This is a genomic window from Pleomorphochaeta sp., assembly GCF_050031695.1.
In the GTDB taxonomy this organism is placed as follows: domain Bacteria; phylum Spirochaetota; class Spirochaetia; order Sphaerochaetales; family Sphaerochaetaceae; genus Pleomorphochaeta.
The window spans coordinates 1-57,671 of record NZ_JBNAIC010000042.1 but is presented as its reverse complement, the minus strand read 5'-3'; the positions used below and the strand labels follow the sequence as shown (position 1 = coordinate 57,671).

Annotated in this window: 52 protein-coding genes, 2 tRNA genes and 1 pseudogene; 13 read left to right on the top strand and 42 right to left on the bottom strand. The window is 26.4% G+C overall.

Annotated elements, in window-relative coordinates; translation table 11 throughout:
- Positions 1 to 82 precede the first annotated feature (82 nt).
- Together ACPKM0_RS07795 and ACPKM0_RS07790 are read left to right on the top strand one after the other, a co-directional pair.
- A tRNA-Thr gene (locus tag ACPKM0_RS07795) sits at positions 83 to 156 on the top strand.
- 21 nt (positions 157 to 177) lie between these two features.
- A tRNA-Thr gene (locus ACPKM0_RS07790) sits at positions 178 to 251 on the top strand.
- A 216-nt stretch (positions 252 to 467) separates the two neighbouring features.
- On the opposite strand, the gene aroH is transcribed toward ACPKM0_RS07790, so the two are convergent.
- Genes aroH through ACPKM0_RS07775 form a run of 3 tightly spaced genes read right to left on the bottom strand, consistent with a single transcriptional unit; the run spans position 468 to position 1,807 of the window.
- Entirely contained in the window at positions 468 to 833 is a 366-nt protein-coding gene (aroH, locus tag ACPKM0_RS07785; protein ID WP_472474886.1) for a chorismate mutase, read from the bottom strand.
- Positions 834 to 844: 11 nt separating this feature from the next.
- Entirely contained in the window at positions 845 to 1,183 is a 339-nt protein-coding gene (locus ACPKM0_RS07780; protein WP_472474885.1) for a hypothetical protein, read from the bottom strand.
- Complete coding sequence (locus ACPKM0_RS07775; protein WP_472474883.1) at positions 1,184 to 1,807, bottom strand: thiamine diphosphokinase; 624 nt, start codon at positions 1,805 to 1,807, stop codon at positions 1,184 to 1,186.
- A gap of 299 nt (positions 1,808 to 2,106) precedes the next feature.
- Between ACPKM0_RS07775 and ACPKM0_RS07770 the strand changes: the two genes are divergently transcribed.
- Entirely contained in the window at positions 2,107 to 3,420 is a 1,314-nt protein-coding gene (locus ACPKM0_RS07770) for a DUF1015 domain-containing protein (protein ID WP_472474881.1), read from the top strand.
- A 59-nt stretch (positions 3,421 to 3,479) separates the two neighbouring features.
- Here the strand turns inward: ACPKM0_RS07770 and ACPKM0_RS07765 are convergent, their stop codons facing one another.
- On the bottom strand, positions 3,480 to 4,058 hold the full coding sequence (locus ACPKM0_RS07765; protein WP_472474879.1) for an L-threonylcarbamoyladenylate synthase: 579 nt from the start codon (positions 4,056 to 4,058) through the stop codon (positions 3,480 to 3,482).
- Between the two features lie 5 nt (positions 4,059 to 4,063).
- Entirely contained in the window at positions 4,064 to 4,504 is a 441-nt protein-coding gene (locus tag ACPKM0_RS07760) for an FtsB family cell division protein (protein WP_472474877.1), read from the bottom strand.
- Between the two features lie 80 nt (positions 4,505 to 4,584).
- Here ACPKM0_RS07760 and ACPKM0_RS07755 point away from each other — a divergent pair, with 80 nt between their 5' ends.
- Positions 4,585 to 6,324, top strand: coding sequence for a hypothetical protein (locus tag ACPKM0_RS07755; protein ID WP_472474875.1), 1,740 nt, complete (start codon positions 4,585 to 4,587; stop codon positions 6,322 to 6,324).
- A gap of 137 nt (positions 6,325 to 6,461) precedes the next feature.
- Here the strand turns inward: ACPKM0_RS07755 and ACPKM0_RS07750 are convergent.
- The 15 genes and pseudogenes from ACPKM0_RS07750 to rsxC all read right to left on the bottom strand — a co-directional run.
- A pseudogene (locus tag ACPKM0_RS07750) lies at positions 6,462 to 7,370 on the bottom strand (ribonuclease Z); the annotation flags it as partial.
- A 41-nt stretch (positions 7,371 to 7,411) separates the two neighbouring features.
- Positions 7,412 to 8,572 (bottom strand): ABC transporter permease, encoded by a 1,161-nt coding sequence (locus ACPKM0_RS07745; protein WP_472474873.1) that lies wholly within the window; start codon positions 8,570 to 8,572, stop codon positions 7,412 to 7,414.
- Positions 8,565 to 9,257 (bottom strand): ABC transporter ATP-binding protein, encoded by a 693-nt coding sequence (locus ACPKM0_RS07740; protein ID WP_472474871.1) that lies wholly within the window; start codon positions 9,255 to 9,257, stop codon positions 8,565 to 8,567. Before ACPKM0_RS07740 ends, ACPKM0_RS07745 begins: the two co-directional genes overlap by 8 nt.
- Positions 9,250 to 10,410, bottom strand: a complete 1,161-nt coding sequence (locus ACPKM0_RS07735; RefSeq protein WP_472474869.1) for an ABC transporter permease — start codon at positions 10,408 to 10,410, stop codon at positions 9,250 to 9,252. The genes ACPKM0_RS07740 and ACPKM0_RS07735 overlap by 8 nt, the downstream gene beginning before the upstream one ends.
- Positions 10,400 to 11,419 (bottom strand): hypothetical protein, encoded by a 1,020-nt coding sequence (locus tag ACPKM0_RS07730; RefSeq protein ID WP_472474867.1) that lies wholly within the window; start codon positions 11,417 to 11,419, stop codon positions 10,400 to 10,402. Before ACPKM0_RS07730 ends, ACPKM0_RS07735 begins: the two co-directional genes overlap by 11 nt.
- Before the next feature lie 8 nt (positions 11,420 to 11,427).
- Positions 11,428 to 12,300, bottom strand: coding sequence for a signal recognition particle-docking protein FtsY (gene ftsY / locus ACPKM0_RS07725; protein ID WP_472474865.1), 873 nt, complete (start codon positions 12,298 to 12,300; stop codon positions 11,428 to 11,430).
- A 20-nt stretch (positions 12,301 to 12,320) separates the two neighbouring features.
- Positions 12,321 to 13,742 carry a hypothetical protein gene (locus tag ACPKM0_RS07720; RefSeq protein WP_472474863.1) on the bottom strand — a complete coding sequence of 474 codons (1,422 nt, stop codon included), beginning with the start codon at positions 13,740 to 13,742 and terminating at the stop codon, positions 12,321 to 12,323.
- 3 nt (positions 13,743 to 13,745) lie between these two features.
- Positions 13,746 to 14,856, bottom strand: a protein-coding gene (gene prfB, locus ACPKM0_RS07715) for a peptide chain release factor 2 (protein ID WP_472474861.1) whose coding sequence is annotated in 2 segments (ribosomal slippage) — positions 13,746 to 14,786 and positions 14,788 to 14,856 — 1,110 coding nt in all. Because the reading frame shifts where the segments join, the coding sequence is not laid out codon by codon here.
- Positions 14,857 to 14,871: 15 nt separating this feature from the next.
- Positions 14,872 to 16,719, bottom strand: a complete 1,848-nt coding sequence (locus ACPKM0_RS07710; protein WP_472474859.1) for an alpha-amylase/4-alpha-glucanotransferase domain-containing protein — start codon at positions 16,717 to 16,719, stop codon at positions 14,872 to 14,874.
- A gap of 17 nt (positions 16,720 to 16,736) precedes the next feature.
- The gene (locus ACPKM0_RS07705) at positions 16,737 to 17,534 is read right to left on the bottom strand and encodes an RnfABCDGE type electron transport complex subunit B (RefSeq protein WP_472474857.1); all 798 of its coding nucleotides are present in this window, start codon (positions 17,532 to 17,534) and stop codon (positions 16,737 to 16,739) included.
- A gap of 11 nt (positions 17,535 to 17,545) precedes the next feature.
- Positions 17,546 to 18,139: an electron transport complex subunit RsxA gene (rsxA, locus tag ACPKM0_RS07700; protein ID WP_472474855.1), complete on the bottom strand. Its 594-nt coding sequence runs from the start codon at positions 18,137 to 18,139 to the stop codon at positions 17,546 to 17,548.
- Positions 18,136 to 18,780 (bottom strand): electron transport complex subunit RsxE, encoded by a 645-nt coding sequence (gene rsxE, locus ACPKM0_RS07695; protein WP_472474853.1) that lies wholly within the window; start codon positions 18,778 to 18,780, stop codon positions 18,136 to 18,138. The genes rsxA and rsxE overlap by 4 nt, the downstream gene beginning before the upstream one ends.
- The gene (locus ACPKM0_RS07690) at positions 18,780 to 19,328 is read right to left on the bottom strand and encodes an FMN-binding protein (RefSeq protein ID WP_472474851.1); all 549 of its coding nucleotides are present in this window, start codon (positions 19,326 to 19,328) and stop codon (positions 18,780 to 18,782) included. The genes rsxE and ACPKM0_RS07690 overlap by 1 nt, the downstream gene beginning before the upstream one ends.
- A complete protein-coding gene (locus ACPKM0_RS07685; RefSeq protein WP_472474849.1) occupies positions 19,328 to 20,413 on the bottom strand; it encodes an RnfABCDGE type electron transport complex subunit D in 1,086 nt (361 codons plus the stop codon). Before ACPKM0_RS07685 ends, ACPKM0_RS07690 begins: the two co-directional genes overlap by 1 nt.
- On the bottom strand, positions 20,410 to 21,726 hold the full coding sequence (gene rsxC, locus ACPKM0_RS07680) for an electron transport complex subunit RsxC (RefSeq protein WP_472474847.1): 1,317 nt from the start codon (positions 21,724 to 21,726) through the stop codon (positions 20,410 to 20,412). The genes ACPKM0_RS07685 and rsxC overlap by 4 nt, the downstream gene beginning before the upstream one ends.
- Positions 21,727 to 22,059: 333 nt before the next feature.
- Between rsxC and ACPKM0_RS07675 the strand changes: the two genes are divergently transcribed.
- Complete coding sequence (locus ACPKM0_RS07675) at positions 22,060 to 22,920, top strand: hypothetical protein (RefSeq protein ID WP_472474845.1); 861 nt, start codon at positions 22,060 to 22,062, stop codon at positions 22,918 to 22,920.
- On the opposite strand, the gene ACPKM0_RS07670 is transcribed toward ACPKM0_RS07675, so the two are convergent.
- The gene (locus ACPKM0_RS07670; RefSeq protein ID WP_472474843.1) at positions 22,917 to 24,107 is read right to left on the bottom strand and encodes a Gabija anti-defense Gad2 family protein; all 1,191 of its coding nucleotides are present in this window, start codon (positions 24,105 to 24,107) and stop codon (positions 22,917 to 22,919) included. The genes ACPKM0_RS07675 and ACPKM0_RS07670 overlap by 4 nt on opposite strands.
- A 232-nt stretch (positions 24,108 to 24,339) precedes the next feature.
- Here ACPKM0_RS07670 and hisS point away from each other — a divergent pair, with 232 nt between their 5' ends.
- Entirely contained in the window at positions 24,340 to 25,662 is a 1,323-nt protein-coding gene (gene hisS, locus ACPKM0_RS07665) for a histidine--tRNA ligase (protein WP_472474841.1), read from the top strand.
- Positions 25,662 to 28,172, top strand: coding sequence for a helicase-related protein (locus ACPKM0_RS07660; RefSeq protein ID WP_472474839.1), 2,511 nt, complete (start codon positions 25,662 to 25,664; stop codon positions 28,170 to 28,172). Before hisS ends, ACPKM0_RS07660 begins: the two co-directional genes overlap by 1 nt.
- A gap of 60 nt (positions 28,173 to 28,232) precedes the next feature.
- On the opposite strand, the gene ACPKM0_RS07655 is transcribed toward ACPKM0_RS07660, so the two are convergent.
- The 8 genes from ACPKM0_RS07655 to ACPKM0_RS07620 all read right to left on the bottom strand — a co-directional run bounded on the left by ACPKM0_RS07655 (position 28,233) and on the right by ACPKM0_RS07620 (position 37,388).
- Positions 28,233 to 29,567 carry a glycosyltransferase gene (locus ACPKM0_RS07655; RefSeq protein ID WP_472474837.1) on the bottom strand — a complete coding sequence of 445 codons (1,335 nt, stop codon included), beginning with the start codon at positions 29,565 to 29,567 and terminating at the stop codon, positions 28,233 to 28,235.
- A 15-nt stretch (positions 29,568 to 29,582) separates the two neighbouring features.
- On the bottom strand, positions 29,583 to 31,271 hold the full coding sequence (locus ACPKM0_RS07650) for a sugar phosphorylase (protein ID WP_472474835.1): 1,689 nt from the start codon (positions 31,269 to 31,271) through the stop codon (positions 29,583 to 29,585).
- A 3-nt stretch (positions 31,272 to 31,274) separates the two neighbouring features.
- Positions 31,275 to 32,243, bottom strand: a complete 969-nt coding sequence (locus ACPKM0_RS07645; protein ID WP_472474834.1) for a carbohydrate ABC transporter permease — start codon at positions 32,241 to 32,243, stop codon at positions 31,275 to 31,277.
- The gene (locus ACPKM0_RS07640; RefSeq protein ID WP_472474833.1) at positions 32,237 to 33,112 is read right to left on the bottom strand and encodes a carbohydrate ABC transporter permease; all 876 of its coding nucleotides are present in this window, start codon (positions 33,110 to 33,112) and stop codon (positions 32,237 to 32,239) included. Before ACPKM0_RS07640 ends, ACPKM0_RS07645 begins: the two co-directional genes overlap by 7 nt.
- A 73-nt stretch (positions 33,113 to 33,185) precedes the next feature.
- Entirely contained in the window at positions 33,186 to 34,562 is a 1,377-nt protein-coding gene (locus ACPKM0_RS07635; RefSeq protein WP_472474832.1) for an ABC transporter substrate-binding protein, read from the bottom strand.
- Between the two features lie 90 nt (positions 34,563 to 34,652).
- Positions 34,653 to 35,648: a LacI family DNA-binding transcriptional regulator gene (locus tag ACPKM0_RS07630; protein WP_472474830.1), complete on the bottom strand. Its 996-nt coding sequence runs from the start codon at positions 35,646 to 35,648 to the stop codon at positions 34,653 to 34,655.
- A gap of 206 nt (positions 35,649 to 35,854) precedes the next feature.
- Positions 35,855 to 36,319 (bottom strand): low molecular weight protein-tyrosine-phosphatase, encoded by a 465-nt coding sequence (locus ACPKM0_RS07625; RefSeq protein ID WP_472474829.1) that lies wholly within the window; start codon positions 36,317 to 36,319, stop codon positions 35,855 to 35,857.
- On the bottom strand, positions 36,312 to 37,388 hold the full coding sequence (locus ACPKM0_RS07620; RefSeq protein WP_472474827.1) for a 3-dehydroquinate synthase: 1,077 nt from the start codon (positions 37,386 to 37,388) through the stop codon (positions 36,312 to 36,314). The genes ACPKM0_RS07625 and ACPKM0_RS07620 overlap by 8 nt, the downstream gene beginning before the upstream one ends.
- Before the next feature lie 95 nt (positions 37,389 to 37,483).
- On the opposite strand from ACPKM0_RS07620, the gene ACPKM0_RS07615 reads away from it, so the two are divergent.
- Both ACPKM0_RS07615 and thiI read left to right on the top strand, forming a co-directional pair.
- A complete protein-coding gene (locus ACPKM0_RS07615; protein ID WP_472474825.1) occupies positions 37,484 to 38,605 on the top strand; it encodes a cysteine desulfurase family protein in 1,122 nt (373 codons plus the stop codon).
- Between the two features lie 6 nt (positions 38,606 to 38,611).
- Positions 38,612 to 39,802, top strand: coding sequence for a tRNA uracil 4-sulfurtransferase ThiI (gene thiI / locus ACPKM0_RS07610; RefSeq protein ID WP_472474824.1), 1,191 nt, complete (start codon positions 38,612 to 38,614; stop codon positions 39,800 to 39,802).
- Here the strand turns inward: thiI and ACPKM0_RS07605 are convergent.
- The gene (locus tag ACPKM0_RS07605) at positions 39,799 to 42,333 is read right to left on the bottom strand and encodes a hypothetical protein (RefSeq protein ID WP_472474822.1); all 2,535 of its coding nucleotides are present in this window, start codon (positions 42,331 to 42,333) and stop codon (positions 39,799 to 39,801) included. The genes thiI and ACPKM0_RS07605 overlap by 4 nt on opposite strands.
- Positions 42,334 to 42,480: 147 nt before the next feature.
- Here ACPKM0_RS07605 and ACPKM0_RS07600 point away from each other — a divergent pair, with 147 nt between their 5' ends.
- Positions 42,481 to 45,399: an acyl-CoA dehydratase activase gene (locus ACPKM0_RS07600; protein WP_472474820.1), complete on the top strand. Its 2,919-nt coding sequence runs from the start codon at positions 42,481 to 42,483 to the stop codon at positions 45,397 to 45,399.
- On the top strand, positions 45,392 to 46,663 hold the full coding sequence (locus tag ACPKM0_RS07595; protein ID WP_472474818.1) for a 2-hydroxyglutaryl-CoA dehydratase: 1,272 nt from the start codon (positions 45,392 to 45,394) through the stop codon (positions 46,661 to 46,663). Before ACPKM0_RS07600 ends, ACPKM0_RS07595 begins: the two co-directional genes overlap by 8 nt.
- Here the strand turns inward: ACPKM0_RS07595 and ACPKM0_RS07590 are convergent.
- The 8 genes from ACPKM0_RS07590 to ACPKM0_RS07555 form a co-directional block, all read right to left on the bottom strand.
- The gene (locus ACPKM0_RS07590; RefSeq protein ID WP_472474816.1) at positions 46,660 to 47,211 is read right to left on the bottom strand and encodes a chromate transporter; all 552 of its coding nucleotides are present in this window, start codon (positions 47,209 to 47,211) and stop codon (positions 46,660 to 46,662) included. The two genes, ACPKM0_RS07595 and ACPKM0_RS07590, sit on opposite strands and share 4 nt — an antisense overlap.
- Entirely contained in the window at positions 47,201 to 47,764 is a 564-nt protein-coding gene (locus ACPKM0_RS07585) for a chromate transporter (RefSeq protein WP_472474814.1), read from the bottom strand. The genes ACPKM0_RS07590 and ACPKM0_RS07585 overlap by 11 nt, the downstream gene beginning before the upstream one ends.
- Position 47,765: 1 nt before the next feature.
- Positions 47,766 to 48,212 carry a ribonuclease HI gene (gene rnhA / locus ACPKM0_RS07580; protein ID WP_472474812.1) on the bottom strand — a complete coding sequence of 149 codons (447 nt, stop codon included), beginning with the start codon at positions 48,210 to 48,212 and terminating at the stop codon, positions 47,766 to 47,768.
- On the bottom strand, positions 48,212 to 48,490 hold the full coding sequence (locus tag ACPKM0_RS07575) for a peptidylprolyl isomerase (protein ID WP_472474811.1): 279 nt from the start codon (positions 48,488 to 48,490) through the stop codon (positions 48,212 to 48,214). The genes rnhA and ACPKM0_RS07575 overlap by 1 nt, the downstream gene beginning before the upstream one ends.
- 80 nt (positions 48,491 to 48,570) lie before the next feature.
- Positions 48,571 to 49,503 (bottom strand): ABC transporter permease, encoded by a 933-nt coding sequence (locus ACPKM0_RS07570; protein WP_472474809.1) that lies wholly within the window; start codon positions 49,501 to 49,503, stop codon positions 48,571 to 48,573.
- Between the two features lies 1 nt (position 49,504).
- Entirely contained in the window at positions 49,505 to 50,632 is a 1,128-nt protein-coding gene (locus ACPKM0_RS07565) for an ABC transporter permease (RefSeq protein WP_472474808.1), read from the bottom strand.
- A 3-nt stretch (positions 50,633 to 50,635) separates the two neighbouring features.
- Complete coding sequence (locus ACPKM0_RS07560; RefSeq protein WP_472474806.1) at positions 50,636 to 52,153, bottom strand: ABC transporter ATP-binding protein; 1,518 nt, start codon at positions 52,151 to 52,153, stop codon at positions 50,636 to 50,638.
- 91 nt (positions 52,154 to 52,244) lie between these two features.
- Entirely contained in the window at positions 52,245 to 53,330 is a 1,086-nt protein-coding gene (locus ACPKM0_RS07555) for a BMP family lipoprotein (RefSeq protein ID WP_472474804.1), read from the bottom strand.
- A 352-nt stretch (positions 53,331 to 53,682) separates the two neighbouring features.
- Here ACPKM0_RS07555 and ACPKM0_RS07550 point away from each other — a divergent pair, with 352 nt between their 5' ends.
- Together ACPKM0_RS07550 and ACPKM0_RS07545 are read left to right on the top strand one after the other, a co-directional pair.
- Entirely contained in the window at positions 53,683 to 54,354 is a 672-nt protein-coding gene (locus tag ACPKM0_RS07550) for a lysophospholipid acyltransferase family protein (RefSeq protein WP_472474802.1), read from the top strand.
- A gap of 3 nt (positions 54,355 to 54,357) precedes the next feature.
- A complete protein-coding gene (locus tag ACPKM0_RS07545) occupies positions 54,358 to 55,119 on the top strand; it encodes a hypothetical protein (protein WP_472474801.1) in 762 nt (253 codons plus the stop codon).
- Between the two features lie 58 nt (positions 55,120 to 55,177).
- On the opposite strand, the gene ACPKM0_RS07540 is transcribed toward ACPKM0_RS07545, so the two are convergent.
- The 4 genes from ACPKM0_RS07540 to ACPKM0_RS07525 all read right to left on the bottom strand — a co-directional run bounded on the left by ACPKM0_RS07540 (position 55,178) and on the right by ACPKM0_RS07525 (position 57,399).
- Entirely contained in the window at positions 55,178 to 55,750 is a 573-nt protein-coding gene (locus tag ACPKM0_RS07540) for a hypothetical protein (protein ID WP_472474799.1), read from the bottom strand.
- 1 nt (position 55,751) lies between these two features.
- Complete coding sequence (locus tag ACPKM0_RS07535; RefSeq protein ID WP_472474798.1) at positions 55,752 to 56,528, bottom strand: hypothetical protein; 777 nt, start codon at positions 56,526 to 56,528, stop codon at positions 55,752 to 55,754.
- 6 nt (positions 56,529 to 56,534) lie between these two features.
- Positions 56,535 to 56,744: a zinc ribbon domain-containing protein gene (locus ACPKM0_RS07530; RefSeq protein ID WP_472474797.1), complete on the bottom strand. Its 210-nt coding sequence runs from the start codon at positions 56,742 to 56,744 to the stop codon at positions 56,535 to 56,537.
- A 109-nt stretch (positions 56,745 to 56,853) separates the two neighbouring features.
- On the bottom strand, positions 56,854 to 57,399 hold the full coding sequence (locus ACPKM0_RS07525; RefSeq protein WP_472474796.1) for a glutathione peroxidase: 546 nt from the start codon (positions 57,397 to 57,399) through the stop codon (positions 56,854 to 56,856).
- Positions 57,400 to 57,671: the final 272 nt, after the last annotated feature.

The following is a 57,671-nucleotide window of genomic DNA, read 5'->3' as shown; positions in this document are numbered from 1 at the left end:
TTAAAAAAAAATAAGAAAAATATATTATTTTTCTATTTTCTATTGACAGCAATGCTCATCTTTTGTATAGTCCCAATTGTTCGCCACCTTAGCTCAGCTGGCCAGAGCACGTGATTTGTAATCTCGGGGTCGTCAGTTCGAATCTGACAGGTGGCTAAACATTAAAAATATATTCTTGCCACCTTAGCTCAGCTGGCCAGAGCACGTGATTTGTAATCTCGGGGTCGTCAGTTCGAATCTGACAGGTGGCTTATTTATTTTAAAAAAGCAGTGCATTACTTATGCACTGTTTTTTTTAGGTTCATGAGATTTTTTAGTGAGACTATTAGCAATCTATTAATAAAGGAAATAATAAACGCCCTTCTTAAAAATATAAAAGAAGATAAAAAAAATGGCTAACATAATATCGAGTTAGCCAAAATCAAAATTGTTGCATATGTATTATTTAGTAATCTTATTTAATTTGATTATTTAACTGCGTATTCTTTTCTTAAACAAGCAGAACGATGTAAATATACGTGATTTACAGTACTTTTATCTTTATAGCATAAAATCATAATTCTTATAACTTTTCCCATCATACCCTCAATTTCAGCTTCTTGAGAGCAAAATAAAGGGACATTGCTTGCGTATTTTGATTTTCTTAATGCTGCAGCTGGATTTCTACTTTTTAAATCAGACGTTATTGTAAAATTAATATTTATTAATTCATCTTCAGTTAAATTATTTAATTCTAGTATTTTTTCATATAACTCTTTTACTGCTAAATCAATATTATCAATTGAATCTTTTTCTACTGTTGTAGCACCTCTTATTGCACAAATATTTTGCATTTTTAAACCTCTTAAATAAATAATGATTCCCCAGCTATGTTATTTACTACTGAATAAATGATATCTAGTACTAAAATTATTAAAATTCTTAAAAAACTTAATATAAAAATTCTAGTTGGGAATATTTTATCTCTAAAATATATAGCTAAAGAATAAACTAATGTCCATATCCCAAAGACTAAAGAAAATAATAAAAATGTAGATAAAACTCTAGAAACAAATATTAAATATTCACTATTTACATCATAAAATAAACTTAAAAAATAATAGATAAAAATTCCAAAGCTTAGCCAAATCATATACCAATATAATCTATTCCCTACTTCTAATACTCTTCTTGATTCTAGCATTTAATCCTCTTCCCTAGGTCTTAAAAATGAAACAAAGACCTTTCCACTTTTACACTTTACACTTAATGTTCCATCATTTGCATTGTTTGATAGTGAAAAATGATTTGAAGTTACCATGAAGTTATTTAATGGCCATTTTAGGTTTTTTGCAGTAATGATTGATTTAGAATCTATTATTGCATTAAAAATGCTAACGGTTTCACCTACACTTGTTGAAAAAGTTTTTTCATCTTTAACTAAATATAAAGCATCTTTTCTTGTTAACCAACAAATAGGAGGTCCATAATTTTTAAAAATACCCCAAATACCTAATAGATGATCCATTCTACCTTCCCCACCACCTAATAGTATATATTCATCACATCCTTGATCTTTTGCATATGCAATAGCTAATTCTGTATCTGAAAAATCTTTATCTTTATCATATCTTTGATATTTTATATTGTCTAATAGTTCAAAATTTTTTAATGAATCAAAGTCACCAATAGCTATATCACAATCTAACCCTAAAATTTCAACGATCTCTAAACCACCATCTGCTGCAATAATTAAATCAGAATCATCAACAAAATTACTTGGGAGAGATAATGGAGCATTTCCATTTGTTACTATTATTGCTCTCATATTATTTTCCTTTTTTATTTATCCTAACATTTATACTTTACTAGATTTTATTTTATTTATAAACAATAAATGATAATAAATTAGTAATTTAGTAAATCTTCATTACATTTTATACCTTTATAACAAATTTATATATTTTGTAGTTTATTTATAAAGAATTTAAATATTAATTAATTTTCTTGTAATATTTTAAGTTAAAGTAAAATAAATCTTATTTAATTTTAAAATAATAGTTGTCAAACTGTTTTAAGTAATGTACTATAAAATCATAAAAAAATAAAGAAAGAGAGGGTAATTATATGTCGTCAGCTAAAAGTCGATTAAGCAATTTAGCGCTCAATCCAGCAGATATTATGATTCCAAAAAAAGGAATAGATTTAGAAAAATGGGCTGTTGTTGCATGTGATCAATATACTTCAGATAGAGCATATTGGAAACGTGTAGAAGAGAAAGTAGAAGATAGTCCTAGTACTTTAAATTTAATTTTTCCTGAAGTTTATTTAGAAGATGGAAATGAAGAAGATGTAATTGAAAATATTAATGACACTATGAAAAATTATGTTAATGATGGTATTTTTGAAACATACAAGGAATGTTTTTTCTTAGTAAAAAGAAGCGTTAATAATACTCACAGATGGGGATTGGTGGGTTCTTTAGATTTAGAAAAATATGATTTTAGTGTTGATTCTACTTCTTTAATTAGAGCAACTGAAGGTACAATTTTATCTAGAATACCACCTAGAAAAAAAATCAGAAAAAATGCACCTCTAGAACTTCCACATATTATGGTATTAATTAATGATGAAAAAAAATCTTTAATTGAACCTTTTACTGCAGATTTATCAAAACTAACTAAAGTTTATGATACTCCATTGATGGAAAACGGAGGACAATTAGAAGGTTATTTAATTAATGATGATTATGCTTTTAACCAAATGGCTGATGCATTAGAAGGATTATATAATTCTTTAGATAAATCAAATCCTTTATTATTTGCAATGGGTGATGGAAATCATTCTTTAGCTACAGCAAAAAGTTGTTGGGAAGATATTAAAAAAGATTTGACAGAAGAAGAAAAATTAACTCATCCATCTCGTTTTGCACTTGTAGAAATTGAAAATATTCATGATGAAGGACTCGAATTTGAACCTATTCATAGAGTTTTATTTGATATTTCAAAAAATAAGTTTGATGACTTATTAAGTGCTCATTGTAGTAGTTTTGAAGTAACTAGTTGTAATGATAGAGAATCATTGCAAAAATTAATTGAAGAAGTTGACGGTCAAACTTTCGGTTTAGCTAGTAAAAAAGATGGTCTATTATTGTATAAAATTAATACACCTGACGGAGCAATTGCTGCAGGGACAATTCAATTAATATTAGATGAAATTATAGAAAATAATATTTGTACATTAGATTATATACATGGTTTTAATGATACTATTGACTTAGGTAACAAAGATAATAATTTAGCTCTATTAATGCCAGATGTATCAAAGCATACATTCTTTGAAGCAATTATAAAAGACAAAGCTTTACCAAGAAAAACATTCTCAATGGGCGAAGCTCATGAAAAAAGATATTATATGGAAGCTAGAGCTTTAAATAATTAATTAAAATAATAAAAGGAAACATTAATCAAACTTTGATTGAGTTTCCTTTTTTTTGTTATTTAATTTAATAAACCTTCTGGTAAATCATATATTCCTTGTCTTAATAATTTATAAGGTTTTTGAGTAACATCTATTAATGTTGAAGGAATTGCCCCTTGCATTTCACTATCAACTACAAAAGCTGCAACTCTATCTTTATAATTTAAGATAATATCTACAATATTAGTTAAAGAACTATAACCACTTTCATTTATGCTTGTTGAATAAATTGGGGATCCTAGTTTTTCTAATATTGATTGTAAAAAAGGATCTGAAGGTACTCTAATTGCTAAAGTTCCGCCTTCTTTTTTGTTTAAAACAACAGTTAATGCACAAGGCCATAGTTCAATTATCTCTTCTGGTATATAACATAATTCTTTAGCTTGCTCTAATGTTGCTAATACCAAAAAAGGTTTTGTTTCACGTCTTTTTTTTATTGAACGTAAAGTCTCTTCAGCATCACCCATTTTAGCACATAAACCATATATAGTATCACATGGTAATACGAGAACTTTATTTTCATTTAATAGTTCAATAGTCCTATTAAACGTATTTTCTTGTTCTATATATAATACTTCAGAATATTCTTCATTATTCATTTTCTTTATCTCCGTTTTTTTGATATTAATAAATAACAAACAGTTATTGCAATACCAATTAGTATTGAAAATATAAAAAATTGATAGTTTTTCCATCCAGTAAATACACTTTTATTTAAATTAATATTAGATTTAATTTCATATTCTTTATTATTTACTAAATTTGTATTATCAGTTTCGTTAACTATATATACTTCATCACCAGAATTTACATATCCTAATTCATATGCTAAATCTAAAACTTGTCCTTGTTCTTCTAAATTTTCAATTTCTTTTTCTAATTCATTAATTTCTTGTTCTAATTGTAAATTTATTCTTTTTTCTTCAAGATTATTGCTTTTAAGATGTTGATATTGTATAATTCCTATGTCAGAAGCTACAAAAATTAAAGTTATATATGTTAGTAGTGTACTTATTATAAATATTTTAATTAATTTTATTGTCACAGTGCACCCCATCCTATATAATGTTAAATATAATAGTATTTGCTAAGACTATTATTGTAAAGTGTCCTATGGAGGAAATTATGGCAAAACAAAATGGATATGCTAGAAATATATTTTTCTCAATAATTATATCGTTATTAGTTCTAATATCTTTAGGCTTCCTCTCAATTAAATATTTAGTTCCAATATATGATTTGCAAACTCAAGATATTTATAAATTTTTAATTTATCTATTACCAATATTAATTGGTTTAGTATTGATTGAAATAGGATCTATTATTTCTTCAAGAAATGATGAAAAACTTGAAGATAGTGAAGATTTGTTACCTCGAAACAGTTATGATAATCCTTTATTTACAACTATTAATGATGACCCAAATGAAAAAGTTGATATGAATCATTTTAATCCTATTGCAAAAACTCAAGTTGAAATGGTGCAAAGAGAATATACAATAGAGGATTTCTTAGATAAAGAGGTTGCTAAGCGTATCTCTAGATATAATACTAAACAAATTTTAAATATATTTGATGAGTTTGAAGAACCAAAAAAAACAGTTATACCTTCCCCATTTAATGCAGATATAACAAAAGAAATTTCTAAACTTAGTAACGAAGAAATTATAAAAGCCTATAAGTGGATTGAAAATGGTGCAATAGATATAAAAGATATTGGTATTAAGTTAGATAATCTAAATGAAGATACAATAAGTAAGATACAGACTTTATCTCAAAGAGAAGCAGATAAAATTTTTGATATTTTAGAAAATAATAAAAAGTATTTTAATTTTGAGAATATAAGTGATGAAAATTTATGTGCTTTATCTAGATTAAATAATGAACAAATTAATAATGCTCTTAATTGGATTGCTTCAGGTTCTCCAACTGCAGCAGATCCAAATGCTGTTTATTTTGATAATTTAGATTCAGAAACTATTGAAAGGGTTAAAGATTATAATTCTCTTCAAGTCAATGTTGGACTAAATTATGTTGATGATGGTGCTCCAGATATTATTACTTCTGATTATATAAAATTTGATAATTTAAATAATACAACTATTGAAAGAGTAAAAAATTCAAGTGATTTATTAATTAATAGAGGATTAGATATTTTAGAAAATGAATTTGTAAATAACTTAGATTTACAAACTGTTGATAGATTAAATTCATATAATAATACTCAAGTTAATCTAGGTTTAGATTATATAGATAGTGGAGAAAAAGAGATTCATGAAGACTTACCATTTGGTCATGAAATTAACCATGCAATTAGAAGTTTAACTTTAGAAGAAGCTACAAGGGCTATTAATTTTATTAACAATCCTGATGATTTTATTCCAAATGTAGAACAAATCGAAGATTTACCATTTGGTCATGAAATTAATCATGCTATTAGAAGTTTAACTTTAGAAGAAGCTACAAGGGCTATTAACTACATAAATGAACCTATAGATATTGAAAATAATTTAGGTGATTTATCAAATAATTTGGAAGATTTTTTAAATTCAGAACTTAAAGATAATGAAGAATATAATTTTGATATCAGTTTAGTAATTTTTGATAAAGAGAATGAAATAACAGATGAAAATAAAAATATGTTACTTAGTTATTTACCAGCTTATACCTATATTTATGATACAATAGATAATAGAAAAGCTATAATTTTCCCTTATGAAAATAAAGATAGTGCAAAATTACATATCCAAACTATTTTAGATAATCATGCTAATTTATTAGAAAATAAAGATATTGTTAATGGATATTCCTCAAAAGATGGAAGAAAAATTGATGCTAAAACATTGATAGATGAAGCTAATGCTTAATTAATTTCATATTTTTATAAAAAAACTCGAGATTTATATCTCGAGATTTTTTTATGTTAATAATCTAATTTTATTCGATTTCGATTTATATTAGTTATTTTTTCTATTGAAATTTCTATTTCACCAGCATCATTAGGGATTGAAAAAATCATCCTATCTTTTGTTAATATTGTATTTTCAAAAATTTCTCGAGCTTGATATTTTAGTGCTTTTAATTCAAAGTCATTGTATCGTGGACTATAATGGATTAATGCAAGCATTCTAGCATTGGCGTCTTTAGCAATCTGTGCTGCTTGATTAACACACATATGTTTTTTATCTTTTGCTATATCTTCCATGCCTGCTTCAAACATGCCTTCACAAATTAATAAATCTACATTTGAAATTTTATTAGAAATATTTTTCAGATAAAGCGTGTCAGTAATATATGAAAATGATCTCCCTTTTCTACTTTTTCCCATAACCATTTTAGAGGTAATTAATTGGCCATTATTGTTTTTAATAGACTCACCTCGTTGTAATCTACCAAAATCAGGACCGGGTTTAATATTATATTCCATTGCTTTTTGTGGGAAAAATTCACCAGGTCTGTCTTTTTCTCTTAAAATATATCCATAACAAGGTTTTGTATGATTGAGTTTTATAGCTTCAATGCTATACTCATCATTATCAATAATTACACCTTCAGTAACTTCTTTAAAAATAATTTCATAATTTATATACATATCTAAAATTTTTCTAGAGGAATCAATATATTCTTTTAATTTTTTTGGACCATAAATATATAATGGTTCTTCTCTATCAACTTGAGAAGATAACATTAAAATACCAGGTAACCCAGTTACATGATCTGCATGCATATGAGATATAAATATTTTATTAATTTTCTTCCATTTTAGATTTAACATCTTTAAAGATACTTGAGTACCTTCACCACAATCAAAAAGGAATAACTCACCTTTTCTTCTTATCATAGCACTAGTTAAAAATCTACCTGGTAAAGGCATCATACCACTAGTACCTAAAACAAACACTTCAAAATCCATAAGCACATTATAAGAAAATAACTTATAGATAGCAACCTAGTTTATTCATGATTTAATAGATCTAGAATTTCAATTTTACGTATTCTAATTAAACTTAGATAAACACTTAACATTGAAATTATTATTAGAGAAATAGAAATTATAATTATATCGTTAATAGGAATAATAATATCAAAATCTAGTAGATACCATTTTAATGCTGGTATTTCACTTAAAGGTAAATTTCCTATTAAGGATAAAAAAGTTTTACTTAATATTATACCAAGAAGAACACCAATAAATGTAGAAAAAACAGTAAAAGTTTCAATTGCAAAAAAATAGTTGAATCTAATATCTTTATCTCTTAATCCTAATAATTTATTAATTGCAATGGTATTGTGATCTTTTGTGATTAAATCAGATGATACTGATGAAATAAAATAACCTGTTAATAGTGCTATTACAACTAATACAATTAATAAACTTTGTGTACTCACTAATAAATTATTATAAACTGAAGGCTGAAGTTCATACCAGCCTCTAGCTATATAATTATTTATCCTAAGATCAATTAATGCATCATCTAAATCTACTTTATCATTTAAAATTATTTCTCTATTTACACTTATATCACCATCAAACAATTTTATTAAATCATCTAAGTTGAAATAACATAGACTTTGATCGATTTCTTTATAACCAGAGTTATAAATACCTTCAATAAATACCAATTTAGGTCTAATTTTTTCTTCATTTTTTGCAAATATTATTGCAGCTTTATCACCTATTTTTAAATCTAATGAAGTTGCTAATTCATTTGATATAATTATTGAAAGTAAATTAGTATCATTTTCAATTTTTTCTAGATTTAATGCATTTAATCTTAAATCATTAAAGTATGATTTTTCTACACCTTTTACACTAATTAAGGAAGTACCTTCTTTGCCATATATTAAGGCACTGTTAAAAGATACTAAATCAGAGGAATATATAAAATCAAATTCATCCTCTAATTTATTAGTTGTATATACTTCAATATCACCATTAACTAAAAGTGAAAATTTATTCGATATACCAATAGACATCGAATTAATAAAAATTGTAGATATTATTAATAAAGAAACTATTAAAATAATTAAAACTCCAGATCTAATTAATTTATTCTTAGATTTTTGAGAAAATAATATTTTATTTATAAGTAATTTATTTATATCTTTATTCACTTAATTCCTCATTTATTCTTCCATGTGTTAATTTTACTACTCTATCACATCTAGATGCAAAAGATAAATTGTGGGTAACTAATATTAAAGTTACACTTTCTTTATCTACTAAATTTAATAATAAATCTTCAACATACTGAGCATTTTCTTCATCTAATGATCCTGTTGGTTCATCAGCAAAAATTACCTTTGGATTAATGCTTAAAGCTCTAGCTAAGGCAATTCTTTGTTTTTCCCCACCTGATAATTGTGAAGGCTTATGATTTATTCTATTTGTTAGCCCTATTTCATCTAATAAATATATAGCTCTATCTTTTGCTCTTCTTTTACTAACATTGTTAATTAACAGAGGCATCATTATATTTTCTAAAGCACTAAAATCTTCAAGAAGCAAACTATTTTGAAAAATAAAGCCCATTTCTTTATTTCGGATCTTACATAATTCTTTATCGTTTAGTTTAATTAAATTTTTATTGTTAAATAAAACTTGACCACTACTTGGTTTTAATAACGAAGCAGCTATTTGTAACAAAGTGCTTTTTCCACAACCACTTTTTCCAATTATTGAAATAGATTTACCTTGTTCAACTTCCAAATTTAACTCAGAAATAATGGAGAGATTCTCTTCTTCATTTGGCTGTGGATATGATTTATAAATATCTTTAAGTTCTATAATGTTATTCATTCAATAAAATCTCCATACTATCATTAACTAATATCTTTTTAATTGCAAATTTTGTCATTAAATAAGTCAAAAGGATTAAAGGTATAGCAATAAAAAGACAATTTATTACAGAAAAACTTAAATCAACATTTACACTTAAAATTGGGATACTATAATTTGTAATTTCATTAAAATAATACATAATAGTATTTGAATAATTTAATAAAATAAATGAAATAATAGTTCCTAATATGATTCCTAGAACACTTATTATTAAAGAAGAAATAATAAATACTTTTTGAGTTTGTTTTTTGGTTAACCCTAAAGCTCTTAACATTGCAATCTCCCCTATTTTAGTTTTAAGGAGGTTTAATGTACTATTATATAATTGAATTAAAATAATTAAACTCATAATAGATAATGTTAAATACATTAGATATTGTTCAAGTTTCATAGCAGCATATAAACTTTCATTTTGATCTATCCAAGTATTTACAATTGCTTTTTCATCAACTATTTCATTTATAGTTTCTAAATTACCAAAAATTCCAATTTGATCTTCTGCATAAGGAGCATATTGTTTTAATATTTCATAATCCATAATTGCATAATAATTATTGAAATCTTTCATCGGAGTAAAATATACTGCTGAAATTTCATCTTCTTTTTGATATGGGACAACTGTTACAACTTTTCCTTTCTTTAAAATTGTTAAATCAATAGGTTTTAAATAAGAAAAGTTAGTATTTTGTATTGTAGAATAGCTTAAAATAATACCACCTGAATCAAAGTCACCCTTAATCAAGGAATATGATAAATTATTAAAATCTTCTTCTTTAAAAGCTCTTATAGTACCAATAAACTGAGAATTATCACTGTTTCTTATAATTGTTGGAACTTCTATAAATTTAAATGCAAAATTAATATCATTACTAGAATTTAAATCATTTAATAATTCATCTACATCAGTATTTTCTTCTAGCTCTAAAATTGCATCAAATGATTGATATTCTTTTATTAAAGAAAACTTTTTATCTTGAAGCCCTATCATAAAAGCTAATATTACATTAAGAGCTAGTGTTGAAAATAAGAGGCCTAATGCAATTCTTATTGAAGTCAATCTATGACGATTCTTTTTTGAAAAAGTATATCGCTTTGCAATATTAAAAATCATCACTTACCTCTCTATATTGAATATCTATTATTTTATCATTTTCTAAAGTAATAGTACAATATAGTTTAGAATTTTCATATATATTCTCTATTTTTAAATTGCCTTGATAAGAATAGTCACTAACTAATACATTGTTTTCATAATTCTCAACTTTTTGTATATTACTATTTTTATAGGTTGTTATAGTCTTATTAATACTTGATATTTTATTTGAATATTTATTATAAACATTTTCAATAATAATTTCTTGAATTAATATGTAATTATCATCATATTCAAATTCACTTACATTAATTAATTGATCATTAATATAGGATTCTATTTTTGTTAATATTCCAGATTTATAATATTCCTTTATTGTATGATTTGTATCTGATTTAATTAGTATAGTTTCATCATCATTTTTATTTTCAATCTCTATATTATTAATTAATTCGTCATTTTCATATTCTATTGAATTTATTACACCATTAATAATGCTTGATTCTTGATAATTTTTATTATTGTTAGTGACTGTAATATTTAGATTATCTTTAGCAAAAGTAAAAAAATTAGTTTCTACATCATTGTTAAAAATTTTTATTATTGCTGCTAATTTATTATTGGAATCGTATAAATATTTATAGATTATAGTATTTAAATTTTTATCTTTTTCAACTTTTGAAATTAATAAATTATCTTTATAATTATATAAAACAGAAAAATTATTATTTTCTTCACTAACTATTAAATTATTAGAATAAGTTTGAATAGAAAAAAAAATATCTCTTTTTTTAGTAATTGTTTTAACAGAATCTATTTCTTCTATTATTGTTGTATCAATTAATTCATTGCCATGAAAAAGTTTTTGAGTAATTATATTATTTGAGGCCTCTTCAGTTAAATAATATTCACTTTTATTAGTATATTCACCCAACTTTTGTCCAATAAGATTGGAATTAAAAGTATCAGCAAATAAACTAAATAGTATTAATGAATATAGACCAACTAAAAAGGCTTTTTTTTTCATGTTATGTTTTAATTTAACCCAATTAAAGAATTTAAAAATTCTTCTTCATCAAATGGCTTGATATCATTATATGATTCACCAACTCCTACATAGGCAACTGGTAAATTTAATTTTTCTCCAATTTGTACTAAAGTACCACCTTTAGCTGCACTATCATATTTAGATAAAATAATTGCATCTAAATTAACAGCATCATCAAATAATTTTGCTTGAGAGAACCCATTTTGACCTGTGGTACTATCAATTACTAATATTTTCTTATAATGAGCTTCATCAATCCCTTTAGTTTTAATAATTTTATCGATTTTTTTAAGTTCTCTTAATAAATTATCTTTATTATGCATTCTACCAGCTGTATCAGCTAAAATTAAATGATCTCCTTTAGATTGAGCACTTGTTATTGCATCAAATATTACAGCACCTGGATCACTGCCATTGTTTTGCTTAACTATTCTAACACCAAGTCTATTTGCATGTAATTCTAATTGATCGATTGCTGCTGCTCTAAATGTATCCGCTGCAGCAAGAACAACATTATATTTATCATTGTTATACTTATTAGCTATTTTTGCAATTGATGTTGTTTTACCAACTCCGTTAACTCCTAAAACTAAAACAACAGTTAATTGTTCTTTATCAACTGGAAAAGTATAAGGTTTTACTTTACCTTTTAATAAATCTTTCAATATTAATTGAAGACCTTCTTGTGAATCACATTTTTCTTCTTTTGCTCTAGCACGTAATTTATCCGAAAGATCCATTGCCATGGATGCTCCTAAATCACCTTCAACTAATAAATCTTCTAAATCTTCGAAAAAACTTTCATCTAGTTTTTTAGTATTTAATAAGGCTTTTAATTTTGCCCCGAATTTTTCAAACATGTTATCTCCATATTATTTTCTTAATTAGTAGCTATTTTTATATAAGAAATCAACTTATTAAAAATATTGATAGTACTTAGAATCTTTATTGAAGAAGAGAATACATCAATAGTAGATTCTATTTCATTGTTATCTATAGCATTATTTATATTATTTATAGATAAAGTTGTAAAGCTTATTATTACATATGATAGTAAAGAAGAATAAAAATTCTTTTGAGCTTTATCAATTACTTCATTCTTTGATTGCCAAATAGGAGTTAGATTAAATTTAATACTATCTACACTATCTTCAATTTGATACAATAATGGTTCAAATCCATCTTTTTTAGCTTCTAGATAAAAAGGTAGCTCTACATCATCTAAAATGACTGAGTTAGCACTATCAATATATGATCCATTTATATAATAGTCTAAAATTCCATTTTGTGATATCAAATTTAAAGAATCTATATCTTCGATTTCACCTATATAATCTATAGTAAAAATATCACTATCAATATCGATTTTAATTATTTGAGAAATATAATTATTGTTAACCTGAAGGAAATGGATTTCTTTCTCTAATAATATATATGAATTATTAATATTTATTTGAGAAAGATCTTTATTTCTTAATTTTATATTATCAAATTCATTTTCTTCACTCTTTTCTAATCTTTCTTTTGAAATATCTTTTATATCGTAAATGGAGGTTACATTTTTTATATTATTTAAATTACAAAGACTATACTTATCATTAAAATAATTAACAAAACTACTTAAGATTTTAGCTTCAATTTTAGTTATTTGATTGTTAATTATAATTTCATTAAAAATAATATCTCTTTTTTCTTTATCAACATATTCAATTTTTAATTGTTTATAACTGCTGATATCTTCAAATGAAATTAATAAAAAAGCATCACTATTATAATAATTTAATAAAGAACTTATAATTTTATCATTATTAGATGATGATAATAAATTAAATGGATAAGAATTGTCAATTTTGGTGAATTTAGGTTTTATAGATTCTATTGTAGATTCTATAATTTTAGTATTTATTAAATCATCTATATTTTCAATTTCCTCAACATCTAAATCAGTTGAATAAGAATTATACTTTTTTTCTATATCTTTATTTAATTCAATTTGCTGTTCGTTATTAAGATTATTTTCTTTTATTTGTATAAAATTTTCATTTAAAGCTAACGAAGATATATAGGTTTCACACAATGAATATATATAATCCATATTATTTGATTCATAATTAGAAAATTTAATTTCATTTGAATTATTTAAGATATCATTTACTTTACCACTGTTTAATATTTCAGATATTTCATCTGAACCCATTATTAATGCACAAGATATATCAAAAGTTGTTTCATTTGATTTAGTTGCTGAAAATAATAATTGGGTTGAAAAAAATAATAAACAAATGATAAAGTATTTTTTCATTATTTATTCCTCATGTAGCCATTGTAAATAAGCTTCAATGAATAAATCTATTTCTCCATCCATTACTGCATTTGTATTAGTATTTTGAGCATTTGTTCTATGGTCTTTTACCATTGTATATGGTTGAAATACATAACTTCGGATTTGAGAACCCCATGTAATTTCTTTTTTCTTTATAGCATTTTCTTCATGCTCTTTTTTTCTTTTTTCTTCATAATATGCATATAGTTTAGATTTAAGCATTTTAAAAGCCAATTCTTTATTCATTAGCTGTGAGCGTTCATTTTGACATTGAACTACTATCCCAGATTCAAAATGAGTAATTCTTACTGCACTATCTGTTTTATTAACATGTTGACCACCAGCTCCACCTGCTCGATATGTGTCTAAGCGATAATCATCAGGCTTTATAGATATCTCTATATCATCATCAATTACAGGGGTTGCATATACTGAAGAAAAAGAAGTGTGTCTTCTTTTTTGAGAATCGAATGGAGAAATTCTAACTAGTCGATGAACTCCAACTTCCCCTTTTAAATAACCAAAAGAATATTCACCCTTAACTTCAACTGTAGCACTTTTAATTCCACCTTGATCTTCTTGGATATCAATTATTTTAGTCTTATATCCTTTTTTCTCACACCAACGTAAATATAATCTCAACATTATATTTGCCCAATCACTTGCATCTTTTCCACCAGAACCCGAGTGGATTGTTAAATAGCAGTCATTTTTGTCATATTTTTCGTCTAATAATGTTTTTATTCGTAAAGGATTGTATGTATTTTCTATATCAGAGATTTGAGTATTAATTTCATTAATTATTCCATCAATATCATCAGGATTATCTTCAACTTCATATAATTCAATTAAATCTTTTAAATCATTGATTGAAGTTAATAATTCTTTCCAAGGAATATAGCTTTCTTTTAATTCTGTTAGTTCTGAAAATATTATTTCAGGATTAGGATTCTTTGTCCAAAAATCTTGGCTTGCTGTTTCATTCTCTAATTTTTTAATTTTTTCTAAAATATTAGAGTTTTCAAAGACGCCCCCATATTTTTTGTGCGTCATTTTCTATATCTAATAAGATTGATTTTTTTTCTATAAACATTTTTTGCTCCAAAGTCTAATTATTTCTAGCTATTCTAAATATTATATTTATTTCTTTTTCTTCTTTACTATTTAATGATATATCCCAGCAAGGTAAAAATAAAGTAAATTGATATAATTTTTCATCACCTAGAACAGTTAAAGTGTTTAGATAAGAATTTTTATAAAAGAGTTCACTTGTTTTATCAAAACTAATACTTATGTTAGTTTTATTCTTTTTATCTTTTATTTTTATACTATTAACATCTTTATAAACATTGTTTAATTCATCAGCATTTATTTCATTATTAAATAATATATTTATATCATCATAAGGGAAAAAACTTAATGGCATTTCTAAACCTATTTTAAAGATTTTTCTATGTGAAGAATTATTTTTTATTCTATATAATAAAGATATTTCATTAGAACTAAATTTATAATCTTTTTTGAAGTTAATTCCTAATGAATATTTTTCTTGAGATGTTAATGAAAAATTTGTAAATTTATTATCATTTATTTTTATATTATATTTTAATTCATTGAGTTTATTACTTTTCATTGAATAAGAAGTTAAATCAAAATCTTTATCTAAAAGTACATCAGAAAATAACTTTTGTTTTTTTCCTGAAATAGCTAAATTATCATTTTTATTACTAATATTGTATGGTAATAAAGAATTTATATAATTGTATTTAGCTGGAAAATATTTTAATTCTAATAAACTTCCACCCTTAGAATCAATTAATGCATTAAAGTTTTTACCACCAGAAAAAACTTCATTTTCTCCATCTTTATCTATATCTTGTATTAATGGATATGTAAAATCTTCTAAAGATATTAATAATTTTTCTAATTCGATAATAGACTTATAAATATTAGAACGTATAGATCCTTTTAAAATTGAAGCATTAGAATCATATATATAAGGCGCTCCACAAAGGAGTTTAGGAATTATTTTAGAAATCCTTCTTTTGATATCTCTATTTTTCTTATATAATTTCGCAACTTCTATTAGAGAAATAATTCTATTATATAAAAAATTTAAGCTTTCATCTTGATATAATTCACCTTGTATAGATTTCTTAGAAACTAGTGCATCAAAACCATACCAACCTTTATCTAAATAACCTAATTCTAGTTGATTTTTATTATAAATTTTATCAAAAGACTTTTCACAATTATCAAAAAGATAAGAAAATAATAAATTAACCTGTTCTTTTGTAATTTGTCCTTGGCATAATTGATTTAAATTTATCATTACTACTTGAATAGAATTATCATTTAAGTTTTTTATTTCTAAAAACATTTCTTCAAAAGTTATTTTTTGTAAACCAAAATCATGTACTAATTTACTAATTCTTGTATCAATTGGAATAACATCTACACTTTTCCCAATTTCTTGCATTTTAAAAGGTTTATTTAATCTATTTTGAAATGTTTCTTTGTTATCTAAAGAAATAATAATTTTTTCAATTTTACTTAAACTTAAACAACTTATTAAAGACGGATCCCAAATCTCTCCATAACACCAAAAAGTTTTAGGAAGCTTTTTAAATTTTTTTGTTATTAGTGCAGTTGTTCTTTCAATTTGAGAAACTCTATCTGCTGAAGGTACAATTGGTAAAATGGCTTGATGAAAGCTTCCTGTCATCATATCTATTTTATTAGATTTTGATAAATCTTTTATTAATAGATTAGCTTCACAGTGCTTTATTTCAAGCCATTGTAAAACAGCTCCACCTAGATATAGTTGTAAAAAAGCATCTTCTCTTGTATAAACCTCTGTTAACAAAGGTTGTAAAGTAGTATTTAAAATATGTTCGAAAACTTCATTAGAAGTTCCCTCAGCTAATTGAGAATAAGCTCCAACTATATATGACATGTTCTAAGTGTAACTCCTTATTTTCTTTTTACTATACAATTCTTAGGACATGCTTTTGCGGCTTCTTCAATTTGTGAATGAGGTTTTGAATTATCAAATTCAGATAAGAAACCATCCATAGAACATCCTGACTCAGGGAACTTTCTAACACATATTTGGCATCCTATACAACCCGCATCGCAAATTTTTCTAACAATTGCTCCAGAATCGTGGTTATTACACTTTACTACGTATTCACTATTATCATCAATAAGTTTTATAACATTATGTGGACAAATATCAACACATTTTCCACATCCGATACATAATTTAGGGTCAACTTCTATTTGTCCGTTCTCTTTTTTGCTAATTGCATCAACAGGACAAACTTCAATACATGATCCTAATTGTAAACAGCCTTCTTTACATGAAAGATCGCCATCAAATAATAAAGCTGCTGCATTACAATCTGTAATACCTTCATAATCAAAATCTTTTTTGGTTTTATCACAATCCCCATTACAGAAAACATAAGCTACTTTTTTTACATCACTTGTTTCTACAACTTGGCCCATAATTTCGCCAATCTTTTTAGCTACTTCACTGCCACCTGGCGCACATAAATTTAATGCACATTCCCCTTTTGCACAAGCTTCAGCATATCCAGCACATCCTGGATAACCACATCCGCCACAATTTGCATTAGGAAGTGCATTTTCAATATCTATTTGTTTTTGGTCTTTTGCAACAGCTAATTTTTTTGCTGCAAAAGCAAGGCCAATACCGAGTATTAACCCCATTATAGTTATTACTAAAAATGCTAATAATATATTCATTTTTTACTCTCTTATACTAAATGTAAATTCATTAATAATGATTTATCAAATGCCATAAATGCTAAAGCCATTAATCCGGCAGACACAAAAGCAATTGGAACACCTTTAAAACTCTTTCTAACAGGTGCTAAATCTAATTTTTCTCTAATATTACTCATTAAAACAATTGCTAATGTAAAACCTAAACCAGCAGCTAAACCACCGAAGAAAGATTCTAAACAAGTATATTTTTCATCAATATTTATTATAGCAATACCTAATACAGCGCAGTTTGTTGTAATTAATGGTAAGAAGATACCTAAAGCTTTATATAAAGGAGGACTAATTTTTCTTATAACTAATTCTACTAATTGAACTAATGAAGCAATAACTAAAATAAAAGATACTGTTCTTAAATATTCAAGTTGAAAAGGAAGTAATAAAAATTGATAAACACTCCATGTAATTACAGAAGCAATGGAAGTAACGAAGGTTACAGCCATACCCATACCAAGTGCACTTTCACTATTTTTAGAAACACCAATAAAAGGACACATTCCTAAAAATTGTACTAAAATAAAGTTACTTATAAATATATATGTTATTAAAATAGCTATATAGGTCATGCAAGTTTCTCCTTCTTAGCTTTTCTATTATTAGTAAAAACTAAATATGCTTTTAAATATCCCATCAATAATAATGCACCAGGAGCTAAAGTCATAACTCTGATTGGCCATTTATTTAATATAGGAATTTCAATTACACCATCAAATGAGCCCATAGGGAAAAGTGTAATAGTTCCTGATCCAAAAATTTCTCTAATAGATGCAATTAAGATTAAAGCAAGAGTAAATCCAATACCCATTCCTAAACCATCTAAAATTGAATCAAATATAGTGTTTTTACTAGCAAATGCTTCAGCTCTACCTAAAATAATACAGTTTACTACGATAAGAGGTAGAAAAACACCAAGTGCTGTATAAACATCGGGAACAAAAGCATGTAATACCATTTCGATTATAGTAACAAAAGATGCAATAATTACAATATAACTTGGGATTCTTACAGAATCTGGAATAACTTTTCTAAGCAAGCTAATCATAATATTACTACAAGTTAATACAAATAATACGCTAAAACCCATCCCAATAGCATTTGATACCATTGTAGTAACACCAAGGGTTGGACATAATCCTAATAATAATACAAAAGTTGGATTTTCTTTAATTATACCTTTTGTAAATTCTTTTTTATGATCTTTCTTCATTAATTACCCCCTAAGCCTTTAACAAAGTCACTACCCTCTGATAAGGATTTACCAATTGCTGCAAAGGTAATTGAAGCACCGCTAATAGCAGCAGCTTCGTCACTAGTTAATTGAGTTTTTTTAGTTGGTACAACGCTTTTATTTAAATATTTAGTCATATACCAATCTTCTTCACTCTTTTTACCAAGTCCTGGAGTCTCACTATTACTTACAACTTTTGCTTGTAATACTTCACCTTCCATATTATAAGAAGCAACTAATGAAATAGTTCCTCCATAACCTACTGCATTTAAACTTAATAAATATCCCTTTAAATTGTTTTTTTCACTTAGATCATAATAGTAATTAACTAAATCATTATTTTTAACTTCAGTATATTCATCACTAATAACTAAATTATTACTTACAGCTTGTAATGCATCTAATGTCTTTTGATTTTCATACTCTACAATTATAGGTTTTGTTACACCATTTAATACAGATAAAATTATTGCTGCAAATGCACAGATGATAGCTAAAACTATAGAGGTTTTAAAATATTCTTTCATTATTTTACCTCCTTAGCTTTTTGTTTTTTTACGAATCCAAATTTCTTTGGAATAATATATCTATCAATAGTAGGAGTCACAATATTCATCAAAATAATTGCTAAAGATACAGCTTCTGGTAAAGAGCCAAAATATCTAATCAAAAATGTGAAAAACCCACATCCGATAGCATAAATAATTTTACCTTTTTTAGTAATTGGAGATGTAACCATGTCAGTTGCCATAAATATTGCACCTAACATTAATCCTCCTGAGAAAATTTGTGAAATTACTTCACCATTAAATAATCCTAAATTATCTCTTACACCACCAAAAACCCAAGTTAATAAGGAAAATGATAAAATATAATAAACCGGAATATGATAACTAATTATTTTTTTAGCTAATAAGTAAATTCCACCTAAAATAAGTAAGAAAGCACTAATTTCACCGATACAACCACCAATATTTCCGAAGAAAGCATCAACTGCATAAGGTGATAAACCAGTTGAATTTGCAATATTATTTGCAAAATTTGTTGTTGGATAAGATGCATTACTTAATATTTCAGAAGGATTTAAATTAGTAACTCCTGCACTTAAACTCGTTTTAACAAAGGATAAAGGAGTTGCACTACCAACAGAATCAACCATCGTTAAAGTTTTAGGAACAGTATAATTACTCATAGCTGATGTAAAACTAAAGAATACAAATACACGACCGGCAAGAGCTGGATTCATCCAGTTTGCTCCAAGACCACCAAAAGTCCATTTTACTACAACAATTGCAAAAGCATTAGCTAAGATTATAATAAATAATGGTACTGTAGGACTTAAGTTCATTCCTAACAACAATCCTGTTAAAAATGCAGAGCCATCAACTAAACTGCTTTCTTTTATATTTTTACCTTTATCAGATAATCCAAGTAAATATTCAAATAGACAACTAGATACAATTGAAACTAATAAAACCAATAATGCTCTCAATCCAAATACATATACTCCCCAAAGAGCTGCAGGTGCAAGTGCAAGACTAACACTCCACATAATTGATTTTGTTGAATTTTTGCTATGAAAATGAGGAGACGATGTAACTTTTACTCTCATTTTTTTCTCCTTGCTAATTTTTTACCTGTTTTAAATGCATGAACAAGCGGAATATGTGCAGGACAAACATAAGCACAACTACCACATTCTTTACAATCCATTAAGGAATATTTATCTAGAGCAACTTGATAGTTACCATTTTTAATATTTCTATATAACATTGTAGGCATTAAACCAATAGGACAAGCATCAACACATTTACCACATGAAATACATGCAGTTTCAATAGCTTTATTATTTTCTTTTATGCAAATAACTCCGCTAGTTCCTTTTAGAACTGGAAGTTCTAAATCGGCAAAAGCAAAGCCCATCATTGGGCCACCACTAATTACTTTATCTGGATCTTCTTTAAAACCACCACAGTAATCAATTAAAGTAGAAATTGGGGTACCAATAGGAACAATTAGATTTTTTGGTTCATTTACACATTCACCAGTTACACAAACAACCCTTTCAAATAATGGCTTATTTAGAGCAACAGCTTCATATATTGCATAACAAGTACCAATATTTGCTACTACTGCACCAATATCTAATGGTAATTTACCACTAGGAATTTCCCTATTTATAGTTGCTTTTAAAAGTTGTTTTTCATCACCTTGAGGATATTTCATTTTTAAAGGTTGAACTTTGATTGGATAGTTTTTTTCTTTAATTACAGATCTAAGTTTTTCAACTGCATCCATTTTATTTTGTTCTATTCCAATAATTACTTCTTTAGCTTTTGAAACTCTTTTGGCAATCATTATACCTTCTAAAACTTCTTCACTTCTCTCAAGCATTGTTCTATAGTCACTAGTTAAATATGGTTCACATTCAACACCATTGATAACAAGATATTCTACAAACTTACCTTTTGGAATCATAAACTTAACATGAGATGGAAAAGTTGCTCCCCCAAGACCAACAATACCTAAATCTTTAATAGTAGCTAATAACTCTTCATCTGTTTTACTACTATAGTTTACTCTTTCAAAAGCAATTTCTTCTGCATCTAGATCAACTTCAATAATGTAAGCATCAGCTACTACACTGTTTGCAAGTCTTTGTTTAATGATTTTCTTAATTACCCCAGAAACAGGAGAATGTACTTCTGCACTGATGAAACTTGAAGCAGTTCCAATTTTTTCCCCTTTTAATACAGCATCACCGACTTTTTTTAAAGGTTTTGCTGGGGCTCCCAAATGTTGAGATAAACTTACAACAACTAAAGAAGGTATAGGCAATTTTTCTAATTTTTTATCCTTAGAGAATTGCTTTTGATCTTTAGGATGCACTCCACCTCTTTTAAACGTAAGAACGTCTTTAGGCATTTTAGGCTCCTTATTTTTTCCCAATTTGAATATTAATTGATATATTTGTGTATTATAAATAAGACATTCCTTTTTTTTGTGAAAAAAGGATAATTAATACAATACTTTGGTAATAATAAAGCTTATAAGAACCATTTTCAAGTACACATTTAAATTATTTGTTCAAAAAAAAATCGATATTTTATTATTTATTTTTCTATATATTTCCCCTTTTATAAATCAATTTATTATATATAACAAATAGATTATATTTTACTTGTGATTAACTCTATATTTTTATATTTTTTTATAAAATAGTTTTAAAAATTAAGATCTATAGTTATAATATCAAATATGAATCGAATTTTTAAATATGCATTTTGGAAAATAGGAGGCACAAAAGTCTACGCTTTAGTTGGTAAAAGCGGTACAGGCAAAAGCTTTAGATCTAAAATGCTAGCTGAAGAATATAATATAGACTTAATAATTGATGATGGACTATTAATAAAAGGAAATAAATTATTAGCGGGTAAAAGCGCAAAACAAGATTTAACATTTATTGCTGCTGTTAGAACAGCAGTATTTGATGATAATGATCACTATAACAGCGTAATAGAAGCTTTAAAAAAGGAACGTTATAGAAAAATATTAATAATTGGCACGAGTGAAAAAATGGTAAGAAAAATATCAACTAGATTATCACTACCCCAACCGGATAAAATTTTTAATATTGGAGATATAGCAACAAAAGATGAAATTGATACAGCTATGAGAATTCGTTTCACTGAAGGTAAGCATGTTATACCAGTTCCTTCAATTGAAATTACAAGAACTTCTCCAAAGATTGTTATAGATTCTATGAAAGTTTTATTTACAAGAAAGATATTTAGACCATGGAAAAGATCTAAAGTTTTTGAAAAAACAGTTGTAAGACCAGAATTTACAAAATTTAATAAAACAATATTAACTGAAGCTAGTTTAATTCAAATGGTTATACACTGTTTAGATGAATTTGATCCAGCAATCAAAGTAGTTAAATTAAATGCTAAAATAATTGATGAAGGGTATTCTTTATCAATTAAGTTAAGAATCCCTTCAAAACATATGATGAAAATATCTCTAGGTGAACTTCAAGAATATATTTCAGAATCTTTAGAAAAATATGGTTCTATTTTTATTGCTAGAGTATTTATTGAAATGGAAGAATGGAACTAATTTGTTGTTTGAGTAATTGGTTTTTTCTTTCTTTTAGCTGTTTCGTACTTTTTTACATTACGTTTTTTATTAGATGAATACTTCCTTCTTCTTTCAAAATTAACATTATTTTTGTTAGATTTAGGATGTCTAACACAGCCTTTAGGAACTTTATAACCTTTCATTTTTAATAATTGTGCACAACATAGCTCGACTTCATAATTACTTGGAGTCATTGGAGAAATTAAGACTTTAATTTGTCTAAAAGTTTCTTTAAAACGTTCTCTTTGAGTTAATCCTTCATCACTGAATATAATTAATTCTTTTACCAAGTGTAAAAGCATAATATGACGAGCAACTTCATCAATTTCACCATTTTTATATTGTCGTACTTTATAATCTAATTCTAGTAAGCTATTTTGAACGCTGTCTAATGATGCATATATATTAAAACATGGTAACAAATATACTAGTAGTTTATATTTTTGTAATTTTATAAAAATATCTCTACTGTAGCCAGAGGCTAAAATTTTATTAACTTCTTCAGTCAATCTACTAGTTGAAACTTTTGATAATTCACTATGGTTATTTTTTATTGCTCTTTTTATATTAAATCTTAATCTATAACCTGTAGTGATACTATATTTTATTGCTCTAAGCATTCTCACAGGATCTTCAGTAAAACTGGTTTTTAAATCTATTATTGATGAAATTCGTTTCTTTTTAAAATCTTCCATTGCATCATTAAAATCAAAAACTTGTTCATTTATAGGATCATAATATAAAGCATTAATAGTAAAATCTCTTCTTTTTGCATCTTGATCTACAGTACCAAAAACATTGTTATTAATGCCAAAGTTTTCTTCATCAGATCTAAAAGTTGAAACTTCTAATATTTTATTTCCGTATTCTAAATGTACTAATTTAAACCTTTTTCCTATTATTCTTGAGTTCCAAAATAGTTTATGTATTTGTCTAGGAGAGGCACTTGTAGTTATATCAAAATCTTTAGGATTTTTATTTAACATTAAATCACGAACAGCGCCACCAACTATGTATGCTTCAGCACCAGTGGATTGTAATTTCTTTACTGCACGATAAGCATCCCTATCTATTAATGAAATATCTATTTTATGTTCATCTTTTGTATATATTTTAGCAAATGGAATGCTGTTGCCTTTTGAATCTTTCTTATATCTAATTAGCATTAATTTTATCTCATGTAGAATTTATAACAAATTCTTTTTTATTTTTAACTATTTGAGCATACAATGATTAATAGCTTTTTGTAAAGTAATAGATGCATATTCAACAAAACTTATTAATCTTTAGGATTATATAATATATTTCTAATTGAATAAAATAAATTATTCTAGTATAAATAATTTATAAATTTATATAAAAAAACTTAACATTTACAAAAATTCTTGGAGTAAATACATGTCTACAAAAAAAAAGATTATCGAACCTAAAGTATTAAAAGGTTTTTCTGATTCATTACCAACTATAGAAATTCAAAAAAGAAGAATAATAAACAAATTAGAAAGTCTTTTTTCTTCATTCGGATTTGTACCTATCGATACTCCAGCTTTAGAATATACTGAAGTTTTACTTGGTAAAGGTGGAGGAGAAACAGATAAGCAAATTTTTCATTTCCAAGATAACGGGAAAAGAGAAGTAGCACTACGTTTTGATTTAACAGTTCCTTTTGCTAGATTTTTAGCAGCTAATTTTAATGATTTATCTTTTCCCTTTAAAAGATATCACATCAATAAAGTTTGGAGAGGCGAAAAACCTCAAAAAGGTAGATTTAGAGAATTCTATCAATGTGACTTTGATATAGTTGGTGTTGATAATAGCGAAGCAGATTTCGAAATATTAGCTATGATGAATCACTCTTTTTCTAAACTAGGAATTGATAATTATAAATTCCATGTAGCTCATAGAGGATTGTTTAATTCATTTTTAAAACACTTAGAATTATTAGATGATAGTGTAGAAATATTAAGAGCTGTAGATAAAATTAGAAAAATTGGTGAAGATAAAGTTAGAGATATTTTAATTGAAATAAGTAATGATGAAAAGAAAGCAAATTTAATTCTTGATTATATTAAGTATGATGAAAATGAAACTTTCTTACAAACTGTTTCAAGATTATCTGCTTTAAGTGGTGGAGAAGTTGAACATACAACTAGAATGACAGAAATCTATAACTACCTAAAAAAAGCAGAAATAGCAGATCATTTTATATTAGATCCTTCAATTACTAGAGGCTTAGATTACTATACTGGTATCGTTTATGAAACTTTCTTAACAGATTTACCAAATTTTGGTTCAGTTTGTAGTGGTGGAAGATATAATAACTTAGCTTCTCTTTATACTAAAAATGAACTTCCTGGAGTTGGTTCTTCTATTGGCTTAGATAGATTATTGAGTGCTTTAGTTGAACTTGATAGTCCACTTATTAAGGGTTCTAGTTCTTCTGATGTAATTATATTTAATAAAGGTGAAGACTTTTATCCAATTGGAACAATGATTGCTACAAAGCTTAGAGAAAATAATATAAGAGTGGATTCATATTTAATAAATAAAAAACTACCACAACAGTTTAAATATGCAGAGAAAAACTCAATAAATTATGGTATAATGTTAAATGATGAAACAATTAGTGATAATACATTTACTCTTAAAAATATTCAAACAAGAGAAACTATTAATCACATTACTATTGAAGAAGCAATAAAAATCATCAAAGGAAATTAATGAAAGACATGAGTCATTTGCCTGTTTATCAACACAGGCAAGAAATTATAGATAGTTTAAACTCAAATCAAGTAATTGTTGTTGAAAGTCCTACCGGATCAGGTAAGACAACTCAACTCCCAATTATTTTACATGAAGCCGGGTTTGATAATAATTTATGTGTAGGTATTACACAACCAAGAAGAATCGCAACTTTATCTGTTTGTGATTTTATTAAAAAACAAGTTGAAGATGAAAATAGTTTTGTTGGATATAAAATGCGTTTTAGTGACACAACTACATCTTCAACAAAAATAAAAGTTATGACTGATGGTATATTATTAATGGAATTAAAATCTGACCCATTATTAAAGAACTATTCTGTTATTTTAGTAGATGAAGCTCATGAGAGATCTTTAAATATTGATTTTATATTAGGTATGTTGAAACAAGTAATGAATCAAAGGCCTGATTTTAAAGTAATTATTTCTTCAGCTACTATTAATACAAAAAAGTTTTCACACTTTTTTGATAATTGCCCTGTTGTATCTATTCAATCAAAACTCTTCCCTATTGAAGAATTTTATTTTAATGAAAACTATAGTAATAATGATATTTTAAATAATAGAATAGTTAAATTAGTTAGTGAAAATTCAAATAATGAAAGCGGTGATATATTAATTTTTCTACCAGGAGAATTTGATATTAAAAATTGTGTAAAAGCATTAATAAAAAATGATCCAAAGGAAAATTTAATTATATATCCTCTATACGGTAGATTGAGTAAAGAGGAACAAGAATCAGTATTTACACCAACTCCTAAAAATAAAACAAAAGTTGTAGTTGCAACAAATATTGCTGAAACTTCTATTACTATTGATAATATTTCAACTGTTATTGATTCAGGTTTAGCTAAAATTAATTTTTACAATCAAAAGAATTTTACATCCTCATTAGTAACTCTTCCCATTTCTAAATCTAGTGCTATGCAAAGAAGAGGAAGAGCGGGTAGAACTAGAAGTGGTAAATGTTTTAGACTATATTCAAAGAAATCATATGAAACTAGGGATATGTTTACTCTAGAAGAAATCTTAAGAACTGATTTAAGTGAAGTAGTTCTTAGAATGAGTGATTTAGGTATATTTGATTATGAACATTTTCCTTTTATAACAAGACCAAATAAATCTGCTATTAAGAGCGCTGAACATACTTTAAAAATTATTAATGCAATAGATGAAACTCGTAGATTAACTAATATTGGTGAATTTATGGTTAAATTCCCTTTGCTCCCTAGACACTCAAGAGTAGTAGTAGAAGCTATATTTAATTATCCAACTGTTATTAATGAAGTTCTAATTGCTATAGCATTTTTATCTTCTAAAACCCCTTTTGTTTTACCACCTGATAAAATTGAAGAGGCAAGAGCAGCACATAAAGCTTTTAACAATGATAGATATGGTGACTTTGCGAGTTATTTGACTCTTTTTAATACATATATTTCAATTGAAGCTAAAACTGATAGAATGGAATTTTGTAAAACTAATTTCCTTGATTATCAATCAATGCAAGAGATTGCACATATTGTTGAACAATTAGGTGAAATTGTAAGTGAAAATAATATCCCATTAACTGGTAATGGGTCTATGCATGATTATATATGTTGTATAGCAAGCGGATTAAAACAATTTATTTGTATTAAAGAATATGGTTATATGTATAACACTTTATTTGCAAATCAAATTTTTATTCATCCAGGATCTGCTGATTTTAGAAATTTACCTAAATACATTGTTGCTGGTGAATTAGTTCAAACTTCAAGATTATTCGCTAGAAGCGTATCCCCTATTCAAGAAAATTGGCTAGATGATATTGAGAAGGGATTAAAGTATGAACTAGAAAACAAATTAGAAACATTGGATTCTAAAAAAGGTAATAAGAAAAATAAAAAGAAAACAAAGAAATTTGATGAAGCAACTTTAAAAGGTGGTTCAATTACTATATATAATAAAAACTTTAAGATTTTTAAACATAAAAAAGGTAAAAAAGAAATTAAAATTGCTCAAATTCCTTACAATGATTTATCTTATCTTTCAAGAAAACACTATAATAGTAAAAAGCCAATTCAAAATATTAGAGCTGAAGTTGTTTATCAAGGAAGAATTATTCAAAAAAACAGTTCTTTATATGCTTGTTTTGCCTTAGCTGATAAATTTAATAATCCTAAAAATGATATTTCTTTTGTTCCAATGAATAATTATACTTTTGAAAATGTAGATGAAATTATTTCTAATTTTAATAAAATTTTAAAATTAACTCCTCATGGTAATAATCAATATTATTTTATTAAATTGCATGCTTCAAAAAATGGTGTTTTTTATTTTGAACCAGCAAGAGATTATTCAAAAGCTTTAAATGATTCTTTATTCTCTTTATTAGAATTAATAGAAGATTTAAAACAAGTTAATGATAGAAATAATTTTAATATAGTTAATAAGTTTTATTATAAATTATTAAGATTATTAGATGAATAATAAAAAGGCACTGTATTTACTAAAATATAATACAGTGCCACAAAAATAAATATTTTTTAATTAAGATTTTAAAATATATTCTAATTGTTTATAAAGAGCTTCCATTGAGAAGTTCTTCTCTCCAATATTAAAATTTTTTTCAACAATTTCATTTCGTAGCGTTTTATCAAATAATAAATTATAAGTTTGTAATGATGCTTTTTTTAAAATATCTTCATCAATATAAACTAAATCTGTTTTATTATCTGTTTTATAAGTATCACCTAAAGAAATGTACTTGAATCCTTTATTTTTTATATCACTTTTGAATACAGGATATTCAAAAAGTGCTATTGGTTTTTTACTAAATAATCCTTCAAGAAATTGATTTCCCCAGCCTTCCCAATAAGATGGATAAGTAATCATATCAGCAAATACATAAGTATCCCATAAACTATATATTTTTTGATCTTTTTCTATTCTTCTTTCATGCGAAATTCTATCACTAATTATCTTTATTTTTACACCATTTTTATTAGCATGATTTTTTAATCTTTTTAAATAGGTACCACTATCATCATCACCATCATATCCAGCTAATACCAAAAGAAAATTACTACCTTTTGTAAAAATACGACCATCGTACAAAGTTTTATTATAATATTTTTCTTTTGTTTTATTCATCATAGCAATTAAATCAATTGCTAATTCAATTGCTTTTCTATCTACAATTCTTGTAGCTTGTAAAAACATTATATCTTTTTCACTAATATTTAGATCTTTTTTAAAATCTTTATTATAATCATCAATTTTCCATAATGGAGCTTTAAAATCAAAAACATTAGGAACAATGTAACTTTCTAATTTTTTTCTTTTTAATAAAGTATCATGTCCTTGTTGATTGATTACAACATGTTTATAAGTTTTATTTGAAGGTGGTAGGTACTTATTTGCAATTTCTTTTGCAAAATCACAACCATACTTTACTCCAGCTTTTCTTTCCCAAAAGAAATCATGATGTTGAGCTAAAACTTTTAACTTTTTCTCAGCTAATACATTTTCTAAAGCTATAGCTACACTAATATTCATAGCTACAGAAAAGATATTTTGAACAATAACTAATTCTATATTATTCTTTTCAATAAATTCTTTTATTATTTTCTCACATTTTAAAACTTCAATATTAACTTTTTCTCTATATTCCTTTTCATCTTTAAATACTAATTTATTTTGAAAAGAATAAGCATAAAAGTCTTTAGCAATTTGACTAGTATGAAATAGAGGTTCATACACAATTTCATTATTCATCTCTCCTGCTAAATATGATACTTTATGACCCATTATCTCGAGAGTTAATTTCCATTTATCCATTTCAAGTGAAACACCGTCTGTTCCGCCACTTTTGTAATGTATCATTAATATATTCAAAATTTATTCCTCTTTTTTAAACCAAGCCACTTGAAATGGAGATAAAGTTCCACTAAAAGTATTAGAGTCCAACATTTTAGTTTTTTGATAATCTGTTTCTACAAAGCTGTTACTAACATTTGTTAAACAAACAATTGTTTCATTATTAATACTTCTCTCTAATCCAAAAATACGTGAATCTAAATTATCTAATATTTTTTGCTCAGCCCTTGGTGAAAAACATTCATTAGATTTTCTTAAATTCAATAAGTGTTTATATCCTTTTAATATTTGAGATCTTGCATTATCATCGTCACAAATATGTTCTTCTAATAAATTAATTTCGATTTTTTCTCTATTTATAGATCTATTAGATTTATAAAGTTTTACACCTTCTATCCAATTTCTAGAACCAATTATACTATGTATATATATACCAGGAACGCCTTTCAAACATAATAATATAGATTGACTTGCAAGAAAGCGTTTAACTTCAACTTCTTGAATTACTTCACCACTGATTTTTAATGCATCAAAAAAATTAATATTCATTTCATAAGGAGTTATATCTCCATTAGATTCTGTTTTGTAAGAAACGAAACCACCTAAATCTTTAACTTTTTGGGCCATGAGATTTACGTTTTGATCATCTACTAATCCTTTAGTTGGTAATAAACCTATACCATCATGACTAGCTAAAAAATTAAAAAAAGTAATTTCATCTGATTTTAATTTTAAAGTAGATGCCCATTTTCTAATTATTGAAGCATCTCCTCTCATAAAAGTATATAAAGTTAATGGTGGAAGAGGAAAATTATATACTAAAGATGCTTCATTATATCCATTTCCAAAATAGGAAATATTTTCTTTATGAGGAACATTAGTTTCTGTTATGATTTTTAAATCAATATTAGCTAAATCAACCATTAATCTAATTAATTGAATAATTAAATGAGTTTCCTCATTGTGTAAACAATTAGTGCCTAACTCTTTCCAAATATATGCAATTGCATCAAGTCTAATGTATGTAGCACCTTTTTCTACATATAAACAAAAAACGTCTAATACTTCCATAAGTAATTCTGGGCTTTGATAATTCAAATCAATTTGATCACTTGAGAAAGTTGTCCAAACGTTTTTAATCCCCTCTTCTGTGGTTACTTCAGATAATAAAGGAAGTGCTCTTGGTCTAAATACCTTAGAATAATCTTCATTAGGATCACAAGTAATAAAATAATTATTATATGGTTTTTCATCTTTTAGATATTTTTTAAACCATATATGGCTTTTAGACACATGATTAGCAACTAAATCAAACATCAATTTAAAATCATTATTTAAAGATTCAATATCTTCCCAATCACCTAATATCGGATTCACCCTTTCATAATCAGAAATAGAAAAGCCATCATCTGAGGTATAAGGGAAAAAAGGTAAAATATGGATAGTGTTAATAGAATCTTCTAAATATTTAGATACAAAATAATGTAATGTTTTTATAGTTTTCTCTTTTGTTTTATTATTAAATAAACTATCTCCATAAGTAATTAATATTACTTCATTACTTGATATATCCTTATTTACTAAAGGTTTACCTACTTTCTTAAGTTTTTCTATTTTATCATTTATTTGATCAACATATATATTTGCAACTTCCTTAGAATATATTGAAGTCATCAAGTCTATGATTTTTGAATTATCAAATTGTTTCATATTTTATTCTTTAACTCCACCTTCAGATTTATTTCCCGTTAAGAAATTTTGAATTAACATAAATAATATTACAACAGGAATTGCAGTTAATAATGATGCTGCACTTATTCTATCCCATATAGCATTCTTTGATACAAATAATGCTTTTAGAGCAATTGGTAAAGTATGCATTGATGTATATGATTTTAAGAAAACTGAAGCAAATAAATATTCATTCCAAGCAATCATGAACGAGTATACCCAAACAGTAGCAATAGCACTAAAACTCAATGGAATAATTATTCTAACAATAGTTTGGAACCTAGAATAACCTTCTATAAAAGCTGCTTCTTCGATAGAAAATGGTATTGATCTGAAAGAATTACCCAACATATATAAACATACTGGTAATGTTTGTACCATATATATGATTACTAATGAAAAAGTAGTACCACCTTCTGTTGCACTTAAACCTAAAGCAGTAGATATTTTATATAATGGAATTAATAATAAGATTCCTCCAACCATATAAACAAATAATACACCTCTTTGAATTAATTTCTGCCCTCTATATTTCATCCTAGCTATTGAATAAGCTCCAAATATAGCAATTATTAATGAACAAAATGATGCCGTTAAGGAAAATTTCATTGAGTTTCCAAAATATTCAAAGAAAGGGAAAACATCTGAGTTATCAGTATATTTATCGATTATTGCACTTCGTTGCTCATCAGTTAAATTAGGTGTTTCATCCAATAATTTTTGAACAGATTCAGGTATTTCAATCTCAACTTCTTCCCCTAATCCTAAAATCTCTGAATAAGCTGTTGTATTTACTTCTGTTGGAATTAATGAAGGATTCCCCCAGTCCCAAGAATGTTTTAATGATGTAGATAACATTTGAATAAATGGGAAAATACTAAACAATACAATTAGTATAACTAAAAGCGTAAAACCAATATTTTTTAAAACTTTATGTCTATGTCCTACCATTTTAAAACCTTCTTTACATATAAAATAATTAGTCCAATTAACAATGAAAATTGAATCACAACTAGAGCAGACCCTTGTCCTAAATCCATACTTCCTGTGAATGCTTTGAAATAAGTATAAACAGAAAGAACTTTTACATTATCTGTTAGTAAATAGACCTCATCAAATTTATTGAAATTCCAAATAAATCTTAATAAGACGATTGATCCCATAACAAAATATAATTCTGGAAGAGTGATTGAGAAAAATTTTCTAATACTACCAGCTCCATCAATTTCAGCTGCTTCATAAAGTGTTAAATCAATACTTTGTAATCTAGATAAAATCATAAGATAAGTAAAAGGAAATGCTTTCCACATACTAAATATTACTGCAACCCATATTGCATATTTTGGATCTGCTATTAAATTAAATCTATTATCAGATAAATGTAATACATCAACAATTACATGCATGAATATCCCATTTACAGGATCAAAAAAGAATTGCCATGAATAAACAGTAGAGATAACTGGTGCAACATAAGGTAATAATACTAAAGATCTAACAATAGCTCTTCCTGGGAATTTTTTATTCATAACTAATGCTACAATTAATCCCATTATTGTAGTTAAAACCGTTGTTGAAATAACATAGAAAAAAGTTGTACCGACAGCTGACCAAAATGTTATATCAGTTAAAACATTAGCATAATTTTTTAATCCTATAAAAAAAGCTTCTCCATTTAATTTTACATCAAAAAAACTTAAATATATGTTATAAAAGATTGGATAAACTATTAATAATGCAATAATAATTACTGATGGAAGTACTAATTTTAAACCTAATCTTGCATCTTTTTCTTGTAATGTAAGTTTTGTCTGAGACATTACTTACCTCCTAATAAGTAAGTGAATAATAGGAGAAGGAATTACCCTTCTCCCGAAAAACTTATATAAAGAATTAATCAATATTCTTTATTTCTTTAAGTGCCCAAGCCATTGCACTATCAACATCCCAATTTTCTTGTGTATATTTATATAACATTTGAGGGATAATTTGTTGTGCAGTTACTTTATCTGCAGCATCAATTTTAACGCCATCAACTACACCAAAGGATTTAATATCTTGCATACCATCTACGATTTCAACTATTGCGTCTTTGCCATAGTTTGTTAATACTTTGTTATTCATAAATTCATCAGTATCAGCAATACCTTTAATTACAGGATTCATTCCACCTGGTGCCATATGTAAGAAAGTAATATATGAATTTGGTGCAAATAAGAATTCTACAAATTTCTTTGCTGCATCTGTTTTAGCCATATCACCTTGATCAACAATACCTAATGAAACAATTGTTCCATAAGACGCTGTTTCAGTATTAGTAATAGATGGAGCCATAGATGTATGTTGAGCTAAATCTGGATCAAATTGAGTTCCTTCTAAATCTTTAAAGTTTTCACTTGTTAATGAAGAAGATGCTACTTCTTGTAGAGATAAGTCATCCATAATATAAGTTGAATAGAAGAACATTGCCATTTTACCTTGTAAATAATAATCTCTTGCTCTCCAAGTTTGAGGTCCAGGAGGATTATATTGTGCTAATCTACCATAATATTCAATAGCTTCTTTCATTTCTGGAGTATCAAAAGTTAAATTACCATCTTTGTCATATAAAGATGCACCGTTTGCTTGTGCAATTGGTGTAAAGCATTGTTCAGTAAAGTTTTCTGCTTTTGTTCCAACTAATATACCATATGTATTTTCATTAGGATTATAGAAATACTTTGCAGCTTTTTCTATACTTTCCCAAGTTGTAGGTGCTTCTAAACCAGCTTCTTCAAACCAATCAGCTCTATACCAAATACCTTGTAACCAACCATGAAATGGTATACCGTATGCATCCCCGGTTTCAGATTGATTTACTTTAATAGCACCATCAAAGAATTTATCTCTTCCTATACTATTAATAACATCACTATTAGCATCAGCATCAATTAAGTTATCCCCACCAAAAGATACAATTGTAGCGGCAGCTCCTTCAACAACACTTGGAAGTGTATTTGAATTAGCAGCAGTAGCCATTTGTGAAGTAAGATCATTTTCATCAACTGCAACTAATTTAACCTTAATATTAGGGTTCATAACTTCAAAAGTATCAATCAATAACTGAATAGTTGATTGTCTATCTGTTTGAGTTTGAGTAGTCCAATACTCAATTTCAACAGGACCTTTTGTTTCTACTTCAGTAGTTGATTCTACTTGACCATTAGCAAATACCGTTGCAGTAGCCATCATAATTAAAAAAGTACAAATTCCAAATTTTACATATTTCATAAATTCCTCCTAAATATAATTTGTGCATATGTAACTAATTTATTTTAAATAAAATAAATAATTGTTAACTATTTTTTATATAAATAACATCTATTTCAATGTTTCTCTAACAATGATTTTGGGTGTAATGCTTACTTCATCACTCATGTCAAATAAGAATTCGTGTTTAGGATTTAACCTATTTAATAAGTAATTAACAGCAATTTGACATTTCAATTCTATAGATTGATCTAATGTTGTTATGGCTAAAATTGAAGAAATATGCATATTATCAAAACCCATAATTCCTACATCATTAGGGATTGAATAATTATTCTCCATTAAATATCTATAGCCACCTGCGGCCATATCATCACATCCATAAAAAATGGCTTCTGGTGGATTATTAAGATTCATTAAATATTTTGTAGCTTTATATCCGCCTTCAGCAGATAAATCGACACTGATATGATAATTCTCATCAAAATCAATCTTTTCTCTTTCTAATGCAGATTTGAATCCCATATATCTATCTCTAATATGTTCATCAAAAGGTTTCCAACTTACAAAACCTATATTTTTATAGCCTCTAGAAATCATATAAAGCGCAGCATCATTACATCCTAAAAAATTATTATTATGGATACTAAATTCACCTTCACATCTAGTTTGTAATAATACAAGTGGAATATTATTTTGTTTAAAAAAACTTTTAGCTTTCTCATCAACTAAAGCAGTACTAATAATTAATCCATCAATTTTATTTAAATATTCAGGATGTTTGTCAAAATAACTTTTTATATATAATCTTTTTTTTATGTCAAAAACTAATAATTGATAGTTTGTATCAGAAAGTAATTCACTAATACATCCTATTAATGCTGAAGCAAATATAGATCTAGGATTAGAAATAGTTAAACCAATTACCATGTTTTGTTGTTTACGCTTATTATCAGATAGCGTATAACCAATCTTTTCTAATTTTTTATATATAAGCTCTTTTGTTTCAACTTTAACAAGTTCAGGATGATTAAGTACTCTTGATAAAGTACTTGGACTCACACCTATTTTAGTTGATAACTCTCTAATCGACATTTTGTTTGACATGCTTATATAGTAAAGTTGTTATTAGATTTAAGTCAAACAAAAATGAATATGTTTCATATTTTATATTTGAAACGTTTCATAGTTATGAAAAAAATAATACACATATTTCTTTACAATGTAATAAAATATATGTATTAAAATTTATAAATACAAACATATTATTCTAATATAAAATTAGATATAATATGAAACGTTTCAATTATAGTTTATAAATTATTATTTTTCTTTATATGTTTTAACAAAGATTCACAGCCGATTTTTACATCTTGATAAGTTAATTCAAAATTCCCTGTATACCAAGGATCTGCTATATCTCTATTTATATTAGCATAGTCTAATAATAAATTAATTTTATTATAATTAGGTTTATCAATAATTCTTTGTAAATTATAAATATTATTTTTATCCATACAAACTAATAAATCGAAATCATTAGCTTCTTTTTTACTAATTTGTTTTGATCTATGGTCAATTAATTTTACACCTTTTTTAGATAAAATTTGTTTTGTACCATAATGTGGTTTATTACCTATTTCTTCCCTACTAGTTGCACTTGAATCAATTACAAATAAAGAATCTAATGATTCTTGTTTTAATAAATGTGAAAAATAGCTTTGAGCCATAGTACTTCTACAAATATTACCATGACAAATAAACATTATTTTAATCATTATTTATACCCGATGGAATACTTAATACAAGTTTCATTATTAAATTCTTTTCTAAAGGCATCAAAACATAATCGCCTTGATTTTTCATTAATACAAATTGAACAATACCATCTTTTTGTTTTTTATCTTTTAAAATTTTATTAAAGAAATCAATCCAGTCCCCACGACCTATGCGATAATCGATATCATAATTATATGATTTAAATAGTTTTATTGAACGAGATGCAAAACTTTCATCAATTATTTTCAATTCTAGTGCAGCTTCAATTGCTCTAACACAGCCCCAAGCTACAGCTTCTCCATGAGAGAATTTAGAAAATCGGCCACATGATTCTAGTGCATGACCAAAAGTATGTCCTAAATTTAATGCTTGTCTAATTCCATGTTTTTCTTCTGGATCTTTTTCAATAAAATCTTTTTTAACTTCAAGACTCATTTGTAAAAGTGTTAATAAAGTATCTTGATCTCTTTTTAAAATTTGGCTTTTTCTAGAAATAAGGAATTTATATAAAAGCTCATTTTTAGATAAAAGAGAATGCTTTAATACTTCTGCTAAGCCATTTAAATATTCTCTCTCATTTAAGCTTTTTAATAAAGATGGAGAAATTAGTACTTCTTTAGCCGGATAAAAACTTCCAACTAAGTTCTTTGCACCCATAAAATCAAATGCAGTTTTTCCACCTAAAGTTGCATCTACCATACATAATAAAGAAGTAGGAACTAAAATAAGTTTACAACCTCTCATATAAATTGAAGCAACAAAAGCTGCTAAATCACAAACTACTCCACCACCAAAGCCAATTATATAATCATGTCTTGATAATCCCTCATCAACACAAACTCTTAATATTTTTTCAACAGTTGATATAGTTTTAGACTTCTCTCCAGCAGCTATGACAACATTAGTCGATGGTAATTTTTTAAATAAATGAGCAGTGTTAGAATCTGCTACCCATAAAGCTCTACTACCAAAACTACCTAATTTTTTAGACAGTTCATTTAAATCATTAATAAAACTTACATTAGTTGATTTACCACAAGATAATTTAACATTCATACTTTCATTCATATAATCAAATATATCATAAAATATATTACAATGACTATTGTTTTTTCTAAATTAAATACTTGAATATTTTATGAATTTGTTAAAATATATAAATCATGTCTATATATTTCGATAACGCAGCTACAACTAAAATTTCTAGTAAAGCTTTAGAAGCTTTATGTGATACATCTAATAACTATTATGCTAACCCTTCAGCTAATTATTCACTTGGAATAAAAGCAAAAAAAAAGTTAGAAAATTGTAGAAATACGATTGCTTCTTTATTAAAAGTAAGCCCTTCTACAATATACTTCACATCTGGTGGAACTGAATCTAACAGTATTATTTTATCATCTCTTTTATGGAGTAAAAGTCCAGGAGATATTATTATAAGTAGAACTGAACATGCAAGTGTAATTAATTTTAAAAGAATACTAAAAGAAAAAGGTTATAATGTTATTGAAATTAATGCCCCAAATGGTTTTGTATCTCCTGAGACTTTAGAGAAAAAAATTACTGATAAAACAAGAATGGTTGTTATTCAAACTGTTAATAATGTAATTGGTTCAATTAATGATATTGAATCATTAGTTAAAGTAGTTAGAAGAAAAGAGAAAGAAATTGGTAGAAAAATATATTTTCATTCTGATGCTGTACAAGCTATAGGTAAAATTGATTTTGATATTAATAAATTAGATGTAGATAGTGCATCTTTCTCTGCTCATAAATTTCATGGACCAAAAGGTATTGGTTTTCTATATTGTAAAAATGATCAAGTTCAACCTCTTTCGAAAGGTGGTGGTCAAGAAAATGGACTTAGAGGTGGTACTGAAAACTTAGCAAGTATCGCATCAATGACAGTTGCATTAGAAGAAACTTTATCTACAAAATGTGATAATGTTATTGAGATAAATAAATATGTTAGAAAAAATCTAAAACCTGAAATTCTATCACCCAAAAAGAATTGTTCGCCATTTATTATAAATTTTTCTCTTAAATCATTTCCTTCTGAAGTGTTTACAAGAATGTTAGATGATGAAGGCTTTTTAGTATCTGCAGGTTCTGCTTGTAGTAATAATGCTAAAAATAAAGGAGAAGGTGTTTTAATTGCTATGAATTTTAAACCACAAATTGCAAAATCAAGTATTAGAATATCATTTAACAAATTATCTAACTTAGATGAGGTAAAATTACTTGTTAAAAAAATCAACTCTTTATATGATACTCTCGTAAGGTAGGATAATGTGGATAAAAAATTATATTTAATAAGATTAGGTGAAATTTCACTTAAAGGTCTTAATCGTTCATTTTTTGAAAAAAAATTAAAAAATAATATTAAAATAAAACTAAGACCATATCATAACGTAGTAACTAAACAAAAAGGTAGATTATATTTTGAAATAGATGCAGCTTGTAGTGATGAACAATGCGAATTAGCTTTTTCAACTACTTTTGGTATTGTTGGATTTGCTAAGTGCATTAGTTGTAAAAAAGATATTGATTTAATCAAAGAAAATGCTAGAAAGCTATTAAAAGAATACCCTTTTTCAACAACTGGAACTTTTAAAGTAGCTGCAAAAAGAAGTGATAAAAGTTTTGAATTATCATCATATGAACTAAGTTGTGAATTAGCAAAAGTAATTCATGAAGAATACCCTAACTTAACAGTTAACCTAAAAAATCCTGATAACGTACTACATATTGAAGTTAGAAATAAAGTATATATGTATACTAAAGAAAAAAAAGGACCTAATGGTTTACCTGTTGCAACAGCTGGAAAAGGTATGTTACTCCTTTCAGGAGGTATTGATAGCCCTGTAGCAGGATATAAAATGGCTGCAAGAGGACTAAAGATGGAATGCATATATTTTCATGCTTATCCATATACTTCTGATAAAGCCTTAGAAAAAGTTAAAGTATTAGCATCTAAAATTGCTCCTTATTTACAAGGTACTAGATTACATGTTGTTCCATTTACTGAGCAACAATTATGGATTAAATCCCATAGTAATGTTGAAGAGACAACTCTTATGTTTAGAGCTTGTATGATGAAAGTAGCTACAATGATTGCAAAGAAAAATGCAGGAACTTGTTTAGTTACAGGTGAAGCCCTATCTCAAGTTGCAAGTCAAACTCTTGATTCTATGGCTTTTACTGACACAACAACAGATATGTTAATTATTAGACCTTTAGTTGGTATGAATAAAGAAGAAATAATGAGGACAGCAGAAGATATAGATACTTATAAAACTTCAATTTTACCTTATGAAGATTGTTGTGTTATATTTAGTCCTAAACACCCTATAACTCGACCTGAAATCGATGTAGAAACAGAACATTATAATAATATGCAAATTGATGAATTATTAGTTAAAGCTGTAGAAGAAACTGAAATTTTTGATTTCTATTCTTCAGGAAAAGAAGCAGTTAATTAAAAAGCATAATAAAAATCAACCTCATAACTATAAGTTTTATTTTCAAAGTCATAGTTTAAACAAAGTCCAGGGGATAATTCAAAGGAAAACATCCCAACTTGAGTAACTGAAGATGTAAATAAGGTATATAAACTTATTACATTTTCAGTTGAATAGTTTACATAAGATTCTAAATTATGAAAATATAGTGGCATTTTTTCAAAAGACTTTTGAATCTCTTTTTTAAATAATAATATACTAATATCAAAAATATACTCATTCTTGTTTATTTTATATTCATAACTCAATTTAAATGGCATATTTAGTGTCATTGAATCACAATTTACAAATGGTAATAGATATGGAAAATAAACAGAAGCTGTTATGATATTATTTAAATATATATCTGCGTTATATCTTTCATAGTAAAATAATGGATTATACTTTAAAGAAATAGCAAATATGTTTTCTTCTTTAGGCCCTATACTAGTATCAAAATAATACCCAAATGTAGGCTCAAATATTAAGGTATCAAAATTATTAGAACTTATAGATGATTTAAAAATTAAATTATTATTATTTTTCAAATCAAAAATTTTTAAATAATTATAAGTAAAGTCTAATGTAGAAGTATTTAATACATCTACTAACTCTGTATTATAATTCATAAATAAACTACTGCCTTTATTTCCGGTTACATTACTTAATTGTAAAAGCATTGATGTATCATAATTATCATATAATCCAATATAAGTAATTAAATTAGTATGTAAAGATTCAATTGGATCAATACTTTCAAAATATATTAAGGTATCAAAATCTAAAAAATCTTTTGCTGGTAGTATAAATGGGAAAAATGAACCATCTAACATATAGTCAAATTTATTATATCTATTTAAACTAGTTAAATCATAGTTGATATTTTCATGCCCTACTACAGTATTTTCATTAACATTAATAGCAACTTCATAAAAATCAAATTGTGTTAAATTCGATTTTCTAGCTTTGTATTCTTGTGAAAAATTAGAAATGTAATATACATTATTATCAATTATTATAGGATTATAAACTCCTCCTAATATATCAAAATTACAGATATATGCTTTATTTGTGGATAAATCTATATAGGACAATCTAGGTAATTGATTCTGATTTACGGTGTTCAAAACTATTTTATTTTCATTTATAGAAAAATCGATAATTTCTGTATCTATATTTTCAAAAGAATATGAAATGCGTTTATTATCATTTAATATAATGTTTAATTGATCTTTTTTATTATAACGTGAAGAATATATTAATTTATCATTAATTACATCTATTTTTTGTATATATTCATCATCTTCAACTGATATTTTTTTAAAAATTTCTCCGTCTTTATAAAAACCAATGTATTGATTTTGTCCTTCATTATAAATACCAACGATAGAATCATTATAATAAATAGCATTTTTAAAATGTTCAATCTCATATTCTTTTTTATTATTATCTTCATCTATTACAAAAATAGAAGTAGAGTATAAATTATCTAATTTTAAAGTGCTTAGTACTAATTTATCATCATTAAAGCTAGCAAAATAAGTATTATCCAATAATTTTGCTATTTTTTTTGAAGATTCTATTTCTCTAATACTATCATTTCTACTTTGATAAACATAAACTTCATCATCAGCTTTAAAAATTGTACTTGGAATGTAATTAAATTCTTCATATTCAATTTCTTTGATATCAATGCCATTAAATGTTTCTTCAAAGTCATTCCAAACATTATAAACACTTTTTTTAAATGCTGCTTTAAAACATGAATTAGGATCAAAATAAAGAAGTTTTAATTTATGTAATTCATTAATATATTTTCTATATTTTTCAATTCCATATGTTTTATATAAATATTCATTAAAAAATGAGCCATATAAATAAAATGTATCGTATGGATAAACATCTCTATTACCTTGAGATTCATTAAACTTTAAAAAGTTATTTTCTGCTTTAGCTTCTAATAATCTTGATCTGTATAAATTACTATTAAGCCTTCCCTCTCCATTAAGACTTTCACTTAATACAGCAAAGCCTTCTGAATTAAATTGAGTTACATTTAATAGAGAAAAATTTAAACTTTGAGAAAAGATTTTTTGTATAAAATTATTTTTACCTGTTAGTGTTAAAGCATGTGTTAATTCATGTTTGAAAACATTAAGCAAATAGTTCGATGAAAAATAATTAAAACTATTATTAGTACCAATAGTATTATATAAAACAATATGTGGGGAAGGATAAATACTAAAGTAAGCATTAAATTGATCTATATCACTAGTAATAGCAACATTAAATTTTTGATCTCTTGTTAATCCAAAAAAATCACATATCTGAAAATATGTTTCTTCACAATTTTCAGAAATTATATATCCTTCATTTACTGATTCTTCATCGAAAATAATATTAAAATGATCAGTTTCTAAAGTATATAAATCTTGATTATTCTCAAAAACACTACAAAATATATTAAAATTTATTAATAACACTACAATAATGCTAAATATTTTTTTATTCATAAAAGTATTATAAACTTTTTAAAATATTTTTAAAGAGAATTAAGTTTTTTAATAAAAAAACTATCAACTATCGATTATTTTTATTATATTTATTATTATTATAATGATTAAATTTATTAATCATTAATTTAAGGAATTATTATATATATGAAATTGGGTTTAGATATAGGATCAACAACAATTAAATGTGTTTTACTTGATGAAGAAAATAAAATTATATATAAAACTTATAAAAGACATTTTTCTAAGATTCAAGAAACAACAATTACACTATTAGAAACAGTAAAGAATTTAATAGACTCGCCTTCCATTAATATTTCATTAACAGGTTCTGCCGGAATGGGAATGGCAAATAGATTAGATATACCGTTTATTCAAGAAGTTTATGCAACTAGAACATCAATTCTAGAATTTAATAAAGATACGGACGTTGTTATTGAATTAGGTGGAGAAGATGCTAAAATATTATTTTTACAAGGTACTTTAGAAGTTAGAATGAATGGAACTTGTGCTGGTGGTACAGGAAGTTTCATTGATCAAATGGCTACACTTTTAGACTTAGAAACTGAAAGTTTGAACGACATTGCAAAAAGAGCTTCAATCTCTTATCCAATAGCTTCAAGATGTGGTGTATTTGCAAAGGGTGATATTCAACCATTAATAAACCAAGGAGCTAAAAAAGCTGATATTGTATTATCCATTTATCAAGCAGTAGTTAACCAAACAATATCAGGATTAGCTCAAGGTAGACAAATTAAAGGTAATGTAGTATATCTTGGTGGCCCTTTAACCTTTATGAGTGTCTTAAGAGATTGTTTTGACAAAACTCTCGATACTAAAGGTGTTTGTCCTGAAAATTCATTATATTACGTAGCACTAGGAACAGCTTTAGGAGCTAACGAAGAATTTGATATTAATTCAGTAATTACTCTATTAAAAACATCAAATGTTATAGGTTCTTATAATTCACTGCCTGCATTATTTGAAACAGATTTAGATTTACATACTTTTAGAGAAAGACATTCTAAAGCTTCTCTTTCTTATAAAGATCCTAAAAATTATAATGGGAATGCCTATTTAGGAATTGATTCTGGTTCAACTACAATTAAAATGGTAATTGTAGATGAAGATAATAATTTATTACACACAAGATACCAATCTAATAAAGGTAACCCTGTAGAAGCTGTTAGAGAATTTTTAACAACTTTCAAGTCTCAATATCCTAATATTAATTTAAAAAAAGGTTGTTCAACTGGTTATGGTGAAGTATTAATCAAAAAGGCATTTAATTTAGAATATTCATTAGTTGAAACTATGGCTCATTATAAAGCTGCAAAATATTTTGATAAAGATACAGATTTTATAATCGATATTGGTGGTCAAGATATTAAATGTTTTAAAATAGTTGATGGAGTTATTGATGATATTTTCTTAAATGAAGCTTGTTCATCAGGTTGTGGATCATTTTTACAAACTTTTTTCCAAGCTTTAGGATATTCAACAGAAGAAGCTTCTAAACTTGCATTAACGTCTAAACACCCTGTTGATTTAGGCTCAAGATGTACTGTATTTATGAACTCTAGTGTAAAACAAGCACAAAAAGATGGGGCTCAAATTGAAGATATCTTTGCAGGACTTGCTATTTCAGTTGTAAAAAATGCTTTATATAAAGTTATTAGAACAAATACTGGCCTTGGTCAACATATAGTTGTTCAAGGTGGTACTTTTTTAAATGATGCTGTTCTTAGAGCTTTTGAAATGGAATTGAATTTAAATGTTACTAGATGTAAAGAAGCTGGATTAATGGGTGCTTTTGGTTGTGCTTTATATGCTAAACAAGAAGATAATAACGATGAAATAGAAACTTCTATATTAACTTTAGATCAATTAGCAAATTTCACACATAACACTTCAACTAGAATTTGTAAAGGTTGTACAAACCATTGTCAGCTTACTATTAATAAATTTGATAATAATAGAGTATTAATTAGTGGTAATAAATGTGAAAGATTTACGAATCCTGATAACTTTGTAGAAGATAGTGAAACATTAAATATATTTAAATATAAACAAAATTATATTAATAATTTAAAGCCTATAAAAGGGCCTAGAGGTAAAATTGGTATCCCACTTGCCCTTTCAATAATTGAACTTGCTCCTTTATATTATACTTTATTTACTGAATTAGGATATGAAGTAATTATTTCTCCATTTTCTAAAAGAGATACTTATCTAAAAGGACAAAGTCAAGTTCCAAGTGATACAATTTGTTATCCTGCAAAATTGGTTCATGGCCATGTTATAGATTTAATTGAAAAAGATGTCAAGAAAATATTCTTCCCAAATTCTTCTTTTAATATTGATGAAAAGAAGAGCGATAATAATTATAACTGTCCAGTTGTAGCTTATTATGGTGAAGTTATTTCCAAAAATACACCACAGTTAGATGAAAATAATGTTACTTTTATAAATGAATATCTTTCTGTTGCTAATAAAAAGGTATTTAAAAAACGATTAAATATAATTCTTAATAAATATGATAAATTTAGTAAAAAAGAGATTTCTAAAGCTGCTAATAAAGCCTTTGATGCACAAGAAAAATATAATAACGATGTTATTTTAAAAGGTAAAGAAATTGTTGAATTAGCAAGAAGTACAAATAAAGAAATAATGGTTTTATGTGGTAGACCATATCATATTGATCCTGAAGTCAACCATGGTATTGATGAATTAATGCTTCAACTTGGTTGCGCTGTAATTAGTGAAGATTCTTTAGCATCTTTTATTGATAAAAAGCAATTTAATGTATTAAATCAATGGACTTATCATAATAGAATGTATTTAGCTGCACATTATGTAAATACAACAAAGGATATGAATATTGTTCAATTAGTTTCATTTGGTTGTGGACTAGATGCTGTTACAGCAGATGAAGTTAAAGATATCTTAAAACAAAAGAACAAAATTTACACTCAATTAAAAATTGATGAAATTGCCAATTTAGGTTCAGTTAGAATAAGACTTAGAAGTTTACTAGCTGCATTAAAGGAGGAAAATAATGGATAATAATAACAGAGTAGTTTTTACAAAAGAAATGAAAAAAGATTATACTTTATTACTACCTCAAATGTTACCTATACACTTTGAAATTATTACTGAGATTTTCACTAATAATGGTTATAAAGCTGAATTATTAAAGAATGAAGGGCCTAATGTAATCCAAGAAGGATTAAAATATGTTCACAATGATATGTGTTATCCAGCTCAACTAGTAATTGGACAAATGCTTGATGCAGTTAATAGTGGCAAATATGATAAACATAAAGTTGCTTTAGTTATTACACAAACTGGTGGTGGATGTAGAGCTAGTAATTATATCTTTTTGTTAAGAAAAGCTTTAGAAAGAGCAAATTTAGAATTTATACCAGTAATTTCTTTATCATTTGGATTAGAAAAGAATCCTGGATTTAAATTAACTACTAAAATTCTTTTACAAGCTTTTGCTGGAATTGTTTATGGTGATTTATTAACTTTATTAAGTAATCAAACTAGACCTTATGAAGTTAACAAAGGTGAAACTGACAAAATTGTTGAAAAATGGATTAAAATCTTAGCAACTAAATTTAAAAATAATAGTGGTTATATTGGTTTTGTCATGAAAAACAATTTGATGAAAATAACTGAAGACTTCAACAATATAGAAATTAATAAAACAGAAAAAATAAGAGTTGGAATAGTTGGTGAGATTTTTATTAAATATGCTCCTTTAGGAAATAACCATTTACAAGACTTCTTAGAAGAACAAGGTTGTGAAGTAATGATTCCATCTTTACTTGGCTTTTTCTTATATGGCATGGAAAATGCAAAATATGATAAAGAATATTATGGCGGATTTAAGAGAATATTTAATTACCCAATAAAAAGATTAAGTTTAGGTGTAATTGAATTTTTTGAAGGCATGATTTATAGAAATGTTGAGAGAGTTACAGATAATTTTATTGTTCCTAAAGGATTTTCTCATATGAAATCATTATGTAATGGAATAATTGATCATGGTGTTAAAATGGGTGAAGGCTGGTTATTAACAAGTGAAATGCTTGAACTAAGCGAATTAGGTTACAAAAATATTATTTGCGCACAACCTTTTGGGTGTTTACCAAACCACATAGCTGGAAAAGGAATGATTAGAAGTATTAGTGAAAAACATAAAGATACTAATATTGTACCTATTGATTATGACCCTTCAGCTACAAAGGTTAATCAAGAAAATAGAATTAAATTAATGCTTTCAATAGCTAAAGAGAATATGGAAAAATCTAAAATATCTTAAGTTGCTAATTTAAAAACAATACCTATTAAAGCACCTGCTAATATAAAAAATAGCGGGTGTATTTTTATTTTCTTATATAAAATAACAAATATTATATAAATAGAAAATTCTAATAAACGAAGTGAATTATTTTCTCTAAATAAAGATATAATAAAGATTTTTGAAACTGCAAAAATAATTAATGCTAATACGACACTTTTTATTCCATACATAGCATCTTTTACATACCATTTCTGATTAAAATGATCTAAATATCTAGAAATAATCATAATTATAATAAAAGCTGGCATCGCTAAAGCTATACTTGCAACTACCCCACCTAAAACACCAGCAACATTATATCCTGTAAAGGTTGCCATATTTACACCTAATGGCCCTGGAGTAGATTGACTTATTGCTATCATATTAGAAATATCAGTTGATGTTATCCAAGTAGGATAATTAATTGATAAATCATTTATAAAAGGAATTGCAGCAAGTCCACCACCTATTGTGAATAAACCAATTTTAAAAAATTCAACAAATAATAATAATAAATTAGTTAGCATGTTTAAAACTCCTTTTTATATGATTAATAACTAAACCAAGTAAAATAGAAGAAATTATTATGATAATAATGTTAATGTTAAATACAAAAATTGAAATTAATGCTATTATAAATAAAATAAAAGTAGTCTTATCAACTATACTTTTTTTTATCATCTTGTAAATTGTATGAGTCATCATGGCACAAACAACTATCTTTATACCACTAATAGCTCTAATTACATAAATATTATTTTGAAAATTTTTAAATACTGCTGTAATTATAGTAATGATTATAATAGAAGGTGATATAACACCTAAAGAGGCACATATTGCTCCTAAAAAACTTCTTTTATTATAACCTATATACGTTGCAACATTGATCGCAATAACACCAGGTGTACATTGTGCTATTGCATAAAAATCAAATAATTGATCACTAGTTATCCATTTTTTATTATCACATAACTCTCTTTCTAAAAAAGGAAGCATTGCATAGCCTCCTCCAAAAGTTATTGCACCTACAGAAAAAAAGGAGATATATAAGGTAATCAAAGAAACTTTATTGTCTTTCATATTAATTCAATAATTTATTCATTTCAATATTAACTAAAGTATCACATCTTTCATTCAATTCAATTCCAGCATGACCTTTTACCCATCTATATTCAACATTTAATTGAGAATTTAAATTATCTAATTCAACCCATAATTCTTTATTTTTAACGGGTTTTTTATTAGCTGTTCTCCAGCCATTCTTTTTCCAATTAATTATCCATTTAGTAATACCATTTTTTACATACTGGCTATCTGTATTTAAAATAATCTTATTAGGATTAGTAGATAAACAAGTTCTAAGGGCTACAATAACAGCAGTTAACTCCATTTGGTTGTTAGTAGTAAATTCTAATCCAGAACTTTGTTCTGTAATAAAATTATCACCACTATATATAACAAAAGCCCAAGCTCCAACACCTGGATTTCCTTTACAACCACCATCTGTATATATTATTAATTCATCCATTAATCTCTAACTCCAGTTTTTTTTATAATATGATAACCAAATTGAGTCCTAATTGGATCACTAATACGATTATATGATAATTTTTTTACTGCATTTTCAAAAGCAGGAACCATTTTACCTGGTCCAAACCAACCAAGATCTCCTCCTTTGCTTTTAGAAGGACATGTTGAATATTTTCTAGCTAACATTGCAAAGTTTTTACCTTGTTTTGCTTCGATTGATATTTTTTGTGCTAACGATTTATCTTTAACTAAAATATGAGAAGCTCTAAATTCCATAATACTACTCCATAAAAATAGAGACTTTTAAAAAGTCTCTATTATAATATACTATAAATTGTTTATAAACAATCCTATTATTAGAATGGTTCACCACCAGCTTTAGGAGCTGCACTACTTTTACTAAATAATACTAATGCAACTAAAGTAATAGCATAAGGGAATACCTTAAATATTACTGGAGGGAATGATGAAAGAGATGCAAATAATTGTGAAACGTTACCAATAGTTGTTGCAATTCCAAAGAAGAAAGTTGCACCTAAGATACCTAAAGGTTTCCATTGTCCAAATATACTTGCAGCTACAGCTAAGAATCCAAGACCTGCAACAGATCCATTAAATTCACCACTATAAGTTACAATCATAACACCACCAGCTAAAGCGCCTAAAGCTCCACTCATCATAACAGCTATATATCTCATTTTATGAACATTAATCCCTGCAGAAGCAACAGCAGATGGATGTTCACCACAAGCTCTAAGTCTTAATCCAAAACTAGTTTTATATAATAACCACCATAAGAATGCCCATAAACCAATACATAACCAAGTACTCCAGTATGTATTTGTAAATAAAAGTTTACCAATAATTGGAATGCTATGAAGTAAAGGGACATCACTTCTAACTATACCTAACATAATAGATATATTTCCTGACCCTGTTACATTTCTAGCTACATAAACAGTTAAAGCTGCAGCAATCATGTTTACAGCAGTACCACTAATAACTTGGTCTGCTCGTAAATTAATTGAAGCAAAAGCATGTAATAGTGAAAAAATAGCTCCACCTATAGCTGCAACAACTAAACCAATAAATAAAGCTGAATTTCCAATTACTGGTTGTAAAATAGAAATTGTTAATGCACTTAAGAAATAACCTACAAGCATAAAGCCTTCAACACATAGGTTAACAACACCTGCTCTTTCACTAACTAAGTTACTAGAAGCCCCCATTAATAGAGGGATAGTATATGCTACTGCGTAAGGAGCAATTTGAGTAATAGTTTCCCACATATTATTTATCCTCCATTACAGCATTTGAATCTGCTTTTTTAATATTTCGTTTTTCATTTATAGATTTAAATCTCTTATCCCAGAATTTTTTAAACATTACACTTGTTGCAGTGAAGTAAATAATTACTGCAATAATAGTATCTGCTAATTCAGGAGGTACTAATGTATTACCACTCATAAATCCTTTACCAGCTTGTAAAATACCGAAGAAGATTGATGAGAAAACTACACCTATTGGATTACTTGCACCAAGTAGTGCAACTGCGATACCATCAAAACCTTGATTTGGTAAAATACCAATTTGAATTTTACCTGAATAACCACAATAATAAGAAACACCTGCAAGGCCTGCTAAGCCGCCTGCAATCATCATCGATAAAACAACTGATCTATTTACTTTGATTCCAGCATATTCAGCACCAAATCTATTATATCCACAAGCTTTTAATTCATAACCCAAAGTCGTCTTATCCATAATAAATTTAATAACAATAACTGCAATAATAGCAACGAATAATCCTAAATTAATATAATTTGAACCATCAAATAAATCTGTTAGCCAATTAATTCTTAATGTTTTCTCATAAGGTAACATTGCACTTTCGGTTTCTAGTGAAGGTCCTTTTAAAAAGGCAGGAACATAATAATACACACTCCAATAAGCTATCCAGTTCATCATTATAGTTGCAACAACTTCATGAACATTAAAATATGCTTTTAATAATCCAGGAATTAACCCCCATATAGCTCCAGCAATGAATCCAATTAATATCATTAATAACATTGTAGGAACATGAGGTAAATTAGAAGAAAAAGCAAATGCTGTTGCAGCTGTACCACCAGCTAAAATTTGACCTGAAGCACCAATATTAAATAAACCAGTTTTAAATGCAAATGCGATTGATAAACCAACTAGCATTAAAGTAGTAGAAATAGCAAGCATAGTACCACTTCTTCTAACATTCATTAATGCACCTTTATATAAATATTTAAAAGCAGCAAAAGGATTTTCACCTATTAATAATATTAAAATAGAACCAGCAACTAATCCTAAAAATACTGCACTAATTGCAATTAGAAAATCATTGCTTTTTAATTCTTTTTTCTGTTTCAATTTTTTATCACCCATAAACTATTTATCTCCCTTGGAGGAAACACCAGCCATCATCAATCCAACTTTTCTTTCATCAGTATCTTTTGTATAAACTACATCCATTAATTTACCATCACTAATAACTGCTATTCTATCAGATAAATTAAAAATTTCATCTAATTCAAATGAAACCAATAATACAGCATTTCCTGCATCGCGGTGTTCAACTATTTGTTCATGAATAAATTCAATAGCACCTACATCTAAACCTCTAGTTGGTTGAACAACTATCAACAATTTAGGATTACCTGTTATTTCACGTCCAACAATAGCTTTTTGTTGATTACCACCAGATAATTTTCCTGCTAAAGAATTTAAACCTTCACCTGATCTTACATCAAAAGTTTTTATTATTTTTGTTCCATATTCTTTCATAGTATTTTGTTTTAATATACCATTTTTACTAAAAGGAGCATGATAATAATCTTTTACTACAAAATTATCTTTTAAATTATATTCAAGAATAAGGCCTCTTTTTTGTCTATCTTCTGGTACGTGACCAATACCAACTTCATTTCTTTCTCTAATGTGTGAATGAGTTATATCTTTTTCACAAACGATAACATGACCACTTTCAATTTTTCTTAAACCAGTTATAGCTTCAATAAGTTCAGTTTGTCCGTTACCATCAACACCTGCTATACCAACAATTTCGCCTTCTTTTACATCAAGAGAGAAATCTTTTACTCCTAATATTTTTTTTGAATTTAAAACATTAAGATTTTTTACTTCTAAAATTGGTTTACCAGGTTTTGCTTCAGTTTTATCTACTTTGAAATTAACAGGTCTTCCAACCATTAATGCTGCCATTTCAGCTTGAGAAGTATCACTTACACTTACAACATCAATCATTTTACCACGTCGAATAACTGTACATCTATCAGCTACTGCTTTAATTTCGTCTAACTTATGTGTTATTAAAATAATTGATTTTCCTTCAGCTTTTAATCCTCGCATAATATCTAATAAATCATCAATTTCTTGTGGTGTTAATACAGCTGTTGGTTCATCAAAAATTAGGATATTTGCATCAACATATAACATTTTTAATATTTCAACACGTTGTTGCATACCAACAGTAATATCTTCAATAACACTATCTGGATCAATATTTAATCCATATTTATCTGAAAGCTTTTTAATTCTTTGAGAAGCATCCTTCTTGTTCAGTATAAAACTTCCCTCTTTACCCAAAATAATATTTTCGGTAACTGTATAATTTTCAATTAATTGGAAATGTTGGTGTACCATACCAATCTTAAGAGCAGTAGCATCATTAGGATTGTTAATAGTAACTTTCTCCCCATTAATCTTAATTTCACCCTTATCTGCTTTGTACAAACCAAATAGAATGCTCATCAAAGTTGATTTTCCAGCACCATTTTCACCTAAAATCGCATGTACTTCACCTTGTTTTACCTGCAAAGTAATATTATCATTGGCTACTATGCCTGGAAATTCTTTTCGAATATTAAGCATTTCAATCGAATAATCCATTTATTGTCTCCTACAACTTTTTATTTAATAGTAAATGTTTTGATATAATAAGGCCACCAAAAGGCGGCCTTATTTAGAAATTATTTACTAATTATTTCCATAAACCTTGTAATTGTTCAGCAGCAACAACGATTTCACCAGATTTCATCATTTCCATTACTTCATCACATTTAGCTTGAATATCAGCAGATAAGTTAGGGTTTTCACTAGGAATACCAATACCATTTTCTTTAGCTGTTAATTGAATAGCTGTTCCACCAGGGAATTCACCATTTAATTCAGCTTCAATCATATCATAAGAAGCTCTGTCTAAATATTTCATAGCAGAAGTTAAAATACATGATTCACCACTAGGCATTAAACCATCAGCATATTGGTCAATATCAACACCAACAACCCATTTATCTTTTCCAGCTGTTCTTTGAGATTTACCTTCATTGATAACACCAACTCCAACACCACCAGCTGCAGCAAAGATAACATCAACATCTCTATCAAACATAGTAGCAGCCATTTGTTGACCTAAAGCTACATCACTGAAAGATCCAGAATATAAACAGTCTTCTTGTGCAATTGAAACATTAGTACCTAAGTTTTCGTTTGCATATTTAATACCTTGTTGCCATCCCCAGTTGAATTTTTGAACTGCAGGAATTTCCATACCACCAACAAAACCAAATTTGCTGTTAGGCATTTTTAAAGCAGCAGCAACAGCAGCTACGAAACCAGATTCTTGTTCAGCCCAAGAAATTGCAACAGTGTTAGATTTAATTTCTACACTATAATCGCCAGGATGTGGAACACCGTCTAATAATACAAAGTTAACATCAGGATATTGTGTTTGTGCTTTATAAATAGTTGTTTCAAATTTGAAACCAGGTGTGATAATAAAATTATAACCGCTATCAGCTAAATCTGCTACACCAGCTAAATAATCAGCTTCTGTAGTACCTGCAGGTTTAATATATTTTGGAGTGAATCCGAAATCTTCACCAGCTCTTACAATACCTTCCCATGTACCTTGGTTAAAAGATTTATCGTCAATAGTACCAGCATCTGTAACCATACCAACTTTTACAGCTAGTTCGTCTGATGCAGTTTCTTCAGTTTGTCCATTAGCAAATACAAATGAACTTAGTGCTAACATAGCACATAATAAAGTAGCAAATTTTTTCATTACTATTTCTCCTCTTAAAATTTTATTAGTGGATTTTTATATAATATCATTATCGTAAAGATTGTCAAATATATTTATTAATTTTTTTTACATAATTATAAAATATCTCAAATTTTATAATTTTATTTAGTTATTTTAATAAAAAAATATATTTTTTTTATCAAATTCCATTATTGTTGTAAAATAATAATATATCTAACAAAATATAAAATAAATCAATTACAAACCTAATTATATCATATAAATAATTAATAATCTAAATAAATTCAAAATTAATCATATTTTTTAGTCAAGTTCATTAAAAAAAAATAATTACTTGACCTTTAATTATTAAAATTCAATAATAACTGTTGTGAAAAGAAAAGCAAAAATATTACATAACATATATAAAACAATCGTTAAATTCTCTCTGAACTTTAACTATGATTTTCATGTATGGAAAGAAGAAGAATTTCCTAAAGGTCCTAAAATATTTTGTTCCAATCATTTTTCTTCTTCAGATGTGCATTATGTAACTACCTTAACAAAAGAACCTATGCATATGGTTATAGGTCCAGCGTTTGGTATACCTTATGTTAAAAACTTTTTGCATTGGACTGAACAAATTCCAGCTCTTACAACCGAAGATAAAAAAACTGTAATAAATAAAGCTGTAAAATACCTTAAACAAGGTGATAATATATATATATTCCCTGAAGGAAGATTAAATACTCAAGAGGAATTAGATATTTTTAGAGCTGGAATTGCAAGAATATATTTAGAATATCCAGTTCCCATTATACCAATAGGACTTATTGCACCAAAGAGAAGAGTTAGAGATAAACATAGCACTGCAGCTAGAAGAAAAGTAACTGTAGTAAATAAAAATTATTATGCAAATATTGGTAAAGCAATGTTTTTTAAAGAAGAAGAAAAAATTGCTAAAACTGATAAAAAATTAGCAGAAAAACAAATATTAGAAAAACTAAAAGATACTATTTCTTTTTTAATTAATGACGTAAAAACAAACAAGTTTTGGAGTTAGAAAATGGAAAATAATGAATTAAACACTTTATTTAATGACTTTAAAAAACAAGTATTAGATATAACAGATCATAGTGATAAAGTTCAAAAATTAAATTTTAACTGTACCTTATTAAATGGCACAGGTTTTAAATTTAATTATGATGTAAATAAATATAATAAAGAGCCCAAAAAGTATAAACCTGCAACTACATTTAATGGAATAGTTGATATTTTAAGTGCAGTTCTTTCAATTGTTTTTTTAGTTTTATACTCAATCAACAAGCTGAATTTCAACTTTATTTCTAGTAATATAACTAATATTCTAATTATAATACTTTTTTCTTTTTTAATATCTTTTTTTATTTTGAGAGCTATTTATCACCTTTTTCATGCAACTAGTATTGTAAGAAACCCTCTTTTTAGATTATCTGAAGCATTAAAATTAGTTATTTTATTAAATTTAAATATATTAATTTCTGTTATTTATAATATAAACTCTATTAATATAGTTATTTTTATATCTTTTATATTATGTGCTCTTGCTCTACTTTGTATGGGTATTGGAACTAAACTTTCTTTTAAAATTGAAATGTTTTTTTCAGCTACTCTACCTTTTTTAATGTTAATAAGTTCTACAGAATTTTCTATTATATTTAGTAGTATAATTTTTTGTATTTCATCATTGATTTATATAATCATGAATAACAATGAAGCTAAAACTAATTCAATATTTATGATCTTAGGCATTAGCTTATTAGTATTAAATTTATTTATTATAGTCTAGTAAGAAATAAATAAAACTACCAATCAATGTATAATATTAATTGGTAGTTTTACTTTTCTTATTCTAAAATCATTTGTGAATAATATCGCTTTTCAATATTAGAGACAGGAATATTAAATAATTCTAATGTTTTATACAATTCAGATACAAATTTTTTTGACTCTATTTCACTTATATCTTCATCTACAATAAACTCTATTTCAAAAAACCATCCGAGATTATTAACTTCTAATAATTCAATATGAAGATCATTCTCGAATTTGTTAAATAAAAAAGAAAATCCTTTTTTCTTTTTTCTATGCGATTCTTTAAATCCTAGTTGATTAAAAAACACTAACGAAGATGAGAATTCACCATAAGGTAATTCAACCTCATTTTCAATATTTTGTTCTATACCTTCGTTGATAATTTTATCTTTAGTTGTATATACAGTGTTTTTAATTATTTTACCTTTAGAATCAATATTCACTTGTTGTCTTACTCTAAATGATAAGTTTTTAATTGGATTAAAAAAATATACATCTAATTTTTCACTACTTTTCTCATTATAAGTAAATTGATTACTTTTTAAAGCGTTTAAAACTTTTTTATAATCATCAACATGAGCTTTTAGTTCTATTTCTTTTGACATATTAATCTTTCCATGGGAAAATCATGTTTTTTATTGTTCTATGGCCAACATTTTCTCTTTCTTCGTATAAAATGTCATCCCAATTAACATGTTTTATATTTTCTTCAGGGTTTTCTTCAAGCCAATCTAACTTCATTAATAACAATTTAAAAGCTGTTTGACTAGCTAAAGTCGTACCAGTAAAACTAAATAATAAGCCAGCAGTTAAAAAAGTTAATATTAATTGAATAATATTAAATATTGCTAAAAATATTGTAGTACCTAAATTCCCTATAGCTATAATGAAACATTTTTTGAAAGTTTTAAATGGTTTATCACCTGTGAATCTACTCATTAAAGGCAAGTAATATTGAATACTCAATAATAATGTTAATAAAATCCAAAAAGTTATAATTCCTAAAAATAAACCAATATAATTCCCAAGATTTAAATAAAAGGGCATTACAATTAATGCAAGCGTTATAATTAATACATTAATTAAAGATAAAAATAATGCATGTGTTGTAAATAAACTAATGCCTTCTTTATATCCTTGAAATCCTACTCTTTTATAATCACTATAATTTTTCGTTATATTTGCTATTCCAACGCTATGGAATGAAAACAAAACTATAGAAAGTAGCATAACCAATATAGTAATTACAGATGAAGTTCCACCATATTGCATACCTAATGAAAAAATCATGAATACAGCAAGAAATCCTAAATTTGAAACTACTAAACCTATTAAATTATCCCAAGCATCAAAAAAAGCTTTTTTAATTAAAAATCCTATCATATAATATTAATTTAGGAAAAAATCCAAGATATTCATGCCAGTTGAACTGTTTTTCTTATAAAGCTCAGTGTATCCACAATTATCACAACTAATTGTTACAAACTTTTTATTTTGAACATCGAATAATTTCGAAAAATTACCACCTGTTGCTTGTAAAGTATCACTTTGATAATGTGTACAACCACATTTAGGACAAACATATTGTTTTTTTACCATAACTATCTCCTTATTTAATAAATATAGTATAAATATAATATAAAAAATAAAATAAAAAAATATCTGTGATAAAAAAACCACAGATATTTCACAATCACAAGAAAAATAATTATAATAATTTACTAATTTCTTCTTCTAATTTAACTACACTATAGGTAGGTTCATATCTCTTTATTAATGAACCATCTCTATCAAATAAAAATTTTGTAAAATTCCATTTGATAGTACTTTTTTTATTCCAATCTACATCAAATTTAGGTAATAAATCTTCTAGAATTGGAGTTATTTCATGTTCTTTATCAAATCCTTCAAACTTTGTGTTTGCTACTAAATCTTTATATAAATCAATTGCATCATCTCCATTCACTTCTATTTTAGCAAACTGTGGAAATGTTATTCCAAATCTACCTGTACAGAATTTATGAATATCTTTTTCTGATCCAGGAGCTTGTTCACCAAATTGGTTACAAGGGAAATCTAAAATTTCTAATCCTTTTTCTTTAAATTCTTTATATATTTTTTCTAAAGAAGCATATTGCGGGGTAAAACCACATTCAGTTGCTGTGTTAATTACTAAAACGACTTTACCTTTATATTCTGATAAAGAAACTTCTTCATGTTCCATATCTTTAACTTTATAATCGTACAAATTCATATGAACTCCTTTTATTGATATTTATTATTAATAAGTATATATTATCAATATTTTTATAATAAGTCAAGAAAATTAATATAGGTAGCAAATTATTGCTACCTATAAATTTTTTAATCACTATATATAAGATATTTATTGTATCTACTATTCGATTGTATAAGAGATCTTTACGTTACTTACATAATCCCCTGCAGGAAGTTCACTGTTACCTTCCCAACTTAAGTTAAAGTAATTAACTAATAAGTCATCATGTTTACCAGCATCTAAAACTT

Bases quoted from the DNA above. Each gene is read 5' to 3' on its own strand.
- aroH (WP_472474886.1), bottom strand. From the start codon at position 833: ATGCAAAATATTTGTGCAATAAGAGGTGCTACAACAGTAGAAAAAGAT.
- ACPKM0_RS07780 (WP_472474885.1), bottom strand. From the start codon at position 1,183: ATGCTAGAATCAAGAAGAGTATTAGAAGTAGGGAATAGATTATATTGG.
- ACPKM0_RS07775 (WP_472474883.1), bottom strand. From the start codon at position 1,807: ATGAGAGCAATAATAGTAACAAATGGAAATGCTCCATTATCTCTCCCA.
- ACPKM0_RS07770 (WP_472474881.1), top strand. From the start codon at position 2,107: ATGTCGTCAGCTAAAAGTCGATTAAGCAATTTAGCGCTCAATCCAGCA.
- ACPKM0_RS07765 (WP_472474879.1), bottom strand. From the start codon at position 4,058: ATGAATAATGAAGAATATTCTGAAGTATTATATATAGAACAAGAAAAT.
- ACPKM0_RS07755 (WP_472474875.1), top strand. From the start codon at position 4,585: ATGGCAAAACAAAATGGATATGCTAGAAATATATTTTTCTCAATAATT.
- ACPKM0_RS07740 (WP_472474871.1), bottom strand. From the start codon at position 9,257: ATGAATAACATTATAGAACTTAAAGATATTTATAAATCATATCCACAG.
- ACPKM0_RS07735 (WP_472474869.1), bottom strand. From the start codon at position 10,410: ATGATTTTTAATATTGCAAAGCGATATACTTTTTCAAAAAAGAATCGT.
- ACPKM0_RS07730 (WP_472474867.1), bottom strand. From the start codon at position 11,419: ATGAAAAAAAAAGCCTTTTTAGTTGGTCTATATTCATTAATACTATTT.
- ftsY (WP_472474865.1), bottom strand. From the start codon at position 12,300: ATGTTTGAAAAATTCGGGGCAAAATTAAAAGCCTTATTAAATACTAAA.
- ACPKM0_RS07720 (WP_472474863.1), bottom strand. From the start codon at position 13,742: ATGAAAAAATACTTTATCATTTGTTTATTATTTTTTTCAACCCAATTA.
- ACPKM0_RS07710 (WP_472474859.1), bottom strand. From the start codon at position 16,719: ATGTCATATATAGTTGGAGCTTATTCTCAATTAGCTGAGGGAACTTCT.
- ACPKM0_RS07705 (WP_472474857.1), bottom strand. From the start codon at position 17,534: ATGAATATATTATTAGCATTTTTAGTAATAACTATAATGGGGTTAATA.
- rsxA (WP_472474855.1), bottom strand. From the start codon at position 18,139: ATGACCTATATAGCTATTTTAATAACATATATATTTATAAGTAACTTT.
- rsxE (WP_472474853.1), bottom strand. From the start codon at position 18,780: ATGAAGAAAGATCATAAAAAAGAATTTACAAAAGGTATAATTAAAGAA.
- ACPKM0_RS07690 (WP_472474851.1), bottom strand. From the start codon at position 19,328: ATGAAAGAATATTTTAAAACCTCTATAGTTTTAGCTATCATCTGTGCA.
- ACPKM0_RS07685 (WP_472474849.1), bottom strand. From the start codon at position 20,413: ATGAGAGTAAAAGTTACATCGTCTCCTCATTTTCATAGCAAAAATTCA.
- rsxC (WP_472474847.1), bottom strand. From the start codon at position 21,726: ATGCCTAAAGACGTTCTTACGTTTAAAAGAGGTGGAGTGCATCCTAAA.
- ACPKM0_RS07675 (WP_472474845.1), top strand. From the start codon at position 22,060: ATGAATCGAATTTTTAAATATGCATTTTGGAAAATAGGAGGCACAAAA.
- ACPKM0_RS07670 (WP_472474843.1), bottom strand. From the start codon at position 24,107: ATGCTAATTAGATATAAGAAAGATTCAAAAGGCAACAGCATTCCATTT.
- hisS (WP_472474841.1), top strand. From the start codon at position 24,340: ATGTCTACAAAAAAAAAGATTATCGAACCTAAAGTATTAAAAGGTTTT.
- ACPKM0_RS07660 (WP_472474839.1), top strand. From the start codon at position 25,662: ATGAAAGACATGAGTCATTTGCCTGTTTATCAACACAGGCAAGAAATT.
- ACPKM0_RS07655 (WP_472474837.1), bottom strand. From the start codon at position 29,567: ATGATACATTACAAAAGTGGCGGAACAGACGGTGTTTCACTTGAAATG.
- ACPKM0_RS07650 (WP_472474835.1), bottom strand. From the start codon at position 31,271: ATGAAACAATTTGATAATTCAAAAATCATAGACTTGATGACTTCAATA.
- ACPKM0_RS07645 (WP_472474834.1), bottom strand. From the start codon at position 32,243: ATGGTAGGACATAGACATAAAGTTTTAAAAAATATTGGTTTTACGCTT.
- ACPKM0_RS07640 (WP_472474833.1), bottom strand. From the start codon at position 33,112: ATGTCTCAGACAAAACTTACATTACAAGAAAAAGATGCAAGATTAGGT.
- ACPKM0_RS07635 (WP_472474832.1), bottom strand. From the start codon at position 34,562: ATGAAATATGTAAAATTTGGAATTTGTACTTTTTTAATTATGATGGCT.
- ACPKM0_RS07630 (WP_472474830.1), bottom strand. From the start codon at position 35,648: ATGTCAAACAAAATGTCGATTAGAGAGTTATCAACTAAAATAGGTGTG.
- ACPKM0_RS07625 (WP_472474829.1), bottom strand. From the start codon at position 36,319: ATGATTAAAATAATGTTTATTTGTCATGGTAATATTTGTAGAAGTACT.
- ACPKM0_RS07620 (WP_472474827.1), bottom strand. From the start codon at position 37,388: ATGAATGAAAGTATGAATGTTAAATTATCTTGTGGTAAATCAACTAAT.
- ACPKM0_RS07615 (WP_472474825.1), top strand. From the start codon at position 37,484: ATGTCTATATATTTCGATAACGCAGCTACAACTAAAATTTCTAGTAAA.
- ACPKM0_RS07605 (WP_472474822.1), bottom strand. From the start codon at position 42,333: ATGAATAAAAAAATATTTAGCATTATTGTAGTGTTATTAATAAATTTT.
- ACPKM0_RS07600 (WP_472474820.1), top strand. From the start codon at position 42,481: ATGAAATTGGGTTTAGATATAGGATCAACAACAATTAAATGTGTTTTA.
- ACPKM0_RS07595 (WP_472474818.1), top strand. From the start codon at position 45,392: ATGGATAATAATAACAGAGTAGTTTTTACAAAAGAAATGAAAAAAGAT.
- ACPKM0_RS07590 (WP_472474816.1), bottom strand. From the start codon at position 47,211: ATGCTAACTAATTTATTATTATTATTTGTTGAATTTTTTAAAATTGGT.
- ACPKM0_RS07585 (WP_472474814.1), bottom strand. From the start codon at position 47,764: ATGAAAGACAATAAAGTTTCTTTGATTACCTTATATATCTCCTTTTTT.
- rnhA (WP_472474812.1), bottom strand. From the start codon at position 48,212: ATGGATGAATTAATAATATATACAGATGGTGGTTGTAAAGGAAATCCA.
- ACPKM0_RS07575 (WP_472474811.1), bottom strand. From the start codon at position 48,490: ATGGAATTTAGAGCTTCTCATATTTTAGTTAAAGATAAATCGTTAGCA.
- ACPKM0_RS07570 (WP_472474809.1), bottom strand. From the start codon at position 49,503: ATGTGGGAAACTATTACTCAAATTGCTCCTTACGCAGTAGCATATACT.
- ACPKM0_RS07565 (WP_472474808.1), bottom strand. From the start codon at position 50,632: ATGGGTGATAAAAAATTGAAACAGAAAAAAGAATTAAAAAGCAATGAT.
- ACPKM0_RS07560 (WP_472474806.1), bottom strand. From the start codon at position 52,153: ATGGATTATTCGATTGAAATGCTTAATATTCGAAAAGAATTTCCAGGC.
- ACPKM0_RS07555 (WP_472474804.1), bottom strand. From the start codon at position 53,330: ATGAAAAAATTTGCTACTTTATTATGTGCTATGTTAGCACTAAGTTCA.
- ACPKM0_RS07545 (WP_472474801.1), top strand. From the start codon at position 54,358: ATGGAAAATAATGAATTAAACACTTTATTTAATGACTTTAAAAAACAA.
- ACPKM0_RS07540 (WP_472474799.1), bottom strand. From the start codon at position 55,750: ATGTCAAAAGAAATAGAACTAAAAGCTCATGTTGATGATTATAAAAAA.
- ACPKM0_RS07535 (WP_472474798.1), bottom strand. From the start codon at position 56,528: ATGATAGGATTTTTAATTAAAAAAGCTTTTTTTGATGCTTGGGATAAT.
- ACPKM0_RS07530 (WP_472474797.1), bottom strand. From the start codon at position 56,744: ATGGTAAAAAAACAATATGTTTGTCCTAAATGTGGTTGTACACATTAT.
- ACPKM0_RS07525 (WP_472474796.1), bottom strand. From the start codon at position 57,399: ATGAATTTGTACGATTATAAAGTTAAAGATATGGAACATGAAGAAGTT.